Annotated in this window: 50 protein-coding genes (2 of these 50 only partly in view); 19 read left to right on the top strand and 31 right to left on the bottom strand. The window is 70.4% G+C overall.

Annotated elements, in window-relative coordinates:
* Positions 1-1225: the 5' portion of an MmgE/PrpD family protein gene (locus HV783_RS08705; RefSeq protein WP_175188989.1), read on the bottom strand. Its footprint begins 158 nt before the window's first position; 1225 of the gene's 1383 nt are visible here — the first part of the coding sequence; the start codon lies at positions 1223-1225; the stop codon falls past the left edge of the window.
* Between the two features lie 114 nt (positions 1226-1339).
* Positions 1340-2269, bottom strand: a complete 930-nt coding sequence (locus HV783_RS08700; RefSeq protein WP_064525841.1) for a DMT family transporter — start codon at positions 2267-2269, stop codon at positions 1340-1342.
* Positions 2270-2547: 278 nt separating this feature from the next.
* Here HV783_RS08700 and dsbG point away from each other — a divergent pair, with 278 nt between their 5' ends.
* Entirely contained in the window at positions 2548-3318 is a 771-nt protein-coding gene (gene dsbG, locus HV783_RS08695) for a thiol:disulfide interchange protein DsbG (RefSeq protein WP_175188988.1), read from the top strand.
* A 21-nt stretch (positions 3319-3339) separates the two neighbouring features.
* On the opposite strand, the gene HV783_RS08690 is transcribed toward dsbG, so the two are convergent.
* The 3 genes from HV783_RS08690 to HV783_RS08680 all read right to left on the bottom strand — a co-directional run bounded on the left by HV783_RS08690 (position 3340) and on the right by HV783_RS08680 (position 5573).
* Positions 3340-4107 carry an alpha/beta fold hydrolase gene (locus HV783_RS08690; RefSeq protein WP_064525843.1) on the bottom strand — a complete coding sequence of 256 codons (768 nt, stop codon included), beginning with the start codon at positions 4105-4107 and terminating at the stop codon, positions 3340-3342.
* A 192-nt stretch (positions 4108-4299) separates the two neighbouring features.
* Positions 4300-5052 (bottom strand): anti-sigma factor family protein, encoded by a 753-nt coding sequence (locus HV783_RS08685; protein WP_244976869.1) that lies wholly within the window; start codon positions 5050-5052, stop codon positions 4300-4302.
* A 2-nt stretch (positions 5053-5054) separates the two neighbouring features.
* The gene (locus HV783_RS08680) at positions 5055-5573 is read right to left on the bottom strand and encodes a sigma-70 family RNA polymerase sigma factor (protein WP_175167124.1); all 519 of its coding nucleotides are present in this window, start codon (positions 5571-5573) and stop codon (positions 5055-5057) included.
* Between the two features lie 162 nt (positions 5574-5735).
* Between HV783_RS08680 and HV783_RS08675 the strand changes: the two genes are divergently transcribed.
* A complete protein-coding gene (locus HV783_RS08675; protein ID WP_254603851.1) occupies positions 5736-9251 on the top strand; it encodes an ATP-binding response regulator in 3516 nt (1171 codons plus the stop codon).
* 63 nt (positions 9252-9314) lie between these two features.
* Here HV783_RS08675 and arsH read toward each other — a convergent pair whose 3' ends face one another.
* The 15 genes from arsH to HV783_RS08600 all read right to left on the bottom strand — a co-directional run bounded on the left by arsH (position 9315) and on the right by HV783_RS08600 (position 26850).
* Entirely contained in the window at positions 9315-10043 is a 729-nt protein-coding gene (arsH, locus tag HV783_RS08670) for an arsenical resistance protein ArsH (RefSeq protein WP_054500780.1), read from the bottom strand.
* 68 nt (positions 10044-10111) lie between these two features.
* Positions 10112-11191, bottom strand: coding sequence for an ACR3 family arsenite efflux transporter (arsB, locus tag HV783_RS08665; RefSeq protein WP_116793708.1), 1080 nt, complete (start codon positions 11189-11191; stop codon positions 10112-10114).
* A 4-nt stretch (positions 11192-11195) separates the two neighbouring features.
* Positions 11196-11696: an arsenate reductase ArsC gene (locus HV783_RS08660; protein WP_064525853.1), complete on the bottom strand. Its 501-nt coding sequence runs from the start codon at positions 11694-11696 to the stop codon at positions 11196-11198.
* 15 nt (positions 11697-11711) lie between these two features.
* Positions 11712-12038 carry an ArsR/SmtB family transcription factor gene (locus HV783_RS08655; protein ID WP_064525855.1) on the bottom strand — a complete coding sequence of 109 codons (327 nt, stop codon included), beginning with the start codon at positions 12036-12038 and terminating at the stop codon, positions 11712-11714.
* Positions 12039-12111: 73 nt separating this feature from the next.
* On the bottom strand, positions 12112-13218 hold the full coding sequence (locus tag HV783_RS08650; RefSeq protein WP_175188987.1) for an acyltransferase family protein: 1107 nt from the start codon (positions 13216-13218) through the stop codon (positions 12112-12114).
* 13 nt (positions 13219-13231) lie between these two features.
* A complete protein-coding gene (blaOXA, locus tag HV783_RS08645) occupies positions 13232-14059 on the bottom strand; it encodes an OXA-364 family class D beta-lactamase (protein ID WP_175188986.1) in 828 nt (275 codons plus the stop codon).
* A 38-nt stretch (positions 14060-14097) separates the two neighbouring features.
* Entirely contained in the window at positions 14098-15807 is a 1710-nt protein-coding gene (locus HV783_RS08640; RefSeq protein WP_175188985.1) for a M56 family metallopeptidase, read from the bottom strand.
* Positions 15804-16193 carry a BlaI/MecI/CopY family transcriptional regulator gene (locus HV783_RS08635; RefSeq protein ID WP_054500787.1) on the bottom strand — a complete coding sequence of 130 codons (390 nt, stop codon included), beginning with the start codon at positions 16191-16193 and terminating at the stop codon, positions 15804-15806. Before HV783_RS08635 ends, HV783_RS08640 begins: the two co-directional genes overlap by 4 nt.
* 142 nt (positions 16194-16335) lie before the next feature.
* Positions 16336-17220 carry an ABC transporter permease gene (locus HV783_RS08630; RefSeq protein ID WP_054500788.1) on the bottom strand — a complete coding sequence of 295 codons (885 nt, stop codon included), beginning with the start codon at positions 17218-17220 and terminating at the stop codon, positions 16336-16338.
* A 22-nt stretch (positions 17221-17242) separates the two neighbouring features.
* Positions 17243-18226 (bottom strand): ABC transporter permease, encoded by a 984-nt coding sequence (locus HV783_RS08625; RefSeq protein ID WP_175188984.1) that lies wholly within the window; start codon positions 18224-18226, stop codon positions 17243-17245.
* The gene (locus HV783_RS08620) at positions 18223-19809 is read right to left on the bottom strand and encodes an ABC transporter substrate-binding protein (protein ID WP_175188983.1); all 1587 of its coding nucleotides are present in this window, start codon (positions 19807-19809) and stop codon (positions 18223-18225) included. The genes HV783_RS08625 and HV783_RS08620 overlap by 4 nt, the downstream gene beginning before the upstream one ends.
* Before the next feature lie 70 nt (positions 19810-19879).
* Positions 19880-21583, bottom strand: a complete 1704-nt coding sequence (locus HV783_RS08615) for a hydantoinase B/oxoprolinase family protein (protein ID WP_175188982.1) — start codon at positions 21581-21583, stop codon at positions 19880-19882.
* The gene (locus HV783_RS08610) at positions 21580-23721 is read right to left on the bottom strand and encodes a hydantoinase/oxoprolinase family protein (RefSeq protein ID WP_064525868.1); all 2142 of its coding nucleotides are present in this window, start codon (positions 23719-23721) and stop codon (positions 21580-21582) included. The genes HV783_RS08615 and HV783_RS08610 overlap by 4 nt, the downstream gene beginning before the upstream one ends.
* 202 nt (positions 23722-23923) lie before the next feature.
* Positions 23924-24775, bottom strand: coding sequence for a PA3715 family protein (locus tag HV783_RS08605; RefSeq protein ID WP_175188981.1), 852 nt, complete (start codon positions 24773-24775; stop codon positions 23924-23926).
* Between the two features lie 17 nt (positions 24776-24792).
* Complete coding sequence (locus HV783_RS08600) at positions 24793-26850, bottom strand: DUF8189 domain-containing protein (protein WP_231132969.1); 2058 nt, start codon at positions 26848-26850, stop codon at positions 24793-24795.
* Between the two features lie 167 nt (positions 26851-27017).
* Between HV783_RS08600 and HV783_RS08595 the strand changes: the two genes are divergently transcribed.
* The 5 genes from HV783_RS08595 to pdeM all read left to right on the top strand — a co-directional run bounded on the left by HV783_RS08595 (position 27018) and on the right by pdeM (position 34513).
* Complete coding sequence (locus HV783_RS08595) at positions 27018-28655, top strand: ABC transporter ATP-binding protein (RefSeq protein ID WP_175188980.1); 1638 nt, start codon at positions 27018-27020, stop codon at positions 28653-28655.
* Positions 28656-28756: 101 nt separating this feature from the next.
* On the top strand, positions 28757-29761 hold the full coding sequence (locus HV783_RS08590) for a ligase-associated DNA damage response exonuclease (protein WP_064525875.1): 1005 nt from the start codon (positions 28757-28759) through the stop codon (positions 29759-29761).
* A 48-nt stretch (positions 29762-29809) separates the two neighbouring features.
* Positions 29810-31414, top strand: coding sequence for an ATP-dependent DNA ligase (locus HV783_RS08585; RefSeq protein ID WP_063569933.1), 1605 nt, complete (start codon positions 29810-29812; stop codon positions 31412-31414).
* Positions 31411-33867 carry a ligase-associated DNA damage response DEXH box helicase gene (locus HV783_RS08580; RefSeq protein WP_175188979.1) on the top strand — a complete coding sequence of 819 codons (2457 nt, stop codon included), beginning with the start codon at positions 31411-31413 and terminating at the stop codon, positions 33865-33867. The genes HV783_RS08585 and HV783_RS08580 overlap by 4 nt, the downstream gene beginning before the upstream one ends.
* On the top strand, positions 33851-34513 hold the full coding sequence (gene pdeM / locus HV783_RS08575; RefSeq protein WP_175188978.1) for a ligase-associated DNA damage response endonuclease PdeM: 663 nt from the start codon (positions 33851-33853) through the stop codon (positions 34511-34513). Before HV783_RS08580 ends, pdeM begins: the two co-directional genes overlap by 17 nt.
* 41 nt (positions 34514-34554) lie before the next feature.
* Here the strand turns inward: pdeM and HV783_RS08570 are convergent, their stop codons facing one another.
* Genes HV783_RS08570 through HV783_RS08560 form a run of 3 tightly spaced genes read right to left on the bottom strand, consistent with a single transcriptional unit; the run spans position 34555 to position 39217 of the window.
* Positions 34555-36297: an ABC transporter ATP-binding protein gene (locus tag HV783_RS08570; protein WP_175188977.1), complete on the bottom strand. Its 1743-nt coding sequence runs from the start codon at positions 36295-36297 to the stop codon at positions 34555-34557.
* Complete coding sequence (locus HV783_RS08565; RefSeq protein WP_302477796.1) at positions 36294-38009, bottom strand: ABC transporter ATP-binding protein; 1716 nt, start codon at positions 38007-38009, stop codon at positions 36294-36296. Before HV783_RS08565 ends, HV783_RS08570 begins: the two co-directional genes overlap by 4 nt.
* Positions 38010-38026: 17 nt before the next feature.
* On the bottom strand, positions 38027-39217 hold the full coding sequence (locus HV783_RS08560) for an MFS transporter (protein WP_175188975.1): 1191 nt from the start codon (positions 39215-39217) through the stop codon (positions 38027-38029).
* A 343-nt stretch (positions 39218-39560) separates the two neighbouring features.
* Between HV783_RS08560 and HV783_RS08555 the strand changes: the two genes are divergently transcribed.
* Together HV783_RS08555 and dmeF are read left to right on the top strand one after the other, a co-directional pair.
* A complete protein-coding gene (locus HV783_RS08555) occupies positions 39561-39833 on the top strand; it encodes a metal/formaldehyde-sensitive transcriptional repressor (protein WP_054415202.1) in 273 nt (90 codons plus the stop codon).
* A 57-nt stretch (positions 39834-39890) separates the two neighbouring features.
* Positions 39891-40952, top strand: a complete 1062-nt coding sequence (gene dmeF / locus HV783_RS08550; protein WP_175188974.1) for a CDF family Co(II)/Ni(II) efflux transporter DmeF — start codon at positions 39891-39893, stop codon at positions 40950-40952.
* Positions 40953-40970: 18 nt separating this feature from the next.
* On the opposite strand, the gene HV783_RS08545 is transcribed toward dmeF, so the two are convergent.
* Entirely contained in the window at positions 40971-42086 is a 1116-nt protein-coding gene (locus HV783_RS08545) for a hypothetical protein (RefSeq protein WP_254603850.1), read from the bottom strand.
* Entirely contained in the window at positions 42079-42723 is a 645-nt protein-coding gene (locus HV783_RS08540; RefSeq protein WP_175188973.1) for a hypothetical protein, read from the bottom strand. Before HV783_RS08540 ends, HV783_RS08545 begins: the two co-directional genes overlap by 8 nt.
* 295 nt (positions 42724-43018) lie before the next feature.
* Between HV783_RS08540 and HV783_RS08535 the strand changes: the two genes are divergently transcribed.
* The 4 genes from HV783_RS08535 (at position 43019) to HV783_RS08520 (ending at position 46335) form a co-directional block, all read left to right on the top strand.
* The gene (locus HV783_RS08535) at positions 43019-43498 is read left to right on the top strand and encodes a VOC family protein (RefSeq protein ID WP_054501211.1); all 480 of its coding nucleotides are present in this window, start codon (positions 43019-43021) and stop codon (positions 43496-43498) included.
* A 208-nt stretch (positions 43499-43706) separates the two neighbouring features.
* The gene (locus HV783_RS08530) at positions 43707-45476 is read left to right on the top strand and encodes a thiamine pyrophosphate-requiring protein (protein ID WP_054500806.1); all 1770 of its coding nucleotides are present in this window, start codon (positions 43707-43709) and stop codon (positions 45474-45476) included.
* 92 nt (positions 45477-45568) lie between these two features.
* Positions 45569-45874 carry an ElaB/YgaM/YqjD family protein gene (locus HV783_RS08525; protein WP_054500807.1) on the top strand — a complete coding sequence of 102 codons (306 nt, stop codon included), beginning with the start codon at positions 45569-45571 and terminating at the stop codon, positions 45872-45874.
* Positions 45875-45936: 62 nt separating this feature from the next.
* Positions 45937-46335, top strand: coding sequence for a PRC-barrel domain-containing protein (locus HV783_RS08520; protein ID WP_054500808.1), 399 nt, complete (start codon positions 45937-45939; stop codon positions 46333-46335).
* Here HV783_RS08520 and HV783_RS08515 read toward each other — a convergent pair.
* On the bottom strand, positions 46326-46766 hold the full coding sequence (locus HV783_RS08515) for a MarR family winged helix-turn-helix transcriptional regulator (protein WP_254603849.1): 441 nt from the start codon (positions 46764-46766) through the stop codon (positions 46326-46328). The genes HV783_RS08520 and HV783_RS08515 overlap by 10 nt on opposite strands.
* Before the next feature lie 72 nt (positions 46767-46838).
* On the opposite strand from HV783_RS08515, the gene HV783_RS08510 reads away from it, so the two are divergent.
* Positions 46839-47993: an FAD-dependent oxidoreductase gene (locus tag HV783_RS08510; protein ID WP_175188972.1), complete on the top strand. Its 1155-nt coding sequence runs from the start codon at positions 46839-46841 to the stop codon at positions 47991-47993.
* Between the two features lie 4 nt (positions 47994-47997).
* Here the strand turns inward: HV783_RS08510 and HV783_RS08505 are convergent, their stop codons facing one another.
* The 3 genes from HV783_RS08505 to HV783_RS08495 all read right to left on the bottom strand — a co-directional run bounded on the left by HV783_RS08505 (position 47998) and on the right by HV783_RS08495 (position 50453).
* Entirely contained in the window at positions 47998-48714 is a 717-nt protein-coding gene (locus HV783_RS08505) for a hypothetical protein (RefSeq protein WP_175188971.1), read from the bottom strand.
* Positions 48715-48744: 30 nt separating this feature from the next.
* Positions 48745-49614: a glycosyltransferase family protein gene (locus HV783_RS08500; RefSeq protein WP_064525898.1), complete on the bottom strand. Its 870-nt coding sequence runs from the start codon at positions 49612-49614 to the stop codon at positions 48745-48747.
* Between the two features lie 110 nt (positions 49615-49724).
* The gene (locus tag HV783_RS08495) at positions 49725-50453 is read right to left on the bottom strand and encodes a sulfite exporter TauE/SafE family protein (RefSeq protein WP_175188970.1); all 729 of its coding nucleotides are present in this window, start codon (positions 50451-50453) and stop codon (positions 49725-49727) included.
* A gap of 161 nt (positions 50454-50614) precedes the next feature.
* On the opposite strand from HV783_RS08495, the gene pdxR reads away from it, so the two are divergent.
* Together pdxR and HV783_RS08485 are read left to right on the top strand one after the other, a co-directional pair.
* The gene (gene pdxR, locus HV783_RS08490) at positions 50615-52033 is read left to right on the top strand and encodes a MocR-like pyridoxine biosynthesis transcription factor PdxR (protein WP_175188969.1); all 1419 of its coding nucleotides are present in this window, start codon (positions 50615-50617) and stop codon (positions 52031-52033) included.
* A 126-nt stretch (positions 52034-52159) separates the two neighbouring features.
* A complete protein-coding gene (locus HV783_RS08485) occupies positions 52160-52924 on the top strand; it encodes a class II aldolase/adducin family protein (protein WP_116793682.1) in 765 nt (254 codons plus the stop codon).
* Positions 52925-52996: 72 nt separating this feature from the next.
* On the opposite strand, the gene HV783_RS08480 is transcribed toward HV783_RS08485, so the two are convergent.
* Both HV783_RS08480 and HV783_RS08475 read right to left on the bottom strand, forming a co-directional pair.
* The gene (locus HV783_RS08480) at positions 52997-53785 is read right to left on the bottom strand and encodes a hypothetical protein (protein WP_144655437.1); all 789 of its coding nucleotides are present in this window, start codon (positions 53783-53785) and stop codon (positions 52997-52999) included.
* Between the two features lie 136 nt (positions 53786-53921).
* Positions 53922-54821: a LysR family transcriptional regulator gene (locus tag HV783_RS08475; RefSeq protein ID WP_006386038.1), complete on the bottom strand. Its 900-nt coding sequence runs from the start codon at positions 54819-54821 to the stop codon at positions 53922-53924.
* Between the two features lie 89 nt (positions 54822-54910).
* Here HV783_RS08475 and HV783_RS08470 point away from each other — a divergent pair, with 89 nt between their 5' ends.
* The 3 genes from HV783_RS08470 to HV783_RS08460 all read left to right on the top strand — a co-directional run.
* A complete protein-coding gene (locus HV783_RS08470; RefSeq protein WP_054428764.1) occupies positions 54911-55882 on the top strand; it encodes a D-2-hydroxyacid dehydrogenase family protein in 972 nt (323 codons plus the stop codon).
* A gap of 100 nt (positions 55883-55982) precedes the next feature.
* A complete protein-coding gene (locus HV783_RS08465) occupies positions 55983-56858 on the top strand; it encodes an NAD(P)-dependent oxidoreductase (protein ID WP_054500818.1) in 876 nt (291 codons plus the stop codon).
* A 37-nt stretch (positions 56859-56895) separates the two neighbouring features.
* On the top strand, positions 56896-57049 hold the beginning of the coding sequence (locus HV783_RS08460; RefSeq protein WP_049075936.1) for an acetyltransferase. Its footprint extends 296 nt past the window's final position; only the first 154 of its 450 coding nucleotides appear in the window; its start codon is at positions 56896-56898; its stop codon lies off the right edge, out of view.

The following is a 57049-nucleotide window of genomic DNA, read 5'->3' as shown; positions in this document are numbered from 1 at the left end:
GCCAGTCATACGGGTCTTCGGGATCGCCCCGGCGCAGTTGCCGCAACGCGCTGAGCGTGCGGCCGTCTTTCAGCGTCAGTGTCACGCGGCATGGCCGCAGGCGCGGGAAGTCGCGCTGGAACTGGTCGCTGGTGCGCACCGTGATGCGGCGCGCCAGCGCCAGCAGGGCGGGCGCGCGCAGATCGGGTGTCTCCATGTCCTCGATACCCAGGCGGCCCGTGAGCAGCAGGCGCGCCACCACGTAGCGCAACGAGAAGCAGGTTTCCGCCGGCTTGGCCGGCCAATCGACGCCGGCGATCCTGAGCGCGTGGGTGAAGATCTCGACGTCGACCGATTCGATCGCGTCGGGCGCCGGCGCATGCCGGTCCAGCAATTCGCGGGTGGCGTCCAGCGGCGTGAACAGTTGCGCGCAGCACGGCCAGGCCTTGATGGTGGCGGTGTTCAACCGCTCGCTCGCCTCCAGGCCGCCGTCGAGCGCATCCAGCGGACCATCGCCCGCGAGCAAGGCATACAGTCCGCGCGCGCCGCTGGCGAAGCGCTGCGCGCCCGGCAGCCCGGCGCGCGCGGCGTAGGCCGCGGCCATGCCGTTGCGTACCGCGAAGGCGGGGTGCAGCGACTTGGCTTCGTGCGCGCCGTCGTCCACCAATTGCCACAGGCCGGCGGCCTGGGTGGCGCCGATGCCCAGCGCGTGATGCAGCCGCGCGGCATCCAGCCGCAGGGCCACGCCTGCCGCGGCCGCCGCGCCCACCGCGCCGGCCGTGGCCGTGGCGTGAAAGCCGGCCGCGTGGCGCGTCCCCAGCGCCTCGCCCAGCCGCAGCGAGACCTCGTAGCCGGCGATGACGGCGTCGGCCACCTGCCGTTGCGTCATGCCGCCTGCGCCCGCCAGCGCCAGGGCCGGCGTCACCGACACCACGCCGGGATGCAGCATCGCGGCCCGGTGCGCATCGTCGATCTCACGGACGTGGGCGATGGCGGCATTGGCGAACGCGGCGCCGTTGGCGTGCATCGGCAACCCTCCGAAAACCGGCGCCGTTCCGGGGGCCGGGTTGCAATCGCGGGCAACCTGGCGGTAGGTGTCCGCGGCCGGCGTGGCCGCCGCCGACCAGCCCGCGGTGAACCAGTCGAGCAGGGCTTGCGCCAGGCGGGCGCGGGTGACGGGCGGGATCGGGCGCCTTTGCAGGTTGGCCAGATGGGTGACCAGGGTGCTTTCGGGGGAGGTGGCCATGTTGTTTCATTGAACGGAATATATTTTATTCAACGAAACATTGTGCCGTTTGTCAATCCACCCGCGCGGCGCCAGCCGCGGCGCGCGGCCGTCGCGCGGCGGGCTAGCGGCGGGCTAGCGGCGCTGCCGCGCCTCGGCACGGCGCCGGCCGCCGTGCATCAGCGCCATGCCCGAGATCGCGAGGGCGGCGCCGATGAACAGGTTCGCGGGCGTGGCCTCGTCCAGCCAGAGGCTGGAGAACAGCACGCCGAAGACAGGCACGAGCGTGATGTAGCCCGAGGCCGCGCCGGCGCCCAGCGCCTTCACGCCCTCGAAGTACCAGGCGTAGGCGATCGCGGTTGCGCCAAATGCCAACGCCAGCAGGCTGCCCCAGGCGCTCGCCGGCGCCTGCCCCAGCTTCTCCCAGGCGGGCACGCCTTCCACCATCAGGCTGGTCAGCAACAGCATCAGCGCGCCGATCACGGTCGTGACGGTGGTGGTGGTCAGGGCGTCCACGCCTTTGAGCACCAGCCGCCCGACCAGGGTGTAGGCGACCCAGCACGCCACGCAGCCGAGCAGCAGCAGTTCACCCAGGCCCACGCCGGCGCCCGTGGCGGCCTGCGGGCCACCGCCGCCGATGGCGATATACGCGCCGATGGCGGACATGATCATGCCGGCCAGGATGGCGGCATTGAGGTGCTCGCGAAACAGGATCGCCGCCAGCAACAGGGTCGCGCCGGGGTTCAGCGTCACCACGATCGCGGCCTTGCCAGCCGGCACCAGTTGCAGGCTCAGCATGAAGAAACTGGAGTAGCCGAACACACCGGCCAGCGCGGCGGCGGCCAGGCCGAGCCATTGATTGCGCGTCAACGACTTCAGGCCGCGCAGCGCCGAGGCGCGGTGCATCCACAGCACCAGCGCCACGCTGGCCAGCAGGAACCGCAGGCTGGCCGCTGCCAGCGGCGCCATCGATTGGGCCACGACCTTGCCCCAGGACCACGAGGCGCCCCACAGCGCCGCCATGCCGACCAGTCGCAGGTGCGTGGCCATCAATGTATTTTTCATGTCTCTTTCTAAGTCTGGCGGCAGGAGTCGCGCGCGGCGCCACAGGGGCAGGGGGAATACGTCGACTCGGCGGGGCCGGCCGATCGCAGGCGGGATTTTAGCTGGCCGCCCGCGGGCCGCTTGCGTGTCCGCCAGCCCCTGGCCGCCTGTCGCGCCGCCGCGCCCGCGCTGGCGCCTGCAGCAGGCCGGGTTGCTCCCCTAGCCCTGTACGCGTGGATGACAACGCTGCCGGTATCATTGGCGCCTTTGGCACTGTTCTGAAAAGCCCAGGAGTACCCATGATCCGTCCGCATGCGCCCAGCCGTTTCCTTTTTGCCCTGGCGGCCCTGCTGGCCGCCGCCGGCGCCCTGGCCGCCCAGGATCGGCCCGCCGTGCTCAAGGCGCTGGAGGCGCGCGGACTGCGCGTCGTGGAAGAGTTCAAGGTCGGCGGCGACCTGCGCGCGTTCGCCGGCGTGGCGGGCGACCAGCCGGTGGCGATCTACGTCACCCGCGATGGCAACGCCATTGTCGGCGCCCGCCTGGACGCCGAGGGCAAGCCGCTCGACGACGCCAAGCTGGAAGCGCTGGTCAGCAAGCCGATGGGCGAGCAGGCCTGGGCGCAGCTCGAGAAATCGACCTGGGTGCTGGACGGCAAGAAAGATGCGCCGCGCATCATCTACACCTTCAGCGACGCCAATTGCCCCTATTGCCACAAGTTCTGGGAGGCGGCGCGGCCATGGGTCGATTCAGGCAAGGTGCAATTGCGCCATGTGATGGTGGGCGTCATCCGCCAGAACAGCCCGGCCAAGGCCGCCGCCATCCTGGGCGCCGCCGATCCTACGGCCGCCTTGCTCGAGAACGAGCACAAGTTCAACGCGGGCGGCATCACCCCCGCCAAGAGCGTGCCCGAGAACATCGGCAAGATACTCGACGACAACCAGGCGTTGATGGTGTCGCTGGGCTTTCGCGGCACGCCCGGCATCGTCGTGCGCGACGACGCCGGGGCGCTCAAGAAGTACAACGGCATGCCGCAGGCCGGCAAGCTGGCAGAGGTGTTCGGCCCGCGCTGACGCGGGCCGGGCCTGTCTGGTTCAGCCCTTGCGGCCGGCGGCCTGCAGGATCAGGTCGGCGATCTCGTCGGGATGCGACAACAGCGACAGGTGGCCCGACGCCAGCTCGATGGTGTGAGCGTTCATGCGCTTGGCCAGAAAGCGTTCCAGCTCGGGCGAAGTGGTGCGGTCGTTGGTCGAGACCGCGTACCACGTCGGCTTGTGGCGCCAGGCGGCCTCGGTGGTGCGCGAGGCGAACAACGTGTCCGAGATGCGGCCCTGTTCGGCATACAGCACGCGCGCCTGGACCGGGTCGAGGTCGCCGGCGAAATCATGCAGGAAGGCTTGTTCGTTCAACTGCGCGTAGCCGCCCGACTTGACCAGCCCCGCGCTGGCGGGCGGAGTGGGGAACCGGGCGGCCAGCGCGCCGTAGTCCTCGCCGGCGTCGGGCGCGCGCGCCGCCACGTACACCAGCCCGGCCACCTTGGGATCATTGCCGGCCTGGCTGATCACGGTGCCGGCCCACGAGTGGCCCACCAGGATCGTCGGGCCGTCCTGCAGCGCCAGGGCGCGTTGCGTGGCGGCGGCATCGTCGGCCAGCGAGGTCAGCGGATTCTGCACCGAGGTCACGTGCAGGCCGGCCTTCTGCAGGCGCTCGATCACGGCCGACCAGCTCGAGCCGTCGGCGTAGGCGCCATGCACCAGCACGACGTTGCGGATGGGGGCGGCCTCGGCGGCGGACGCGGCGTGGGCGAGGCCGGCGCCGGCCAGGGCAAAGGCGGCGGCGATGAGGGAATGCTTGATCTTCATGGGATGTCCTTCGGTTCTCGGTCGACAAGGGGCATGCAGGCCTGGGGCGTCCGGCGCGATGTCGCCGGCGTCTGCCTGTCCGCCGTAAGACGAACCGGCCTCGCGCTTATTCCCGCGACATGAAAAAGAAAAAGCCGCCCGGTTCGGGGCGGCGGGAGCGCGGGCCTGGCGCGGCGGCTTGGGTTGGCCGGCTCAGGCGTCCGGCGCGACCGCCTGCTGCACCGCGCGCGCGGCTGGCGTGTCGCTCGGGCTGACCACGCCGTAGAAGTAGCGCCCCTGTTTCCAGTACTGCGCCGTCAGGTCGCCGTCGCGCCGCTTGCCGTCGCCGAAATTGACCACGCCGCCGGGCGGACGCACGTAGTACAGCACCGACTCGCCGGCCGGGTTCTGGTAGAGCACCATCGCCGCCGGCCCATACTCCGAGGACATCAGGCGTGCGCCCACCGGCTGGAAGCCGAAGGCGTCGAAGTCGGGCAACGGCGCCGGCTGCACGAAGTGCCGGTTCAGCCAGGCCTGCAATTCGGCCGGCTGGCTGGAACGGAAGTCGACCATCGATGACGCCGCGTCCGAGGCGAACATGCGATAGGCCTGCACCGCGTCGGCCATCGGCAGGTAGCTGGCGCGGAGGGCGGCGTCGCGGATCTGCCAGCCGCCCACGCTGCCCAGCCCCAGCATCAGCACCAGCGAGGCCGCCAGCGCCATGGCGCGGCGCCGGCGCGTCGCCTGGGCCAGGCGGATCCGCGCCGGGTCCAGCCGGGGCGGCGGCGCGAAGCGGCCCAGGTCGGCATGCTGGCGGCGTAGTTCGTCGGTCTGCCGCCGGATCGCGTCGACCTCGCGCGCGGCGTCCGGATGGTCGGCCAGATAGCGCTCGACCTCGCGGCGGCGCTCGGCATCGAGTTGGCCGTCGGCGTAGGCATGCAGTTCTTGATCGCTGGGAGTCGGCATGGTCATTTCATCAATCGCAGGGCGGGCTTGGCGGCCACATGGCCTTCCGTGATCTCGCGCAGCGCCTTGCGCGCCCGCGACAGCCGGGACATTACCGTACCGATGGGGATATCGAGCACGTCGGCGGCCTCCTGGTAGCCCAGGCCCTCCACCGACACCAGCAGCAGCAGGCTCTGCTGGTCGGCCGACAGGCGCGCCAGGTCGCCCAGCGCGGCGCGGGCCAGGGCGACGTCCTCGGCGGACGGCGCCACCGGCTCGGGCGCGCCGCTGAAGAAGTCGAGGATGCGGGCGTAACGCTTGCCGCGCCGCTGGCCGTCCAGGAAACACCGGTACAGGATCGAGAACAGCCAGGCCCGCAGGTCGCCGTCGGCGCGGCGGCCGGCGGCCCGCGACAGCGCGCGCTCCATGCACGACTGCACCAGGTCGTCGGCGTTGGCCACGTCGTGGGTCAGCGACAACGCGAAGCGGCGCAGCCGCGGCAGCGCCTCGCGCAGATCATCGTCGGTAAAGCCGCCAGTCATGGGGAAACAAGCCTTTCACGGTACAGGGTTGCCGTAAGACGACTGACAGTCGGGTTTATTCCCGGCCTTGGCGGGGATATTACATTTGCACCGCTCGTCGGGGGAACTCGTATTCCGCGCCCAGGGCCGTATCGACTGCTGGCGCCGCGCGCCGGCCCCGCTGTGCAGTCGGGCAAGGACAGTTACGGCTACTCACGACTTTGCGCTCATTTTGCATCGTGCTGCGATACCATCGAAGCGTGCGGAACAGACTGCGGCGGCCGCCGCGCGGCGGCCTTCTCCTATTTCATGCGAGACTCCTTGCTACCCGACACGAGTTTGAATTTCCTGCCGGACCACGGCGAGGTCGCGCGGCATCTGGCGCGGCTGGATTGGCACTCGACCTCGATCGGACCGCCCGAGCACTGGCCGCAGAACCTGCGCACGGCGTTGAGCCTGTGTCTGAGTTCGCGTTTCCCCATTCTGCTGTGGTGGGGCGAAGACTTCAGCATTCTGTACAACGATGCCTATATTCCTTTCCTGGGCGCCAGCAAGCATCCCGGCGCGCTGGCCCGGCCGGGCCAGGAATGCTGGCGTGAAATCTGGCCTGAAATCGGGCCCATGCTGGCCGGGGTGTATCGCAGCGGTCAGGCAACGTGGTCCTATGACCAGGAATTCTATTTCGATCGCCACTTGCCGCGGGAAGAGGTCTACGTCACCTTCACCTACGGTCCGATCCTGGCGACCGATGGCGTGACCGTCCAGGGAATTTTCTGCCCCTGCACGGAGACCACCGAAAAGATTGTCAGCGCGCGGCGCCTGGAGATCCTGCGCGAACTGGGCGCGCAGCCGCCGACCGCGGGGCCGGCGGCCACCGCGCGCCGCATCTGCGACGTGCTGGCCCGCAATCCGCGCGACGTGCCGTTCTGCCTGATCTACCGTTGCGGCGATTCGGCCTTCGAGCTGCTGTCCGCCACCGGCGCGGACGGCCAGGCGCGCGCCGCCGCCCATTGGCCGCTGGAGCAGGTTGCCAGCACGGGCGAGCCGCAGACCGTCGAGCTGGCGTCCCGGGCGCTGGCCCTGCCTGGCGGCCCCTGGCCCGATCGGGCCGAATGGGCGCGCATTTTGCCGATCCGCTGGACGGCGGACGGCTCGGTCTCCGGCATCATGGTGCTCGGGGTCAGCGCGCGTCGGCCGCTGGACGGCGCGTACCGCGATTTTTTCGACCTCGTCGCCCGGCATTCGGCCAGCGCCATCGCCAGCGCCGTCGCCTATGAAGAGGAGGCCCGGCGCGCCGAGGCGCTGGCGGAGCTGGATCGGGCCAAGACGACCTTTTTCTCGAACGTCAGCCACGAATTCCGCACGCCACTCACGTTGATCCTGGGCCCGTTGGAACAGGCTTTGGCCGAGCCGCGGGCAAGCCTCGGCCACGAGACGCTCGAGTTGCTGTTCCGCAATGCGCTGCGGCTGCAGAAGCTGGTGAATTCGCTGCTGGACTTCTCGCGCATCGAAGGCGGGGGCATGGTCGCGCGCCTCGAGCCGACCGACCTGGCGCGCGCCACCCTCGATCACGCCAGCGCATTCCGATCCGCGATCGAGGGCGCCGGCCTCACACTGTCGGTGCAGTGCGACGCGCTGCCCGAGGTCTACGTCGACCGCGACTGGTACGAGCGGATCGTGTTGAACCTGCTGTCCAACGCGTTCAAGTACACCTTGCGGGGCGCGATTGACGTGACCTTGCGCGATGGCGGGAACGAGGTCGTGCTGTCCGTGCGCGATACCGGCGTCGGCATCGAGCAGGCCGATCTGGCCAGAATCTTCCAGCGCTTTCAGCGGGGGCACAGCTCCGCCGCCAGAAGCCATGAGGGGTCGGGCATCGGCCTGGCGCTGGTGCACGAATTGGTGAAGCTGCAGGGCGGGGTCATCACCGTCGAGAGCGAGCCCGGTGTCGGTAGCCGGTTCATCGTCACGCTGCCCAAGAGGCAGGCGCCGAGCGCGGCCGGCGAACGGTCGCATGAGCCGGGCGGGCCACATCAGCCAGGCGAGCCGCGGGAGCCACAAGGGCCGCGCCTGGGCCGCGCGGCCCTCCAGGCGCGTCAGGAGGCGTCGCGCTGGCTGGCCAACGCATCCCCGTTGTCCGTGTCCGTGGCAACGGGCGACCGCCCACGCATACTCTGCGTCGATGACAACGCCGATCTGCGCGAATACCTGCGCGGCCTGTTGGCGCAGGACTATGACCTGACGATCGCCGCCGACGGCCAGACGGCGTTGCGCGATGCGCGGCAGGTTCCGCCCGACCTGGTCATCACCGACATCATGATGCCGGGCATGGACGGCCTGACGCTGTTGCAGGCGTTGCGCAGCGATGCGCGAACGCGCACGGTGCCGGTGATCCTGTTATCGGCGCGCGCCGGCCAGGAAGCGCGTGTCGAGGGGATGGACGCCGGGGCCGACGACTACCTCGTCAAGCCGTTCTCGCCGGCCGAACTGCGAGCGCGCGTGGGCGCGCATTTGCGCTTGTCGTTGCTGCGGCAGGAAACCCAGGCGGCGCTGCGCGACGCCAACGAGCGCAAGGACGAATTCCTTGCCATGCTGGCCCATGAGTTGCGCAATCCGTTGGCGCCCCTGCACAACGGATTGCAACTGTTGCTGCGCGCGCGCGCCGGCGAAGCGGATGTCCGGCGCATCCATGAGATGCTGGCGCGCCAGGTCAGCCACATCGCAAGGCTGGTCGATGACCTGCTGGATATCGCCCGCATCAACAGCGGCAAGATACTGCTGCGAAAGGCTCCCGTGGACCTGGTGGCGCTGCTGCGCAATGCCCTGGAAGCGAGCCGCGGCGTGATCGACGCGGCCGGGCACGCGCTCAACGTGACGCTGCCCGCCGAGCCGGTGATGGCCGAGGCCGATGCGGTGCGCCTGACGCAGGTGGTTTCCAATCTGCTCAACAACGCGGCCAAATATACCGACCGTGGCGGCCACATCACCCTGAATGGCGCGTGCGATGGCCGGGGCAAGTTCGTCCTGTCGGTCCGCGATAATGGCCGCGGCATTCCGGTGGACATGCTGACGCGCGTCTTCGAACCGTTCGTCCAGGTCGATGGGCGTCGCGGATCCGGGGGGCTGGGCGTCGGCCTGACGCTGGTGGCGCGCTTGGTGGCCTTGCACGGCGGCAGCGTGCAGGCCTATAGCGCGGGGCCGGGAACGGGCAGCGAAATCGTGGTTCGCCTGCCCGTTCAAGGCGGCGCGTCGCAGGCGTTGCCGCAAACGGACGGCGCGGACACGCCAGGGCGTGCGCCGGGCCGGATCCTGGTGGTGGACGACAATCCCGATTCCGGGGATACGACGGCCATGGTGCTCGAGAGCTTTGGCGCGCAGGTCCGGATCGCGCGCAATGGGGCCGAAGCGCTCGCCATGCTGGTCGATTTTGCGCCGCACGTCATGCTGGTGGACATCGGCATGCCGGACATCGATGGCTATGAGGTGGCGCGTCGCGTGCGCGCAGGCCCCGCGGGGCAGGACATTGCGCTGATTGCCATGACGGGCTGGGGGCAGGACGAAGACCGGCGCCGTTCGCAGGAGGCGGGTTTCGATCACCACCTGGTCAAGCCGGTTGATTTTTCCGTCCTGGAGCGCATGCTGATTGCCTTGTCGCAACAGCGCGCACGGGCGGCGGAACCGGGCGACCGCGCGCGCTAGGCGGCATGCCGCGCGGGTTATTGACGCCCTGCGCGAGCGCTGGGCGGCCGCGCGGGCGGCCTGTCAGATCGACGATTGCCTCATTCGCGCCGACAGCGCCTGCGCGCTTTCCTTGCGCTCGCTATAGCGGTCCGTCAGGTACGGCGAGGCGTCGCGGGTGAGCAGCGTGAACTTCATCAGTTCTTCGACCACGTCGACGATGCGGTCATAGTACGGAGAAGGCTTCATGCGGCCAGCCTCGTCGAACTCCTGGTAGGCCTTGGCCACCGACGATTGGTTGGGGATGGTCAGCATGCGCATCCAGCGGCCCAGGATGCGCATCTGGTTCACCGCGTTGAAGGACTGCGAGCCGCCGGATACCTGCATGACGGCGAGCGTCTTGCCCTGGGTCGGCCGCACGGCGCCGACCGACAGCGGAATCCAGTCGATCTGCGTCTTCATCAGGCCGGTCATGGCGCCGTGGCGCTCGGGCGAGCACCAGACCATGCCCTCGGCCCACTGGACCAGCCCGTGCAGTTCCCGCACCTTGGGGTGGTCTTCGCTGCCAGCGTCATCGACCAGCGGCAGCCCGGAGGGGGCGAACAGGCGGGTCTCGCCGCCCAGCGCGCGCAGCAGCCGCGCGGCTTCCTCGGCCACCAGGCGGCTGTAGGAGCGCTCGCGCAAAGAGCCGTACAGCAGCAGGAATCGCGGCGCATGGGCGGCGCGTTCGGGCGTCAACAGGCGCGCCCGGTCCGGCGCCTCGAACCGCGCGGCGTCGAGGTTGGGAAGATCGGAGTCCGGCTTGGAATGCATGCAATGCCTCGTGATGCGTGGTGGAATCTCAGTGTGGGCGCCGCGGTGTGGGCAACGCCAGCCATGGCTCAGCGCCGTCGGGGGCCGGCGTCGTACCAGCCCTTGCTCTGGTTGACCACGCGCACCACCAGCAGCATTACCGGCACTTCGATCAGCACGCCCACCACCGTGGCCAGCGCCGCGCCGGACTGGAAGCCGAACAGGCTGATCGCGGCCGCCACGGCAAGCTCGAAGAAGTTGGACGCGCCGATCAGGGCCGACGGGCCGGCGATCTCGTGGCGTTCGCCGACGCGGCGGTTCAGCCAGTACGCCAGGCCCGAATTGAACAGCACCTGGATCAGGATCGGCACCGCCAGCATGGCGATCACCAGCGGCTGGGCCAGGATCGCGCGGCCCTGGAAGGCGAACAGCAGCACCAGCGTCAGCAGCAGCGCCGCCATGGAGAACGGCGCGATCCGGGCCAGGGCCGCGTCGAAGGCCGCCTGGCCGCGCCGTTGCAGCGCGCGGCGCCACAACTGCGCGAGGATGACCGGAATGACGATGTACAAGCCCACCGACACCAGCAGCGTGTCCCACGGCACGGTGATGGCCGACAGGCCCAGCAGCAGGCCGACCACGGGCGCGAAGGCGAACACCATGATGGCGTCGTTGAGCGCCACCTGCGACAGCGTGAACGTCGCGTCGCCGCCGGTCAGCCGGCTCCAGACGAACACCATGGCGGTGCAGGGGGCCGCGGCCAGCAGGATCAGGCCGGCGATGTAGCTGTCGAGCTGGTCGGCCGGCAGCCAGGGCGCGAACACCTGGCGGATGAAGACCCAGCCCAGCAACGCCATCGAGAACGGCTTGACCGCCCAGTTGATGAACAGCGTCACGCCGATGCCGCGCCAGTGGCGGCCAACCTGGCGCATCGCGCCGAAGTCGACCTTGAGCAGCATCGGGATGATCATCACCCAGATCAGCAATCCCACCGGCAGATTGACCTGGGCGACCTCGAGCCGGCCGATGGCCTGGAACAGGGACGGCATGAGTTGCCCGAGCGCGATGCCCAGCACGATGCAGAGCACGACCCAGAGCGTGAGATAGCGCTCGAAAACACTCAGCCCCGCGGGCGGCCGCCGGACGGCCGCCTGCTGTCTGGAAAGCGACATGGCTTTACTCCCGCGAGGCGCCGATGCCGCGCAGCTCGGCCTGCAGCGACAGGGCGTCGAGCTTGTCCAGCGGCAGGGACAGGAACAGTTCGATGCGGCGCTTGAGCGTGCGCGCGGCGTCGTGGAAGGCCTTCAGGCGGCGCGCCTCGTCGCCGGTCTCGGCCGCGGGGTCGGGAACGCCCCAGTGCGCCGTGGCCGGCCTGCCCGGCCAGACCGGGCAGGCTTCGCCCGCGGCGTTGTCGCAGACGGTGATGATGAAGTCCATCGTCGGCGCGCCGGGGCCCGCGAATTCATCCCAGGGCTTGCTGCGGTAGCCCTCGGCCGGCAGCGAATAGGCCTGGAGCGTGGCGAGCGCGAGCGGATGGACCTCGCCCTTGGGCGCGCTGCCCGCGGAGTAGGCGCGAAAGCGCTCCCCGCCCAGGCCCCGCAGCAGCCCTTCGGCCAGGATCGAGCGGGCGGAATTGCCGGTGCAGAGAAACAGCACGTTGAACGGAACGGATGACATGGGGATAACTCCTGGTTAGCAGTTGGTGCAGGCGCCGGGATCGGTGATGTCGCAGGGGGCGCCCTGGCAGCAGTGTTCGGTGAGATAGCCCAGCAGGCCGTTCATGCGCGAGTAGTCGGCGCGGTAGATCAGGTTGCGGCCCTGCTGTTCGACCGTGACCAGGCCGGCGTGCGCCAGCTCCTTCAGGTGGAACGAGAGCGCATTGCGGGCGATGCCCAATTGCTCCGCGAGCACGCTGGGGGTAAGGCCTGGCAGGCCGGCCACGACCAGCGCGCGGAAGGTGCGCAGGCGTTGGGCGTGGGCGAGGGCGCCGAGGGCGGAGATGACGTGTTCTTCATTCATGATTCGATAATACAACGATTATTGAATCATTGTGGATTTTTTTCCGGCGCGATGCGGCCGGTATCCGGCGCGCTTAGCGCGCCGCGCCGAACCACCGTCGCAGCCCGCGATTCAGAGGTGTGGAATAGCCGAGCGACACCAGCGCGCCCAGCAGGCACGAGCCGATGACACACGCCAGCAGCAGGCCGAGCCTGGCATCCCCCGGATATTGCGCGGGCGGCAGCCAGGTGCGCAGCAGGCCCAGCACGAGCAGATGCAGCAGGTAGATCTCGTAGCAGTCGCGGCCGCAGCGCGCCAGCAGGCGTCGCGCCAGGCCGGGCGAAGGCGGGGGCGTCATGGGTCGGCCGAGCAGCAGCACGGCTGAGCCCAGCGCCATTGCGCTGGCGCCCAGGACGTTGCTCTGGCTGATCGGCCACGCGAGGTAGAGCGCGGCCATGGCGAAGCCGGCAAGCGGACGAACCCAGGGCTGCCGCAACGCCGGCATCGCCTGCCGTTGCCACAGCACCGCGGCGCAGCAGCCGATGGCGATGGCGTCGAAGCAGGCCAGATAGCCGTAGAGGTACGCCTCGCTCTCGCCCTGGTTGGCGAGGCGATAGAGCGGGCCTGCCACGATCAGCAGCGCGGCCAGCGTCCGCAACCCCGCGCCAGGCCGCAGCCACGCGCAGGCCAGCGGAAACAGCAGGTAGAAGGCCATCTCCACCGACAGCGACCACATCACGCCCAGCGCGTAGTTGATCCATCCTTCGCGGATGACCAGCACGTTCATCCAGGCGCCGAGGGCGGCGGCGTTGGCGGTCCAGAGCGACACCGCGCTGCCTGCGCGGTTGCCGAATAGTGGCAGGCCGGCCAGCGCCAGCGCATCGACGGCCAGCAGCGTCAGCGCCAGCGTGGGCACGATCCGCGCCAGTCGCAAGCGCCAGAACGGGGCAGGCCGGATGGCGTTCAAGCTGCCCCAGCGCTCGAGCGCATTGCGGGTGATCAGGAACCCCGAGATGACAAAGAAGATCGTCACCCCGTAGTTGCCATTGCGCGCGATGGCGTGCAGCAGCGGCCAGCCGATAACGCCGGCCAGCGCCGTGTCGCGCAGCGGATAGGCGATGTTGAAATGATGCAGCAGCACCAGCAGGATCGACAGGCCGCGCAGCATGTCGATGGCGTCATCGCGGGGGGCCGCGTTCATGCTCGGCGCCGCCCTACTGGCGGGGCGCGTCGGCCATGGCCGGCCACTCGCGCAACAGCTCGTCGCGGGCGCGGAGGCCGGCATTGGACCGGGTGGCTTTCTCGTCCTGCAGCAGGCGCGCGAACACCAGTTGGCGGCCGTCCTTGCGCGCCCAGCCGACGAACCAGCCGTAGGCGTTGTCCGGCGTGTAGACGCCGTTGCTGCCCGGCGAGCCGGTGCCGGTCTTGCCATACAGGCGCCAGCCGCCGGCCTCGCCGGCGTCGAACAGCGTCTCGGCCAGATCGTAGGCCGCGGGCTTGAGCGGCAATTGGCGGTTGACCAGCTTGCGCAGGAACGCCAGTTGCTCCAGCGGCGAAATGCGCAGCGACGAGTTGATCCACGCGCCGTCCAGGCCGTTGTGCTTGCCGGGCTCGCCCGAGACGTCCTCGTTGCCGTACTGGAAGGCCGAGGCGTAGCGCTGGAAGCGCTCCTGCCCCAGCGCCCGGGCGGTCAGTTGTGAATACCAGACCACCGAATACTTGATCCAGCGCGCCGGGTCCGTCGGCTGGCGCCAGGCGTCGCCGCCCCAGTCGGGGTAGCCCGGCTGGTAGTTCCAGACCGGCGCGTGCGGGCCTTGCAGGATGCCCGCGTCCGCGCCCATCAGCGCGATCGGCAGCTTGAAGGTCGAAGCGGGCGTGTAGCGCTCGGCGCAGGCCGCCTGCGTGCCTTGCTGGAACACGATGCGGCCGTCGGCGGCGTCGGCCACAACGGTGCACAAAACCGCCGCGCGGGCGGGGGCGCCGGCCAGCGCGAACAGGGACAGGGCCGCGCCCAGGGCGCGCAGAGGGAGTCGGAGGGGCATGATCGATGAAGCGTGGTGGGGAAAAACGGAAGGTGCGTTCAGGCGCGGTCGGCGTGGCCGTCGAGCAGGACCAGCGTCAGGTCGCGGTCGTCGATGTGGATTCGCATGGCCAGGCAGCGTCCGGCCTCGGTCGAGGCGCCGGTCTTGGACAGGCGGATGTCCCAGCCTTGCGCGCCGACCAGCGGATTGGTGTTGCGATAGCGCAGCGAGTCGCCGGCGGCGTGCACCGTCTCGGCGGGGGTGGTGGTGTCGCGCGCGATCTGCGGATACGCGGCGGCCGCGCTGACGATGCGGCCGACGTCGGCGGCGCTTGCGCGATTGGCGGGCGACAGGCCGGTCGGCTCCTCCAGCGTGGTGTGTTCCAGATGCAGCGCCGCGGTCTTGCGCCGCAGGGCCTGGGCGAAGGCCGCCTCGCCACCTGGATAGGTGCGGGCCAGGGCGTGGGCGGCGCGGTTGTCCGAGGCCATCAGCGCCAGCCTGAGCAGCGTGTCCAGCGTCACGCTGGCGCCCACCGGCAGCGGCGAGGCGGCGCCCGCGGCGGTGGCGCGCGCGTCGCGCTCATCGATGCGGATGGCGCGCGACAGGTCCGGCGCGGTGTCCAGCACCACCATGGCGGTCATCAGCTTGGTCAGCGAGGCGATCGGCACGGCCTCGTTCTCGGCGCGGCCGAGCAGGGTGGCGCCGGAGCGGGTGTCCTGCACCAGTACGTGGGAGGCGCCGCTGGCCGAGATCAGCGCCTGGACCGCGGGCAGCCGCGCCATGAGGCGTTGCGCCTCCTGCGCGGACAGCGGCTGCGCCGGCCCCGTCGTCAGCGCCGACCAGGCGCCAAACCCTGCCAACGCGCACGACATGGCCAGCACCGGCAGGGCCACCGCGCGGCGGGCGGCGAGCGTGTCGGGTCGGACCAGGCGGCGGATGCGGTCGAGCAGGTCGCCGTCGCGCGCGGCGGGCGCCACCGGCGCCGGCGCTTCGTTGGCGCGCTCCAGGGCGTGGAGGGCCCGCGCCAGCGGCATGGGACCGCCGATCAGCGCCGCGGCCATCTGGTCGGCGATGCGCTCGCGTTCGATCCGCAGGCGGCGCGACAGCCACCAGATCGACGGATGGAAGAACAACAGCACCTCGGCCGCGTGCTGCAGCAGGTTCACCAGGTAATCGTGGCGCCGCACGTGGGCCAGCTCATGCGCCAGCAGCGCGGCCAGCAGGTCCGCCGGCATGCCGGTGACGAGCGAGGCCGGCACCAGGATCACCGGCTTGAGCCAGCCGGCGGTGACCGGCGTGGACAGGTTGCGCGCCACGCGCAGGCCGACCGCGCGCGACAGCCGCAGGCGGCGCGCCATGTCCGCCACGCGCGCCTGCCAGGCGGGATCCTGCCAGGGCTGGCTGGCGCGCAGCACGCCGCGCAACCAGCCGAGTCCGAACAGCAGCCGCAGCGCCGCCAGCGCGCTGCCGGCCAGCCAGGCCAGCGCCAGCCATAGCGGCCAGGCCGTGGCGGTCGTTTCCGCCGTGGGCGCGGCCGCGGCGGGCAGCGGGGCCGGCGGACCGCGCCAGGCGAGCGCCACGTCGGCCACGCCGATGCCCACGCCGGCGAATAGCGCCGCGCCCAGCAGCAGGTAGCGCAGCCGCGCATCGTGGGGGCGCGTCAGCGTCAGCAGCGCCAGCGTGGCGGCGTGCAGGCACAGGATTTTCCAGGCCAGCGCCGGCAGGCTGCCGCCGAGGGTCCAGGCCGTGGCGAGCAGGAAGTCGGTCACAGCTTGTCGTCGCGCAGCAGGGCTTCGATTTCCGCGCGTTCCTTTTTGCTGACGTGGCCTTCGCGCAGCGCGGCCAGCACCAGCGCCTTGCCGGAGCCGGCGAAGGCCTTGCCGATCAGGTCCTTGATGAGGCCGCCCTGGGTCGCCTTCTGGCTCTGGGCGGCGGCGTAGACGTGCGAGCGTTCGCTTTCGTCGCGCGTCAGCAGGCCCTTGCCGTGCATGATCTGCATCAGCCGCAGCACGTTGGCGTAGGTCAGGCCGTCGCGCCCGGCGGCCATCGCGGCGTGGACCTGCTTGACGGTGGCGGGACCGGTTTCCCAGAGCGCCTGCAACACGTCGAGTTCGGCGCTGGTGGGCTTGGCGGTGGCGGAAGGGGAGACGGTCATGAAGCGGGGAAGTCGACAAAAAGTCGATCTAGAATAAATGTTCTAGAAAAGTTTGTCTACTTCCGCTTCTTTCGCGGCTCCTTTCGCTCTTTTCGCTTCTTTAGCCGCCGACCCGCCACCGATGCGCCGGGCCGGCAAGGCTTCAGCGCGATAGCCGGGGATTGAACGCGTCGTTCAATGCGTCGCCCAGCAGGTTCAGCGACAGCACCGTCAGGATGATGGACACGCCCGGCAGCGCCGCCAGGTACCAGGCCGTGCGCAGCATCTCGCGGGCGTCGCCGATCATGCTGCCCCACGACACCGCGTTGGGATCGCCCATGTTCATGAACGACAGCGCCGATTCCATCAGGATGGCGTTGGCCACCAGGACCGAGGTGGTCACGATCACCGGCGGCAGCGCATTGGGCAGGATTTCCAGCAGGGCGATGCGGGCGTGGCTGAAACCCAGGCTGCGCGCCGCCTGCACGAATTCGGATTCGCGCAGGGTGCGGAACTCGGCCCGCACCAGCCGCGCCACCACGGGCCAGGAGGCGACCCCGATGGACAGCGCGATCACCGTCACCGAGGGGCGGGCGATCGCCACGATCACCACCACCAGCAAAAAGGCGGGGATGGTCTGCAGCAGCTCGGTCACGCGCATCAGCGCCACGTCGACCCAGCCGCCGAAGTAGCCGGCCGCCGCGCCGATGGCGATGCCGATCACCAGGCTCAGCAGCGCCGCGGTGACGCCCACCGTGAGCGACACTCGCGCGCCATGCGCCAGGCCGGCGGCCACGTCGCGGCCCATGGTGTCGGTGCCGAGCCAGAATTCATGGTCCTGCCCGGGCCACAGAATGGGCGGCCCCACCATGTCGAGCGGATCGTGCGGAAAGATCCACGGCGCGGTGGCCGCGGCCAGCAGGATCAGGAGCAGCAGCAGCGCGCCGGCCACGGCGGCCGGGTTGGCCAGCAGGCGGCCCAGCGCGCCGCGGCGCAGGCGGGGCAGAGGAGCGCCGGGCGCCGGCGCGGAAGCGGATTGAGCGGTCATGGCGAGTCGGGAAATGAAGGAGTCAGCGCACGCGGATGCGCGGGTCGAGCAAGGTCTGCAGCAGGTCGACGAGGATGTTGGCCAGGATCACCAGCAGCGACGACAGCACCAGGATGCCCAGCAGCACCACGAAGTCGCGCGCCATCACGGACTCGTAGGCCAGGCGGCCCAGGCCGGGCCAACTGAACACCGTCTCCACCACCACGGCGCCGCCCAGCAGCGTGCCGACGTTCAGGCCGGCCACGGTGGTGACCGGGATGAGCGCGTTGCGCAGCACGTGACGCAGCGCTACCGCGCGCGGCGTCAGGCCCTTGGCGTGGGCGGTGCGGACGAAGTCCTGGCGGTTCACCTCGAGCATCGAGGCGCGCGTGAGACGGGCGAAGATGGCCACGTAGAAGCCGGTCAGCGCCAGGGTCGGCAGCACCAGGTGGCGCGCCACGTCCAGCGCGTGAGCCCAGCCCGTGGCGCCCGAGCCGATGGTGGATACGCCGCCGGGCGGCAGCCAGCCCAGCTTGACCGAGAGCAGGATGATGGCCATCAGCCCGAGCCAGAAGCCGGGCGTGGAATACAGCAGCAGCGCCGCCAGCGACAGCACGCGGTCGAGCCAGTGGCCGGCAAAGCTGGCCATGACCGCGCCCAATGCGATGCCGGCCGCCAGCGCGCACGCCAACGCGCTGCCCATCAGCAGCACGGTGTTGCCCAGCCGGCTGAAGATCAGCTCCGACACCGGCAGGTTGTAGCGCGGCGACACGCCCAGGTTGAGCGTGGCCAGGTCCCGCAGATAGGCGCCCAGTTGTTGCAGCACCGGCTGGTCCAGCCCGAAGTGGCTGCGCAGCGCCGCCATGCTGGCCTCGGTGGCCGAACCGGACTCCGCCGCGATCACGTCGGCGGCATCGCCCGGCACCGCCTGCAGCAGGAAGAAACTGAGCAGCACGACGCCGATGACGGTCGGCACCGCTTGCAGCAGCGACCGTCCCAGGACCCGCAATGAACGATGCGCCGTCATGGCTGCAGATAGACGTCGGCCAGATTGGACTCGACGCCGTCGGCCGTCAGCGAGTGGTCATGCACGCGCTGGTTGGCGATGGTGATGAATTCCGGCTGGTACAGGTTCAGGTCGGGGACCTCGCGCGCCACGATCTGCTGGAACTCCTTGAAAAGCTGCACGCGGCGGGCCGGGTCGTTCTCGACCGCGGCGGCTTCCAGCAACTGGTCCACCTTCGGGTTCTGGTAATGCGTGCCATTGGAGAACGGCACTCCCTTGATGAAGTTCTTCGACCAGTACAGCCGCTGCACGCCGACGGTGGGGTCGAACAGGTTGCTGGCGCCGTTGGTGGTGAAGGCGAAGTCGCGGTCGGTGTAGACGCGCTTGATGAAGGCCGAGGCGTCCTGGGCCCGCACCGTCACCGCGATGCCGACGCGCGCCAGCGTGGTGCGCAGGTAGTCGGCCAGGCGCGGGCCGTCGGCGCCGATCGGGTTGTAGTCCAGCGTCACGCGAAAGCGCACGCCGTCGGCGCCCTTGGGATAGCCGGCCTCGTCCAGCAATGCGTTGGCGCGCTTGAGATCGAAGGGGTAGGGCGTGGGCGTCGGGTCGTTGTAGGTCTTCAGGCCGGGCGCGATGGGCGAATACGCCACCTGGCCGACGCCGTAGTTCACCACCTTCAGGATGACGTTGCGGTCGACGGCGTGGGCCACCGCCTGGCGCACCTTCTCATTCTTGAAGTGCGGATCGTCCAGATTGAACTCCAGGCGCGTCACGTTGTAGGAGTAGCTGTTGCCCTTGGTCTCGAAGCGCAGCGACGGCACGGCCTTCAGGCGCGCCAGGTCGGCCAGCGGCACGGGCGTGCGGTAGCCCAGGTCGGCCGTGCCGGTCTCGAAGGCGATGGCGGCCGCGGCCGGGTCGGCGACGATGCGCACGATCAGGCGGTCGATGTAGGGCTTGGGCTTGTCCCAGTAGTCCGGGTTGCGCTCGTAGACGATATGGCTGCCGCGCACCCATTCCTTGAACTTGTACGGGCCGGTGCCGATCGGCGCCGAGGTGGCCGGATTGGTCAGCGGATCGGTGCCTTCGTAGATGTGCTTGGGGATGATCGGCGTTTCGGTCGCGACGAAGGCGCGGATCAGGTAGGGCGCCGGCCTGGACAGGCGCAGCACCACGGTGTGGTCGTCCGGCGTCTCGATGGCGGTGACGTTGGCGAAGGTGTTGCGGCCGCGCGGGTGGATCTTCTTGAGCAGCTCGATGGAGAAGGCCACGTCCGCCGCCGTGAACGGCTTGCCGTCATGCCACTTGACGCCCTGGCGCAGCGTGAAGGTGTACACGGTGCCGTCGGGGCTGATGTTCCAGGCGGTGGCAAGCTGAGGTTCGGGAGTCAGGTCGTAGTCGTATTTGAGCAGGCCTTCGGTGACCTTGGCGCTGACGCTCAGGATCGGCGTGGCGACGTTGCCCACGGTGACGAGCGCGGTGGGTTCGGACGGCAGCAGCAGCGTCAGCGTGCCGCCGCGGGCGGGTTCCGCATGGGTGTACGGACTGGCGGCCAGCAGCAGGCCGGCAAGGGTCAGGCTGAGAAAGGAACGGCGGGTTGGCTTCATGATCGTCGCGAAAACAGGGGATGAGATGGGCCCCGGGACGCGCCCGGGGCGATCCAGGAAAAGGGAGCGGTCAGGCGGGCGCGCCGTCGTGCTGGTAGGCGCTGCCGGCCTGCTCCGCGCTGACCAGGCCGTAGCGCACATCGCGCTCGACGCGCGCGGCGTCGCGGCGGGCCGGGTCGCCCAGGCCGCCGCCGCCCGGGGTGTGCACCACCAGGCGTTCGCCCGCCGGGACCAGTTGGCGGCCCTTGGCGCGCAGACTCGCGCCGCCGACCAGCCCCAGGGCGCCGCCGGCGCCGGCGTGCCCGCCAAGCGCGCCGCGGGCCGGATGCACCACGCGGTCGAAGGCGGCGGCGATGATCATGGCCGCCTGCGGATCCGCGTGGCGCACCACGATGGTCTGGCCGAGGCCGCCGCGCACCGTGCCCGGACCGCCGGAATCGGCGCGGTATTCCTTCTGCTCGAACACCAGCGGATTGGCGCTTTCCAGGATCTCCAGCGACACGTTGCGCACGCCGCTGGGATACGAAGTGACGGACAGCCCGTCCTTGCCGGGCCGGGCGCCGGTGCCGCCGGTGGAGAAACTGACCGCATTGAAGCGCGGACCGGCCAGCAACGCCCGCTGTTCATCCTGCGTGGCGCCGGCCAGCGGCTCGCCGCCGACCAGGTGCAGGTTCCACAGCGACGAGGCGCCTTCGGCCGGCACCTGGTCGGGCCGCGCCTGGCGCAGCGCGCCGAACACGGCGTCGGGCAGCAACTGGCCGATGATGTGGCGCGCCGTCACCGCGGCCGGGAAGCGGGCGTTCAGGATCGAGCCTTCGGGCGCGGCCACTTCCACCAGCGACAGCGAGCCGGCGTTGTTGGGCACGTCGGCGCCGATCAGGCAGCGGATGCCGAACGAGGTGTAGGCGTCGGTATAGGCCTTGACCACGTTGATGCCGCGCGCCACGCTGGGCGATGTGCCGTCGAAGTCCACCAGGATCTTGCCATCCCGCACCGTCACGCTCGCCTGCAGCGTGATCGGCGCGTCGTAGCCATCGATCACCAGCGTGTTGTGCCAGGTGCCCTGCGGCCATTGCGCGATGGCCTGGCGCATGGCTCGCGCCGATTGCTCGATGATGTAGCCGCCCAGCGATTCCAGGTCGCCCAACTGGAACTCGGTCAACAGCGACTTCAGGCGGCGCCCGCCGATGTCGTTGCAGGCCACCAGCGCGTACAGGTCGCCCTCGACCTGTTCCGGTTCGCGCACATTGGCGCGGATGATGGCCAGCACGCCCGGGTCGACCTGGTGCTGGTGGAAGAAGCGCAGGATCGGCAGGAACAGGCCTTCGTGATAGACCTCCAGGCCGTCGGCGCTGCTGCCGATGCCGCCGATGTCGATCACGTGCAGGGTCGAGGCGAACAGCGCCACCAGGGCGCCGTCATGGAACACCGGCGACACCATGGTCATATCGAACAGGTGGCCGGTGCCCTTCCACGGATCGTTGGTCAGCAGCACGTCGCCGTCCTTCAGGGTCTCCGGCGGAAACACCTTGAGAAAATGCTTGACCGATTCGGCCATGGCGTTGACGTGGCCGGGGGTGCCGGTGACGGCCTGGGCGATCATGCGGCCGTCGGGCAGGAACACGCCGGCCGACAGGTCGCCGGCTTCGCGCGTGGCGGTGCCGAAGGCCGAGCGGATCAGCACCTGGGCCTGTTCCTCCACCACCGACAGCAGGCGATTCCAGGCCAGTTGAAAGCGGATGCGTTGCTGGGGCGTGGGTTGCGCGGTGCTCATGCGGGGTCCTTTGCGGCGCGCGCGGCGGCCGCCTTGATATCGTCCAGCACCAGCGAGCCGAGCCGGCTGCGCCGCGCTTCGAAGCCCGCGGGCACGAAAGTGGTGGTCTCGTCTTCCACGACGAGGGCGGGGCCGGTCAGCTTCTGCTCGGCGTCCAGCGCCTGGCGTTCGTAGGTCGGCACCTCGATCCAGTCGTTGCGGTCGAAGTCGTAGAGCCGGCGCGTGCCGGCCTGGCGCGCCGCCGTGGCCGGGCCACTGGCGATGTGGTCACGCGGCCGCGCGCGGCGCTCGCCGGCCTGGGCGGCGACCGACCAACTGACGGCCTCGGGCGCCACGTGCGGCAGGCTGCGGCCGTACAGTTGGGCATAGCGTTCGGCGAAGGCCGCGCCCAGCCGCGCGCTGGCGGCGGCGTCGAAAGGGCCATCCGGCAGGTCCACGGCAATCTCGTGGCCCTGGCCGCTGTAGCGCATGAAGACCACCCGCTTGTGGCTCAGCGGCGCTTCGGGCGCGGCGCGCCGCACCACGGTGTCGACCCCGGCGGTCAGCTCGTCCAGCAGGCGCTGCACCGCGGCATGGTCGATGTCGGCCAGGCGCTGGTGGAAGCTGCGCACCGCCTGGTAGGCGATCGGCGCCCACAGGAAGCCCACGGCCGACCCCACGCCAGCCGATTCCGGGATGATGACGCGGCCGATGCCGAGCTTGCGCGCCAGGCCGGCGGCATGCAGCGGCGCGGCGCCGCCGAAGGCGATCAGGGTGTGTTCCTCGGCCGCCTTGCCCAGCTCGGAAGCATGCACGCGGGCGGCGTTGGCCATGTTCTCGCTGACCACCTCGATGATGGCCTGGGCGGCCTGCGGCGCTTCCAGCCCGGCGGGGCGCGCCAGGTGGGTCTCGATGGCATGGCGCGCGCGCTCGGGTTGCAGGCTGACCTTGCCGACGGCAAAGCGTTCCGGCGTGACGGTGCCGATCAGCGCGTGGGCATCGGTGACGGTGGGCAGTTCGCCGCCATTGCCATACGCGGCGGGGCCGGGCGACGAGCCGGCGCTGTCCGGGCCGACCTGCACCACGCCCAGGTGGTTGACGCGCGCGATCGAGCCGCCGCCGGCGCCGATCTCCACCATCTCGATCACCGGGATGCGGATCGGCAGGCCCGAGCCCTTCAGGTGACGGTGCACGCGGCCGAATTCGAAGCTGCGGCTGACCTGCGGCTCGAAGTCGTCGATGTAGCAGATCTTGGCCGTGGTGCCGCCCATGTCGAACGACAGCGCGCGCGCCGCGCCGGTCTGTTCGGCGATGTGTTGGGCCAGGATCGCGCCGCCCGCCGGTCCGGACTCCACCAGCCGCACCGGCTCGTCGATGCCGGTCTGCAAGGTGGCGATGGCGCCGCCCGAGGTCATCAGGAACGGCTCGTCGCGCAGTCCGCGTTGGCGCGCCGCGTCGTTCAGCCGGCGCAGGTAGCCGGACACCTGCGGCTGCACGTAGGCGTTGGCGCTGACGGTGGACAGGCGCGGATACTCGCGGATCTCGGCGCAGACGTCGGAAGACAGCGACACCCAAAGCTGCGGCGCGTGTTGCTTGAGCAGCGCGCGGATGCGGCGTTCGTGGCCGGGATGGGCGTAGCTGTGCAGCAGGCACACCGCCACGCTCTCGATGCCGGCGCGGGTCAGTTCCCCGGCCAGCGCGATCACCTGGGCCTCGTCCAGCGGCGTCAGCACCTGGCCGTGCGCATCGACGCGCTCGGTGACGCCGAAGCGCCAGGGCCGCGGCACCAGCGGCTCGGGCTTGTCCAGGAAGATGTCGTACTGCGCGAAGCGGTCTTCCAGGCCGATCTCGACCAGGTCGCGGAAACCCGCGGTCGTCAGCAGCGCGGTGCGGGCGCCCTTGCGCTCGATCAGCGCATTGGTGGCCAGCGTGGTGCCCAGGATCAGGAGGTCGACCCGCGGCCACGCCAGGCCGGCCTGGCCGAGCAGCTCTTCGATGCCTTGCAGCACCGCGGTTTCGGGCGCGTCGGGCGTGGTCAGCAGCTTGGCCGACCAGCGTTGTGGTTCCTGTTCGAGGACGATATCGGTGAACGTGCCGCCGACGTCGACGGCAACGCGCACCGGCGCCGTCGAGGCGGACTCAGAGGGGGAGTGGGACATGTGGGCAGGGGAGGAAAAAGCGCAGGGGTCTCGCGGAGCGCCGGCAGGCGGGCTTTGCAAAAGACCGATCCTAAGCAGTCAGGGCGGCTGTCAGAAGGACGTTTTTCGCATGTCGATATGCGGATTTCGTGCCAGCCGGCCTTGGCGCCGGGCAATCTGGCGATCGGCGATCTGCTGATCGCCGATCGGTCGGGCGGGCGTGTTATTCCGCGCCGTCGCGGTCCATCGACCGCAATGGTTGCGGAATCCGATAGCGCTGGCCGTCGAATTTCAGCGTGCGCGGCGTCTTGCCCTTGTCGACGACTTTTTCCTCGCAATCGCCGCGCACCACGGCCGCCCGGCTCGACTCGCGCGATTCACTCGTGGCGATGTCGCGGTATCCCTGCGTGACCGTGTCGGCCATGGACAGGGTCACGGCGCGGCTGGTGAATCTCCCCGCGCAGTTGGTGTCCCATTCGCCGCTCGAGCGCGCGACGGACAAGCCATCGAGCACCATCGCCAGGCCCTTGGGGCCGATGTCGAACAGGCGCAGGCTGGTTTCGTCGAAGGGGTTGGCGCGCGAGGCGCCGACGCGCGAGATGCGCAAGCCGAAGGCGCGGCGGCCGGGCGCGAGGTCGTAGCGGGCGGTGTCGAAGGACACGCTGGTCAGGCGTACCGCATCGTCCGACATCAGTCCTTCCAGCCGGATGTCATGACGGATTTCCAGGGAGGAGCTGTCCAGCACCAGGATCCGCAGGTCGCCGGTGTGGCCGTCGTCCTGGTTCGGCGTGTCCTGCATCAGCGGAATCGCCGCCAGCAGAAGGCCAGGCTGGGCCGGCCAGGTCTTGCACGTCACGGCGAAGGGTTCGCCGTCGTCGGCGTCGGCGATCCGGATGACGATATTGTCCCGCCCGAGGCGCAGGTTGCCTTCGCCGTCGGGGGCGGGCGCCTCGGGGTAGGCCATGCGCACGACAGCCGCGGCCTGCGGGCAGGCGCCACGGGCGGCCTGCGCGGCGCCGGGGACGAGCAGGGCGGCCAGCGCCAGCGGCGCGGCAAGGACCAGATGACGGATCATGAGGGGGATCTCTTGGTTTATTGCACGTGGGTGGGCGTGGCGGCGCGCGAGGCCTGCGTGGGCATCGCTTCTTGTGCCAGGGTGCCCGGTTCGGTGGCGGACGGCCGCAGCACGACCGTGTGCTGGGCGTCGTTGGCGCCCAGCTTGGGCAGGTCGGCGGGCCGCGCGGCCAGGGTCGCGAACGGTCCGCCGCCGGCGGCGGGCAGGCCGTCCAGCGTCAGGGTGGCCGCCCAGACGCCGCCGCGGCGCGACAGCACCTGGTAGCGCTGCGGGCCGCCGGCCATGCGCGCCACCACGTACAAGGTGCCGTCGATGAGATGGATGGCCGGCGGCGAGGCGGCCTCGGCGTCGAGCCTGGCCGGCTTGCCGTGCTCCACCAGCCAGAGCGGTCCGTCGGCGCGTTCCAGGATCGCCACGATCACATTGCCCTGCGCATCGGCGTCGATGGCGGGCCGGCCGATGTAGGGCATGCCCAGGTCGGTCGGCGCGCTCCATTCCATGTCCAGGTCGGTGGTGTCGCCGGTTTCTTCCAGCCGCGTCAGGTGATTGTTGGCGCGCTGGCGGAAATAGAGTTCGACGCGGTGCTCGTGGTTGCGGATCGCGGCCAGCCCGCCGGCGGCCTGGGGGGCCTGCACGCGGCGCCAGGAATGCCACTCGGGGCGTTGGCCCTTGGGCGCCGGCAATTGGCGTGTGTAGAACAGTTGGCCGCCGCCAGCCGATGCGAACACGATGTAGCGGCCGTCATCGCCGCGCACGACCGCCGGCGCGCCGGTGGCGCCGTCCAGGGGCGGCAGGCTCTGCCACGGCGCCCAACTGCCGTCGATGCCGGACGGCGCGATCCAGTGCAGCAGGCCGTCGTAGCCGAGCGCCACCGCGGCGGCCTCGCCGCGCGGCGCCACGGCCGGGATCTGGCTGACGCGCACGCCGGCCAGGGCCTGCCAGCCCTGCCAGGTGCCGTCGTGGCGCTGTTTGTTGGCCCACACGCCGCCCAGCGGATCGCGCGCCATCAGGCCGGCGGTGCCGTCGGCATGCCCGAATGTCACCAGCGGGCCGCTGGTGCGCCCGCCCAGGCTCTGCCAGCGGCGCTGGCCCGCGTCCCAGCGATTGGCGGCCGCGTTGGTCTCGCCGGCGGCGAATACCACCAGGCCGTTGCGGCCGTCCGGATAGATCTGCGGCGGCATGTCCTGGCGCGAGACGTAATACGCGCGCTGCACCCAGGCGGCCGCGGGCCCGGCGGGCTCCTTGCAGCCGGTGGGGCCTGCGCAATAGTGATAGTCGTTCCAGGCGTAGTGCTGGAAGATCACCGATTTGCTGGCGATCTCGTTGTCGGCGAGGTTGCTGGCGCGTTCCTGGCTGGGGTAGTCGATGTAGCCGGTCTCGGCGTAGTTGCCGGGCGCGCGCAGCATGGCGGCGCGGACCAGCCGCGCGCTGGCGATATGGTCGGGATGCCCGTGGCCGGCGCAGCGCCAGCACAGTTGCGTGTATGGCACGCTGATGGTGTCGTCCAGGTGCCGCACCGTGGTCGGCTGGTACTGGCGGATCAGTTCGGCCAGGGTGTCGATCAGTTGTTCGCGCGAGTAGACCTCCGGATACGGCCCCAGCGTGTCCACCGTCTGTCCCGGTTCCGATTCCGTGCGGCTCAGCGGCGTGAGGCTGCCCCAGCCCTTGCCCAGCCACGGGTCCTTCAGCCGCAGATGCCACAGTTGCACGCGCGGATTGCCGGACAGGGTGAAACGCGCGATCTGGCGCGGGCCCGCATGGCCGGCGCTTTCCTTCCACAGGTCGGGCTGGCGCGCCATGTAGGCATAGGCCGCGCGCACGCCGCGCTCCCGGCCCAGCATGTAGGTGTCGCCCTCGCCGGCATCGCTGGCGGTCAGGTAGACCACCCGCACGCAGCCGCCCGCCGCGATGTTGGAGGCGATGTCCGGATTCATGAACAGCAGGTCGTCATCCAGGTGGGCGACGAAGGCCAGGTCCTTGATGCCATTGCACTGCGCCAGGGTGGGCGGGGCGGCAAACGCGGCGGAGCAGGCCAGGCAGGCGAGCAGCAGCGCCTGGCCGAAAAAGGAAAGCAAGGTCGTGAGGGTCCGCGTCAAAGGGGCGTCGCTCCGATAGGCCGGGGTATGAAACCACCGATTGCGGGCATCTTAGCAAGTTCGGCCCGCAGGATCACGCCTGCGGTCATTTGCTAATCGCTGATCTGTCGTTAGCCATCGCCCCGCGCCGGCTTAGCATCGGCGCCATGACCGAACTCCTGCGCATCCAGAACCTCACCGTCGACCTGCCGGCCGGCGCCGACCGGCCGCACGCGATTCACGACCTGTCCCTGTCCGTCAACGCCGGCGAGATCGTTTGCGTCGTCGGCGAGAGCGGATCCGGGAAATCGCTGACCGCCGGCGCCATCCTGGGCCTGCTGCCGCAGGGCGTGCGCGCCAGCGGCGGGCAGGTGCTGTGGGAAGGCGAGGACCTGCTGCGCCTGTCCCCGGCCGCCATGCGCCGCCTGCGCGGCCAGCGCATCGGCATGATCTTCCAGGAGCCGATGACGGCGCTCAATCCGCTGCGCACCATCGGCGACCAGATCGGCGAGGTCTTCCGCACCCACACGCGCCTGCCAGGCGGCGAAATCCGGCGGCGCACGCTCGGGTTGCTCGACTCGGTGCGCCTGCCTGATCCCGCCCATGCGTTCGGCGCCTATCCGCACGAACTGTCCGGCGGCCAGCGCCAGCGCGCCATGATCGCCATGGCGCTGGCGCTGGAGCCGGCGCTGCTGATCGCCGACGAGCCGACCACGGCGCTCGATGTCACCACGCAGGCGCAGATCCTGAGCCTGATACACGACCTGCAACGCCGCCGCGGCACCGCGGTGCTGTTCATTACCCACGACTTCGGCGTGGTGGCGGAGATCGCCGACCGCGTCGCGGTCATGCAGCGCGGCGAGCTGGTGGAGAGCGGCCGCGCCGAGGAGGTGCTCAGGCATCCGCGCCATCCCTATACCCGGGCCCTGATCGCGGCCGTGCCGCCCTTGGCGCCGGCAGCCGCGCGCGCCCCGGGCGCCCCGGAAAAGCCCGCCATTCTCACCACGGACGGATTGTCCAAGACCTATCGCAAGCGCGGCTGGTTCGGCCAGCCCGGGCGGGTGACCCACGCGCTGGACGGGGTGTCATTGACGTTGCGCGAAGGCGGCACGCTCGGCATCGTCGGCGAAAGCGGTTCGGGCAAATCCACCCTGGCGCGTACCCTGCTGGGGCTCTTGCCGCCGGATGCCGGCGCCATCACGCTGGCCGGGGAACCGCTGGCGTTCAAGGGCGCCGCCGCGCGGCGCGCGCACGCCCGGCGGGTGCAGATGGTGTTCCAGGACCCCTATGGCTCGCTCAACCCGCGCCAGCGCGTCGGCGAGATCGTCGCGCGCGGCCCCATCGTGCATGGCGCGCCGCGGCGCGAGGCCTGGGCCCAGGCGCGGGAGTTGTTCGAACTGGTCGGCCTGTCGCCGGACGCGATCAATCGCTATCCGCACGAGTTCTCGGGCGGACAGCGCCAGCGCGTGGGACTGGCGCGGGCCCTGGCGATGCGGCCGCGCGTACTGATCGCCGACGAGCCGGTGTCGGCGCTGGACGTGTCGGTCCAGGCCCAGGTGCTGGCGCTGCTGGCGCGCCTGCGCGAGCAACTGGGCCTGTCGATCCTGTTCATCACCCACGACCTGCGGGTCGCGGCGCAGGTGTGCGACCACGTCGCGGTGATGAAGGACGGCAAGGTGGTGGAAGCGGGGCCTTGCGCCGAGGTCTTCGGCCAGCCGTCGCATTCCTATACCCAGGCATTGCTGGCGGCGGTGCCGGGCCGGGGGTGGGATCCCGCCGGGGCCGCCGCGCGGCGGGCAGCATAGCGGCTTTGGCCGGATACGGCATTCGCGGTATAACCGACTGATGCCGTGCCGCGTTTCACGCGCCTCGCGCGAGACGCTCCCTCCACGGCGGGAGATTGCCCATGCCCGACATCGTCCAATTGCGTCCGGAGGGTCTGTACTGCGCCGCGGGCCAGTTCTACATCGACCCCTGGCGCCCCGTGGACGTCGCCGTTCTCACGCATGGCCATGGCGACCACGCGCGCGCCGGCATGGGTTGCTACCACACCAGCGCCGAAGGCCTGCCGATCCTGCAATGGCGCCTGCGCGAACAGGACTACCGCGTCCACGCCTACGGCGAGCCGTTCACGCTGGGCCGGGCGCGGGTTTCGCTGCATTCCGCGGGCCACGTGCTGGGCTCCGCGCAAGTGCGCATCGAAGTTGACGGCCAGGTGTGGGTCGTGTCGGGCGACTACAAGCGGCAGCCCGATCCCACCTGTGCGCCGTTCGAGGTGGTGCCGTGCGACACCTTCATCACCGAAGCCACCTTCGGCCTGCCGATCTATCGCTGGCCGGACACCGCGGAAGTGGCGCGCGACATCGTGCAGTGGCGCGACCATTGTGCCGCGCGCGGCGAGGCGGCCATTCTCTACTGCTATGCGCTGGGCAAGGCGCAGCGGGTGCTGGCCGAGTTGATGCCGTTCGTCGACCGGCCCGTCTACCTGCACGGCGCGATTGCCGCGGGCGTGGACGTCTACCGCGAGGCCGGCATCGCGCTGCCCGACACGCGCCTGGTCATCGAGGCGGACGGCGCGCCGGCGGCCGCGGGCACGGGATTTGCTGGCGAGCTGGTGCTGGCGCCGCCGTCGGCGGCCGGCAGCGCGTGGCTGCGGCGCTTCCGCAAGGCGCAGCACGGCTTCGCGTCCGGCTGGATGCGGCTGCGCGGCAACCGGCGCCGGCGCAACATGGACCGGGGCTTCGTCGTTTCTGACCACGCCGACTGGCCCGACCTGCTGCGCACGATCCGCCAGACGGGCGCGCGCCGCGTCATCGCCACGCATGGCGACACCGACGCGCTGGTGCGCACGTTGAATGAATCGGGCATCGCCGCCGAGACGCTGGCCACGCAATATGGCGAAGACGACTAGCACGGCGCGCCGCGCCATTTTCGTAGCGACAGGGGAACGGATCCAGGCATGAAGCGATTCGCGGCGTTGTATCAGGAACTGGACCGCAGCACCGCCACCTTGGACAAGCGCGCGGCGCTGGTGGCCTACTTCCGCGATGCGCCGCCGCGCGACGCGGCCTGGGCCTTGTACCTGCTGGCGGGCGGCAAGATCACCAGCGCGCGCCGCAAGATCGCCGCCGTCGGCGAGTTGCGCGCCTGGGCCGCGACCGCCTCCGATACCGCGCCCTGGCTGGTGGACGCCTGCTACGACCAGGTCGGCGACCTGGCCGAGACGCTGGCGCTGCTGGTGCCCGACCCGCGCACCGCCGCGCCCGAGCGCGGCCTGGCCGATTGGATCGAGGAGATCCTGGTGCCGGTCGCCAACCGCGACGAGGCCGAGCGCCGCGAAGTCATCGTCGCGGCCTGGCTGGGGCTGCCCTACATCGAGCGCCTGGTCTTCAACAAGCTGCTGACCGGCGCGCTGCGCGTCGGCGTGTCGCAACGCATGGTGCAGCAGGCGCTGGCGGAGTTGTCGGGCGTGCCCATCGCCCGCATCGCGCAGCGCATGCTGGGCGCATGGTCGCCCAGCCCCGCGTTCCTGCGCGACCTGCTCAGCGCCGACGAACTGCCCGGCGACCGCCAGCAGCCCTATCCCTTTTTCCTGGCCTCGCCGCTCGAAGGCGACCCGGCGCTGCTGGGGCCGATCGACGACTGGCTGCTGGAGTGGAAGTGGGACGGCATCCGCGCGCAACTGATCCGGCGGCGCGGCGAGGTGGCGCTGTGGTCGCGCGGCGAAGAGCGCCTGGACGGCCGCTTTCCGGAAGTCGAAGCGGCCGCGGCCGCCTTGGCGGTGGACTGCGTCGTCGACGGCGAACTGCTGGCCTGGCAGGAAGACAGCGTCGATCCCATGCCGTTCTCGGCCCTGCAGACGCGCATCCAGCGGCTCAAGCCCGGACCCAAGTGGCTGGCCGAGGCGCCGGTGCGCTTGCTCGCCTATGATCTGCTGGAGCTGGATGGCGCCGATCTGCGCGATGAGCCGCAGGCCGCGCGCCGCGCGCGGCTGGAAGCGCTGCTGCGCGAGCGCGCCGACCCGCGCCTGGGCCTGTCGCCGCTGGTGGCGCCGGCGAGCTGGGACGAAGCCCACGTGCTGCGCGCGCAATCGCGCGAGCGCGGCGTGGAGGGCTTCATGCTCAAGCGCCGCGGCGCGCCCTACCAGAGCGGCCGGCGGCGCGGCGACTGGTGGAAGTGGAAGATCGATCCGCTCACCATCGACGCGGTGCTGCTGTATGCGCAGTCCGGCCACGGCCGCCGCAGCACGCTCTACACCGATTACACCTTCGGCGTATGGGACGGCGACGCGCTGGTGCCCATCGCCAAGGCCTACTCGGGCCTGGACGACAAGGAGATCCTGGAACTGGACCGCTGGCTGCGCGCCCACACGCGCGAGCGCTTCGGCCCGGTGCGCTCGGTCGACCCGGTGCAGGTGTTCGAGCTGGGCTTCGAGGGCGTCAACCTGTCCAAACGGCACAAGTCCGGCGTGGCGGTGCGCTTTCCGCGCATCCTGCGCTGGCGTCACGACAAGCGCGCCGACCAAGCCGACCGGCTCGATACCCTGAAGGCCCTGGCGCGATGAGCAGCGCGCGGCGGGACGGCCCCTTACTGGCCTGGTTCGCGGCGCGCGGCTGGAAGCCCGCCGCGTTCCAGCGCGAAACCTGGCGGCGCTATCTGGCCGGCGAATCCGGCCTGCTGCATACGCCCACCGGCAGCGGCAAGACGCTGGCCGCATTCGGCGGCCCGCTGCTGGAGGCGCTGGCCGATCCGGCGCCGGCGCGCGCGGCGGCGGGCGAGGGGCCGCGCGTGCTGTGGGTGACGCCGTTGCGGGCGCTGGCCGCCGACACCACGCGCGCCCTGGCGCAGACAGCGGCCGAGCTGGGCCTGGCGTGGACGGTGGCGCTGCGCACCGGCGACGCCAGCGCGCGCGACAAGCGCCTGGCGCGCCAGGGCAAGGCGGATGTGCTGGTCATCACGCCCGAGTCCCTGGCGCTGCTGCTGTCCTACGCCGATGCGTCGCAGCGCTTTCGCGCCCTGCGCGGCATCGTGGTGGACGAATGGCACGAGCTGCTGGGCAACAAGCGCGGCGTGCTGCTGCAGTTGTGCCTGGCGCGCCTGCGCTGCCTGTCGCCCGGCGCCCGCACCTGGGGCCTGTCGGCCACGCTGGGCAACCTGGACCAGGCCCGCACGGTGCTGCTGCCGCATGCGCCCGACAGCGCCCTGGTGGCGGGCGCGCGGCCGCGCAAGATACAGATATCGACCCTGTTGCCCGAGCGCAGCCGCGCCCTGCCGTGGGCGGGACACCTGGGACTGTCGCAGCTCGAACGGGTCTTCAAGCGCCTGTTCGACGTGCGCGCGACCCTGCTGTTCACCAACACCCGCGCGCAGGCCGAGCTCTGGCACCGCGCGCTCGAATCGATCTGGCCCGAGGCCCCGGGCACCCTGGCGCTGCATCACGGCTCGCTCGATCCCAAGCTGCGCGCGGCGGTGGAGCAGGGCCTGCGCGACGGGACGATGCGCTGCGTGGTGGCCACCTCCAGCCTGGACCTGGGCGTGGATTTTCCGGCGGTGGACCAGGTGTTGCAGATCGGCAGCCCCAAGGGCGTGGCGCGCCTGTTGCAACGCGCCGGCCGCGCCCGCCATCGGCCGGGCGAGTCCGGCAACGTGGTGTGCGTGCCGGCGCAGGCGCTCGAACTGATCGAGTACGCCGCCGCCCGGCAGGCCATCGCGCGCGGCGAGATCGAATCCCGGCCGCCGCCGGTCGGCAGCCTGGACGTACTGGCCCAGCATGCCGTCACGCTGGCGCTGGGCGGCGGCTTCGACGCCGACGCGCTGTACCAGGAAGTGCGCGGCACGCATGCCTATGCCTCGCTCGATCGCGCCACCTGGCAGGCGGTGCTGGACTTCATCGTGCAGGGCGGCCGCGCGCTGGCCAAGTATCCGGACTATCAACGCGTGGTGCGTGACGACGACGGCCGCTATCGCGTGCACGACCGGCGCGTCGCGTTCCGCCATCGTTTGTCCATCGGCACCATCACCGCCGACGGCGCCGTGGCCGTCAAATACCTGCGCGGGGGCAGCCTGGGCTCGGTGGAGGAAGGCTTCCTGGCGCGCCTGCGGCGTGGCGACCGCTTCCAGTTCGCCGGCCGCACGCTGGAACTGGTGCGGCTGGAAGGCATGGTGGCCTATGTGCGCCGCGCCAAGGGCGGCGATGGCCCGGTGGCCACCTGGCAGGGCGGGCGCATGCCCCTGTCGACGCAACTGGCCAGCGAAGTGGAAAGCCTGTATGCGCATCCCGGCACGCATCCGGAGATGCGCGCCGTCGCGCCGCTGCTGCGGATCCAGGCGCAGGCCAGCGCATTGCCGGACCGGGGGCGGCTGGTGGCAGAACGCATCGGCACGCGGCGCGGCATGCATCTGTTCCTGTTTCCGTTCGCCGGCCGCGCCGTGCACGAAGGCATCGCGGCAATGATCGCGCTGCGCTGGGGCCGGCGGCAGGCCAACACGATCTCCTATACGGTCAACGACTACGGGCTGATGCTGACGCTGGCCGAGCCGGCCGCGCTGGACGCGGCGCTGCTGCGCCAGTTGCTTAGCCCCGAACGCATGGCCGAAGACCTGCGCGACGGCGTCAACCTGGGCGAAATGGCGCGCCGCCAGTTCCGCGAGATCGCGCGCGTGGCGGGCCTGTTGACGCCTTCATTGCCCGGCCAGGCGGCACGCTCGCTGCGGCAGGTGCAGGCCTCCAGCGGGCTGCTCTACGATGTGCTGCGCCGCTACGATCCGGACCACCTGCTGCTGGCGCAAGCCGAGCGCGAGGTGTTCGAATTGCAACTGGAGGCGCCGCGCCTGCTGGCGGCGTTGCACGGCTGCCAGCGGCGCGAACTGGCGCTGTGCGAACCGCGCGCGCTGACGCCCCTGTCGTTCCCTCTGTGGACCGAAAGCATGCGCGGGCAACTCAGCACCGAGACCTGGCAGGCGCGCGTCAGGCGCGCCGCGCAGCAACTGGAGAAGCGCTATGAGCGCCTTGCCTGACGGCGCGTTGCAGGCGTTGCTGGGCGGCGAGCCCCTGTGGCTGTTGGGAACCCGTGCCCTGTTCTGGCCGGCGCGTTCGCGACTGGTCATCGCCGACCTGCACCTGGGCAAGAGCCATGCGTTCCGGCGCGCGGGCATCGCGGTGCCCAGCGGCGCCACGCGCGGCGACCTGGATCGCCTGGCGGATGTGATCGCGCGCGCCGCCGCCCGCGAGCTGTGGATCGTGGGCGACCTGTTGCACGGGCCCGCGGGGCAGGCGGGGTGGCGCGATACCTGGATGGCGTGGCGGCGTGACCATGCGGCGCTGGATGTCGCGGTGCTGGCGGGCAATCATGATCGTGCCCTGGATGGCCCGGCGTTCGGCGTGCGGCAGTTGGGCGAGACGCACATTGACGGCCCGTTCCTGTTCAGCCATGTCCCGCGGGCGGACCCAGACGGCCGGCACGTCATCGCCGGCCACATGCATCCGAAGACATCCGTGCGCGGCGTGCCGCGCAGTTGGCCGGCGTTCTGGCTGCGTTCCGGTCTCACGATCCTGCCGGCCTTTTCGGACTTCACCGGCGGCTATCCGGCCGATCGCGACGACGGGCGCGTCGTCGCCTGCGTGGAAGGCGTCGCGATCGAGGTCGGCGCACGCGCGCGATGAGGGCGCCGGACGAGGAATCGCGAAGGGGAGGCGGCCGCGGGTTACGCCTGCTGCGCCTGCCACATCCGCCGATAGCGCCCCGGCTGCGCCAGCAGCTCAGCGTGCGTGCCCCGCTGGATGATGCGGCCGTCCTCGAACACCAGGATGCGATCGGCCGCGACGATGGTCGACAGGCGATGGGCGATGACGATGACGCTGCGCTCGGCCACCAGGGTGTCGATGGCCGCCTGCACCGCCAGTTCGCTTTCGGTGTCGAGCGCGGCGGTGGGTTCGTCCAGGATCACGATCGGCGCATCCTTGAGGATGGCGCGCGCGATCGACAGGCGCTGGCGTTCCCCGCCCGACAGCTTGCCGCCCGCCTCGCCCAGGCGGGTCTGCCAGCCTTGCGGCAGGCGCTCGATGAAGTCCAGGCAATGGGCGGCGCGCGCCGCCGCCCGCACCTCGGCCTCGCCGGCCTCGGGCCGCGCCATGCCGATGTTGCCGATCACGCTGTCGTCGAACAGGTGCACGTCCTGGAACACGGTCGATATCAGGCGGTTCAGGTCCGCGGGCGGCAGGCCGCGGATGTCCACGCCGCCGATCCGGATCGCGCCGCGCTGCGGGTCGGCGTGGCGCATCAGCAGGCGCGTCAGCGTGGTCTTGCCGGAACCGGACGGCCCCACCAGCGCGGTCAGGCCGCGCGCCGGCAGGTCCAGGTCGATGTCGCGCAGCGCCGGGGCAGTGCCGCCGGCGTAGCGGAACTCCAGGCCTTCGATGCGGATGTCCGCCGGCCCGGCCGGGCCGCCCTGCGAGGGCCATTGCGGCAGCGGCGCCACCGCGCGCAGCTCCTCGATGCGGGCCAGCGCGGCTTCGATCAGCGCAAGGACCGTGGTGAAGTTCACAAAGGTCGCCAGCGGTTCGGCAAAGCGCGCCACCAGGACCAGCACCGCGCCAAGCGCCGCGGGCGCCAGGCTGCCCTGCGTGACCCACAGCATGCCGCAGCCCAGGATCGCCAGCATGCCGGATTCGACGATGGCGGCCACCATCAGCGACGGCTTGGCGCCGCGCCGGTGGTGTTCGCGCTGCAATTGCTCGAGCTGCTCGAAGCCGGCGCGCAGGCGTTCGTTGGCGGCGCCGGCGCGGCCCGTCGCCAGGCACACGGGCAGCCCTTGCATGTATTCGAGCAATTCGGCGTTCAGGGCCTCGTTGGCGCGCCCGGTGGCGTCGTGGCCTCGGTCCAGCGCCGGCCGGCGCCAGCGGTAGAGCGGCACGATGGCGGGGAACACCAGCATCAGCGCCACGCCCAGCCGCCAGTCCCAGGCCAGCAGCGCCACGGCGGCCGTGGCCGGCGTGACGATGGCGCCCAGGATCAGGTTGATCACCGTCAGCGCGTAGTTCATCTGTTCGTCGACGCTGCCCAGCAGCTTGGCGGCGATGCCGCCGGTGCGGTGGGCCTGCAGCGCCTCCAGCGGCATGCGCCGCAACTGTTCTCCCAGCAGCACGCGCAGTTCGTGCGTGGCGCGCGCCATGTGGCCGCGATAATCGAAGCCCTGCGCCCGCCAGCGCAGGACGATGGCGGCCGCCGCCAGCAGGGTGAAGCCCGCCAGCCAGGCCAGCGCGGCGCGCCAGGGATCGCCGCGGGTCACATGGACGAACAGGGGCACGATGCAGGCCAGCGACAGGCCCTGGCACACGGCGGCGAGCAGCAGCAGGCACAGGCTGGCGCGCAGGCGGCCGGCCTGGCTGCCGGCGCTGCGGAGAAGGCGTCGATAGGTGTCGCGCCAGGGAGCGGGAGGTGTTGTCATGAGGCTTGGTCGCCCAGGGTCCAGCGACGGGCGCGTTGATGGTTGTTCCACAACTGGGCATAGAGGCCGCCGGCCGTGACCAGGGTGTCGTGCGTGCCGCATTCGGCCAGCCGGCCACGGTCCAGCACCAGGATCTGGTCGGCGTGGCGGATGCTGGCGAGCCGGTGCGCGACCATGATCACGGTGCGGCCGCGCATCAGCGCGGCCAGCGCGGCGCCGACCGCGCGTTCGTTTTCGGGATCGGTGGCGGCGGTGGCCTCGTCCAGCACCAGGATCGGGCGGTTCATCAGCACGGCGCGGGCGATCGTCAGGCGCTGGCGCTGGCCGCCGGACAGGTCCTTGCCGCCCTCGCGCAGCACGGTGGCGTAGCCGTCGGGCAGCGCCAGGATGAAGTCGTGCGCCTGCGCGGCCCGGGCGGCGGCCTCGATCTCGGCCGGGCTGGCGTCGGGACGGCCCATGGCGATGTTCTCGGCCACGCTGCCGGAGAACAGAAAGTTGTCCTGGAACACGAAGGCGACGTGCTCGAACAGGGTCTCGCGTTCCAGGTCGCGCACGTCGACGCCGCCCACCAGCAGGCGCCCGGCGTCGATGTCCCAGAAGCGCGCGATCAGCCGCGCCACGGTGCTCTTGCCGGCGCCGGAGCGACCCACCAGCGCCGTCAACTGGCCGGCGCGCGCGGTGAAGCTCAGGCCGTCCAGCGCGGGGGCGCCGCCATAGCCGAAGCGCACATCCTCGAAGCGCACGCTGGCGTCGGCAGGACGACGCTCCGGCGCGCGCGCCGGCGGCAGCGGCGCGATCGCCAGCACCTGCTGGATGCGCGCCACGCTCAGCTTGGCCTGGTCGATCATGTGCGCCAGCGACATCATCGGGAACATGGCCTCGGCCATGCCCATGCCAAACAGCAGCAAGGCCAGCCAGACGGGAAAATCGAGCTGGCCCTGCGCCGTCCACCAGGCGCCCAGCCACAGCAGCGCCGCTAGCGTCGGCAGCGGGCCCAGCACGGCGATCGCGAAGCGCGAGCTGAAGCTGGCGCCGCGGTACCAATCGGTCAGCACGACCAGGTAGCGCTCCAGGGCGCGATGGTAGCGGCCGAAGGTGGTCTGGCCGGTATCGAAGGTGCGCACCACCGGCATCGCCTGCACGTATTCGATGACCGCCGCGCTGACCTGTTCGCGCGCCTGGTGGTAGCGCCGCGTCATGGTTTCGCGCCCGCGCATCGCCAGCGACAGCCCGCCGGCGCCCACCGCCAGCACGCCCACGGCGGCCAGCGCCATGCGCCAGTCCAGCGCGAACAGCAGCGCCGCGCTGAACACCGGCATGGCGTAGGCGCGGGCGAACAGAGGCGTGCTGTCGGCCACGAACACGTGCAGCGCCTGCACGTCGTTCTGCACCACCTTGGCCAGCGGACCGCTGCCCAGCGCCTGCAATTCGCCGAATGACAGCCGTGCAAGGTGCCGGACCAGGTCGTTGCGCAGGATCACTTCCAGGCGGAAGGCGGCATAGTGCGACTGGTTGAAGGCCTGCAGCCGCAGGAAGCAGGCCAGCAGGGTGCAGGCCAGTGCGCCCAGGAACGCGGGCCAGGGGTAGGCGGCCGAGGTCCGCAGCAGGTCGCGCATGGCCAGGGCCAGGCAGCCCAGGCTCGCCAGGCTGCACAGCACGCCGGCCACCGCCAGGCCCATGGCCAGGCGGATCCGGCCGCGCACCGGCCGCATGATTTCCCAGGGCTTGTTCATGCCGCCTCCCGGGGAACCCAGCGCATGGCGGCGAGCAGGCCGAGCACCGCCAGCGCGATCGCCGCGCCGACCACGCCGCCATAGCCGATGCGGCCGGCCAGCATGGTGCCGGCCGAGGTCAGCAGCATCGCGAAGAAATGGCTCACGCTCATCTGCAGGGTGTAGTCGGTGGCGGGGCTTTGCGGCGACGATTGATCCATGATCAGCGTGCACAGCACCGTGGCGGCCGGCGTGTACAGCATGTAGTACAGCACCACCGCCACGCCCGCCGTGGCATGCGACCCCCAGGCCATGGCGGGCAGCGCCAGGCCGGCGATGCCCGCCACCTGCAACAGCGCCGCCGACAGGGTGGCGCCGCGCCGCGACCAGCGCTTGAGCAGGCGGCCGTAGGCCAGCGCCACGAGCAGGCCGGCGCTGGCGCCGACTACGTTGAGGACCAGCCCGATGTCGGCGAGCGACCAGCCGGTGTCGATCAGCGAGGGCATGATGACGGCATACCCCAGCGACGCGGAGGCCGGATAGAGCACCAGCAACAGCAACCAGCGCTTGCGTTGCGGTCCGCGCCAGAAGGCCAGCAGGCGCGCATGGCTGGCGGGGCCGGCGCTGCGGGGCCATTGCGGTTCGCGGTAACCCAGAAGCTGGATCCACGACACCGCCGTGAGCGCGGCCAGCAACAGGCAGCAGCCGCGCCAACCCAGCCGTGGATACAACATCAGCATCATGCCGCCGCCGACCAGGTTGCCGATCAGGCCGCCGGCGATCTGCAGGCCATTGCCGAAGCCGCGATCGGCCGGGCGGGTCAGCAGCCGGCAGGCCAGGCCGTCGAGCGCCACGTCCTGGGCGCCCGAGAACAGCGCCGTGGCCCAGCACAGCAGGTAGATCGCCGTGAAGTCGGTCCGCAGGTCGAGCATGCCGATCAGGGCCAGGCACAGCACCAGCCCGGCCTGGGTCACCAGCAGCCAGCCGCGGTAGTGCCCGCGCAGGCCGGTGGCGTGGCGGTCGATCCAGGGCGCGTACAACGCCTTGAGCGGCCAGGCCATGCCCATCAGGTAGACCAGGCCGATGGTGTCCAGGCTGGCCCCGCCGTCGCGCAGGATGGCCACCATGGCGATGACGAAGAACATCAGCCCCAGGAACTGGGTGCTGTAGAGGCTGGCCAGCAAGGCCCAGGCGCGGCGCGATGGCACGGGGAAGATTCTCCGGAGGAGTGAGCAGGCGGATGCCGGGCGTGCCGCTCGGGGGCGGCGCGGGGCGAAGGCGGCAAGCCCGGGAGGGAACGCGCCGCGAATTCATTGATGATAATGATTGTTATTGTTATTTCTACCCGAATCGGGTCATTTCAGCCTGAATCGGATAGAAGCACCGTGTCATTGCCGGCCGTTTCGCCACGCGGCGCCGGGGCGTCCTTGGGCGTTCGGGCCCGGACTGCTTGCCTTCGTCCGCTTTTCGGGGGCGGTGGCAGGGGCATTCCTTTTGCGTCGCGGTATCTATAATGTAGTCCCCTAGACTATATTCAGGCATTCATCCGCCATGGCCCACACCATCCGCCAGAAAGAAAAACTCATCGCCCGCGTGCGCCGCATCCGCGGCCAGCTCGACGGCCTGGAGCGCGCGCTGGAGGCCGAGACGCCCTGCGGCGAGGTATTGCGCCAACTGGCTTCCGCGCGCGGCGCGCTCAGCGGCTTGACCGCCGAGGTGATGCAGGGCCATCTGGACGAGCACGTGGTGCACGCGCCGTCCGAATCCGAGCGGGTCCAGGCGGCGCGGGAAATGATGGATGTCATCCGGGCCTATATGAAATAACCGCCCGCCGGCGCCGGGCCGTCGGTCACGGGCCTGGCGGGCAGCAGGAGCAACCCCATGAATCATTCCCCGTCCCACGATCATGTCTTCCTCGGCCAGGACCATCGGCGCAACGAGCGCCAGGTATGGTGGGTCATCGCCCTGACCGCCAGCATGATGGTCGTCGAAATCATCGCCGGCAATCTCTACGGGTCGATGGCCCTGGTGGCCGATGGCTGGCACATGTCGACCCATGCCGGCGCCATGCTGATCACCGCGCTGGCCTACGGCTATGCGCGCCGCCAGGCCCGCAATCCGCGCTTCACCTTCGGCACCGGCAAGCTGGGCGAGCTGGCGGGTTTCGCCAGCGCCATCGTGCTGGCGCTGATCGCCCTGATCATCGGCTGGGACAGCCTGGCGCGGCTGGTCGATCCGGTGCCCATCCGTTTCGACGAGGCCATCGCCATCGCGGTCGCCGGGCTGCTGGTCAACCTGGTATCGGCCTGGCTGCTGAAGGATGACCATGGTCATGCGCACGGCCATGGCGGCCATAGCCATGACCATGATCATGGCCGTCATGTCGATGGCGCCCACGATCACGGCCATCATGGGCGCGACCACGGCCACGACCACGGCCACGACCACGACCACGACCACGACCACGGCCGCGGCCGCGGCCGCGCGCCAGCCGCCGGTCATGGCCATCCCGCGCGGGTCCGTGACAACAACCTGCGCTCCGCCTACGTCCACGTGCTGGCCGATGCCTTGACCTCGGTGCTCGCCATCGCGGCCTTGCTGCTGGGCCGCAGCTACGGCTGGCTATGGGCCGATCCGGCGATGGGGGTGGTTGGCGCGCTGGTCATCGCGCGCTGGTCGTGGGGTTTGATCCGCGACTCGGGCACCGTGCTGCTCGACGCCGCGCCGCAGAGCGGAAAAATGCGGCGCGACATCGAACAGGCCCTGGATGCCGGCGACGGCGAGATCGCCGACCTGCATGTGTGGCAGGTCGGTCCGGGCCACTATGCCGCGATCGTGTCGCTGGTTACGCGCCATCCGCGCGACAGCGCCTTCTACAAGGCCAAGCTGGCGCATATCGCCGGCCTGTCGCATCTGACGGTCGAGACGCAAGCCAGCCCCTGAACGAGACGGCCCGCGGGCTCAGTCGCAGGCGCCGGCGTCACGCCGGGCCGGGTCGACGCAGCGGCCCCAGGCCTTGGCATCCAGCGCCGTGACGGGCAGGAAGCGGGTCATGTCGTGCACATACAGGAACACCCGGCCCGGGGTCTCGCGCAAGGCCCGGTGGAACGGCGCGATCTGCGCGGACGCCAGCACCACACGGCCCTGGGCATTGCTGACGCCCTTGAGCAGCACCGTCTGCACCTTCGGATCCCACGACGGCAAGCCGTCGCCCTCGACCGTGTCGGCCGGCACGCGCACCACGCGCCAGGGCTCGTCGGGGATCTCGGTGATGACGATCGGCGAGGCGCCGGGCGCCACCGGCAGGATCCGGTCCTGCGGATTGGCCGGCAGGGCATAGGCGATCATCGCGCCGTCCCGGTCGGGATCGGGACGCGACCGGTAGACCGCGCGCGTCGTGCCATCGGCGTTCAAGCGCTGCACCCGCGCGCCGAGCGGCCCGGCGCGCAGGTCGATGATGCGCAGCAGGGCGCCGGCATCGTCGCGCACGTAGTACACCGGCCGCGATGGCGTGCCGCCGCAATCGTCCAGGAACACGGCCGTGACGCGGCCCTGGCCGTCGCGGGCGACGCAAGCCTGCTGCAGCGCGCTCTTGCCACTGCGCGCCGACGTGAATTCGGCGTAGGCCGCCAGCCGGCCCTGGGCATCGTAGGCGAGCCGGTAGCCGCCATCCTCGACCTGGCGTCCGCGCACCTGCCGGTAGCGGTCGATGCGGCACAGCCGGCCGTCGGCATCGCGCTGCAACACAGTCGCGCCGGGCTCGCCGGCGCGACTGGCGTAGACGCTCCAGTCCACCGCGTCGGTCCAGAGGCGCGGCGTGAGATCGCCGTCCTCGGCCACGGTGATCAGCCGGGTGTCGGCTTGCACGCGTTCGCCATGCAGGCCCAGCAGCACGCGCGAGCCGTCCAGCGCCAGCGCCAGCGCCAGCGGCTGGGGGCGCAACGCGGCGCCCGCCGGCTCGGCGCCGAACGGCGTGTCGATGGGCGCGCAGGCGGCCCAGCCCAGCGTCGGCGCCGCGGCCAGCAGCGCGGCGCCGAGACGGCGCGGCCAGCGGCGGGACATCGTCGCGTCAGCCATGTTGCAGCCCGTCCAGAAAGCGCACCACGTCCCAGTATTCCCGCGTCATGGCGCCCAGTCGCAGGCGTGGCCCGTCGTCGAACACCAGGAAGGGATAGGCGTCGCGCTCGAGCTTGCCGTCGGGCGGCAGGCGATAGGGCTTATAGGCGTCGGGGTCGTTGAAATGGGGCTCCAGCCGGCCGCCGCCGTCGATATGCAGATACCAGGCGCGCAACTGTAGGGGCGCCTTGCCCGGCGGCGTGTCGGTGAAGGGGCCGCCGTCGCCCGCCACCACCGATTGCCGCAACAGGCCAAGCAGCAGGCGAGTCCGGCCCTGGTAGGCAATCTCTCCCGACACCGTGCCGGCCGGCTGCGCGGCCAATTGGCGCACGAGGGCCACCGCGCGCGATGACGGCACCACGGTGTCGGCGAAAATGCGCTCGACGTCGGCGTCGGTGGGGGTGGGCACGGCGGCCAGCCGGAGCAGGTCGCGCTCGAAATCGGCCAGCCATTGCTGGTAGCGCTGCGTCTGGGCCTGTCGGTCGAAGGCCTGGGCGGGGGCCGCGCAGGCCAGCCACAAGAGTGCGGCGGCGCAGCAAAGCGCGTAGCGCATGCGAAGGACGGCAAGACGCGCCGAAGCCAGCGTAGGGGAGGACATGCCGGTGGGCTCCTGCGGAAGGACGGAATGCCCGGGATTATGCGCAGAGCGGCGACGGTCTGTCACCTCGGTGGGCGGATCGCCGTGGCGGGGCACGGCGAGATTGCCAACGCTTCGTAACGTCTGCGCGCCAGGGCCGGCGTTATGCTCGACCGGGCAGCATTCTTCAGCGCGCGGCGCGCGGACTTCGCCGGCGCGTGTCGAGCTCGCGCGTTGCGCGCGGGTTCGCGCGGCGCGTGTTTCGTTTCGCGCGCGTTTCGTTTCGTGTGTCGCTTCTCATCGCAGGAGACCGATGATGATCAGCAAGAATACGATTTGCCTCTGGTACGACCGTGACGCGCTGGACGCGGCCCGGTTCTACGCGCAGACATTTCCCGACAGCGCCGTGGGCCGCGTGATGCATGCGCCCGCCGATTATCCGTCCGGGCGCGAGGGCGATGTCCTGACGGTGGAGTTCACGGTGGCCGGCATTCCCTGTCTCGGCTTGAATGGCGGCCCCGGCATCCTGCACAACCAGGCTTTCTCGTTCCAGGTCGCCACCGATGACCAGGCGGAGACCGATCGCCTGTGGAACGCGATCGTCGGCAACGGCGGCCAGGAAAACGTGTGCGGCTGGTGCCAGGACCGCTGGGGCTTGTCCTGGCAGATCACCCCGCGGGTGCTGACCGAGGCGCTGGTGTCGCCGGACCGCGCCGCCGCCAGGCGTGCCTTCGAGGCCATGATGCAGATGGGCAAGATCGACGTCGCCGGCATCGAGTCGGCGGTGCGCGGTTGAAGGCCGCGCCAACCTCCCGGTGACGCTCAAGCCGCCGGCAGCCCGAACGAAGCGTTGGTCGGGCCCGGCGCGGGGGCCGTTAATTACCGGTCCTTGTAAGGGATGCCATGGGAGGCCTGTCCGCCGCCACCGCGCCGGGGGCCGGGGGGAGGGAACGGCAATTGCGCAGGCGGGTGATTGCATCATCGCAATCGCAAGGAGAACCCCCGTGCAAACCGTATCCGACTTCGTGCTGGACCGCCTCGGCCAGTGGGGCGTGCAACGCATCTATGGCTATCCAGGGGACGGCATCAATGGACTGATCGGCGCCTTCGGCCGCAACCAGGCGCTGCAATTCGTGCAGGCCCGGCACGAGGAAGCCGCGGCCTTCATGGCGTGCGCCCACGCCAAGTTCACCGGGCAGGTCGGGGTCTGCATGGCCACCTCCGGACCCGGAGCGATCCACCTGCTCAACGGTCTGTACGACGCCAAGATGGACCATCAGCCGGTGGTGGCGATCGTGGGCCAGCAGGCTCGCAGCGCGCTGGGCGGCGACTACCAGCAGGAGGTGGACCTCGCCAATCTGTTCAAGGACGTGGCGCACGATTTCGTGCACATGGTGACCTCGCCGCTGCAGGCGCGGCACATGGTCGACCGCGCCATGCGCATCGCCATGGAACGGCGCAGCGTCACCTGCCTGATCTTTCCGAACGACGTGCAGGATCTCGAAGCCGTGCCCGCGCCGCCGCGCGAGCACGGCACGGTGCACACCGGCATCGGCGTCACCTCGCACGCGTCCGTGCCCCCGGCTGCCGCGCTCGAGAACGCGGCGGACATCCTCAATCGCGGCGAGCGGGTGGCGATGCTGGTGGGCGCGGGCGCGCTGGCGGCAGGCAACGAAGTCCGGGCGGTGGCCGAGCGCCTGGGCGCGGGCGTGGCCAAGGCGCTGCTGGGCAAGGCGGTGCTGCCGGATGCATTGCCATACGTTACCGGCGCCATCGGCCTGCTGGGCACCCAGCCCAGTTGGGAAATGATGAACGAATGCGACACCCTGCTGATGGTGGGCACCTCGTTTCCCTACGCCGAATTCCTGCCGCGCGAAGGGCAGGCGCGTTGCGTGCAGATCGACCTGGACGGACGCCAGTTGAGCCTGCGCTATCCCGCCGAGGTCGGGCTGGTCGGCGACGCCCGGCTGACGCTGGAAGCGCTGCTGCCCCTGCTGCGGCCCAAGGCCGCCGACCAATGGCGCGGCCACATCGAAAAGCGGGTGGAACGGTGGCGCGAAAAGGTGCACGCGCGGGCGTCGGTCGCGGCCAATCCGGTCAACCCGCAGTTGCCTTTCCTGGAATTGTCCGAGCGTCTGCCAACGGACTGCATTGTCACCTGCGACTCCGGCTCGGCGGCCAATTGGTACGCGCGCGACGTGCAGTTGCGCGAAGGCATGATGGGCTCGGTATCGGGAGGCCTGGCGAGCATGGGCTGCGGCGTGCCATACGCCGTGGCGGCCAAGCTGGCCTATCCCAGCCGTCCTGTGATCGCGCTGGTGGGCGACGGCGCGATGCAGATGCTGGGCATCAACGAGCTCATCACCATCGCCCACCGCTGGCATGAATGGAGCAATCCAACGCTGGTGGTGATGGTGCTCAACAACGGCGATCTCAATCTGGTGACGTGGGAGCAGCGTGTCATGGGCGGAGATCCGCGCTTTGCCGATTCGCAGTGGCTGCCGCAGTTCTCCTATGCCGACTATGGCCGCCTGCTTGGCCTGGAAGGCATTCGCGTGACCGCGCCGGATCAGGTCAGACCGGCCTGGGACCAGGCCCTGGCGGCGGGGCGGCCGGTCGTGCTGGAAGTGGTGACCGATCCGGAGATACCGCCGCTGCCGCCCCACGTGTCGCTCAAGCAGGCGCGCGCCTACCTGGCCGCGCTGGGCAAGGAAAGCGATGGCGCCGGCGCCGCGGCGCTGCGCGCCACGCTCAAGCAATGGTGGGCTGGCTGAGCGCGCGGCACGCGACTTGCTAACGGTTTAGAGGGGCGCGGCCGCCGCCTGAACCGGCCGACGTCCGGCAGTCATTTTTTCAAGGAGAGGTCATGGCTACACAAAATGGCAGCAACACGCTGCGTGAACTGGTATCGGGAACCGAGAATCTGCTGCGCAGCACCGCCAGCTACGGCGGCGCGGAGATCGAAGCGGCGCGTGATCGGCTCAAGCACCAGCTCGACGCCGCGCGCGCCGAGGCCCGCGAGCGGGGCCGGCATGCCTGGCGGCGGGCCCGCGAGGTATCGGCCGCCACCGATGGCTATGTGCATGAAAACGCCTGGAAGACCATCGCCGGCGCCGTGCTGGTGGGCGCGCTGGCCGGCGCCTGCCTGATGGCGGAATCGCGCCGTCGCTGAGCGATCCTTTTTTATCGATTCATTTCACGACATGCCGCGGGAAACCGCGCGGGAGCGACACCATGGAACATCAATCGAATATCGTCGGCGGGCCGAAAACCAAGGCGCTGGGCCCTGGACCGGAAGTCATGGCCGCCAATACCCTGGAAGGCAACGACGTCTACAACGCGGCCGGCGAGAGCCTGGGGGACGTGAAGGCCATCATGATCGACGTGCCGCGCGGCCGGGTGGCTTATGCGGTGCTGGCGCGCGGCGGCGTGCTGGGAATGGGCGAAAAACTGTTCGCCATTCCCTGGAACGCGTTGACGCTGGACACCGACCGCAAGTGCTTCGTGCTCAACGTCGACAAGGAGACGCTCAAGAACGCGCCGGGGTTCGACAAGGACAACTGGCCCAGCATGGCCGACGAGACCTGGGCGCGTGACCTGCACAAGTACTACAACCAGGACATCTACTGGTAGGCGTCTTCCAGGAGCCGCAGCATCATGCCGGCCAGCGCTTCGCGCTCGGCCGGCGTCAGCACGGCGCAGGCCTGCTCGTCGATCCGGCGCAGGATGGCGCGCCCTGGCTCCAGCTTGCGCCGGGCGGCGGCGGTCAGTGACAGCAGGCTGCTGCGGCCATCGGTCGGCGAAGGTTCGCGTTGCACCAGTCCATCGCGTTCCATGCGCGTCAGCAACTGCGCCATGCTGGGTTGCTCCACGTCGCAGGCTTGCGCCAGTTCTTTCTGCGTCAGCCGCGCGCCGTCCTTCAGGGCCACCAGCACCGGCAGTTGCGAGGCGGTGATGCCGATGGGCTTGAGTTCCTCGTCCACCCGCCGCGCCATCAGCCGCGCATAGCGGTGGATCAACAGCGTGGGCATCCGTCCTGGCTGCCAGTCGGGGGGAGTGGCCATACGTCCTCTTTTAATTTAATAGGCACCTATGTACTATGCATAGGTGCCTATTAAATTAAGGGAAAGGCCGTCATGCCGCAAGTCCCCACCATCGCGATCATCGGCGCCGGCCCGGCCGGCCTTACCCTCGCCAATATCCTGCAACGCCATGGCTGGCGCGCCGATGTGTTCGAGGCCGACGCCGCGATCGACGCGCGCGACCAGGGCGGATCGCTCGATCTGCATCCGGGGCAGGGGCAGCGGGCCCTGGCGCAGGCAGGCCTGCTGGATGCGTTCATGGCGGTGGCGCGCCACGAGGACCAGGAAACGCGGCTGGTGCATCACGCCACTGGCGCGGTCCTGCGCGAGGAGATTCCAGCCGCGGGGATGGGAGAGCGGCCTGAGATCGACCGCCTGGCGCTGCGCCAGTTGCTGCTGCGGCCGCTGGACGCCGGCACCGTGCGTTGGGGGCGGCGGCTAGATGACGTCATCCCTCGCGCCGACGGGCGCCATGGCTTGCGCTGCGCCGGCGGCGAGATGGGACCCTATGACCTGGTGATCGGCGCCGATGGGGCCTGGTCGCGGGTGCGCGCGGCGCTGACGCCGGCGCAGCCGGTGTACTGCGGCGTCACTTTCGTCGAGTTGTGGCTGCACGATGTGGACCGCCGCCATCCCGAGGCGGCCGCCCGGGTCGGGCACGGCACGATGTTCTCCCGGCATCGCGGCAACGGCATCGTGGCGCAGCGCAACGGCAACGCGACCGTGCGCGTCTACGCGGCCTTGCGCACCGGGCCGCAGGCGGGCAGCCGTCCGGACCCGGCCCTGGCGGGCATCGGCAAGGACGCGCTGCTGGCGCGCTTTGCCGGCTGGTCGCCGTCATTGTTGGCGCTGATTGCCGAGGCGGACCGGATCGCGGCGGTGCGGCCCATCGTGTCGTTGCCCGCGGGCACGCGCTGGCCCCATCGGACGGGGTTGACCGCGGTGGGCGACGCCGCGCATGTGATGCCGCCTTTAGGGGTCGGCGTGAACCTGGCGATGCAGGATGCGGCGGAGCTGGCCGAGGCGCTGGTCAGTGGCGACGATTGGCGCGCCGCGCAGCGCCGCAGCGAGTCCGCGATACTGGACCGCGCGGCGGCTGTGGCGACGCAATGCATCGAGTCGCTCGACGAGCTGTTCGACAACCCGCAGGCGCAGGCCCCGTGGCACGGACACGAGGCGCATCACGATGACGCCCGGCCCGGTCCATGATCCGTCAGGCGGCGGCTTCCCAATCGCCGCTGCCGGGCCGCACGGCCAGGCGTGCGCCGCCGCGCCGCACCTGCTCCCCAGCGAGCCCGGCTGCGCCAGCCGGGTCTGTGTCAAAACGGATGTCCAGCGCGGCGGCCACGCGCGGGTCCTCGATGGGCAATTCCCAGGTCAGGAATAGTTGCGACAGGTCTGGTCGCGGCGCGAAGTCGCTTTCGCGGAACGCGCGAGCGCCGCGCGGCACCACGCCATGCGGCTGGCAGGTGTCGAACAGCACGGCGGTGCCGCGGGTCAGCGCGATGCGCTGGCCGGTCTGCGCAAAAAACAGGTCCAGTTCCTTGTCTTCGCTCAGGAAAAGATTGCAGAAGGCCGCGCCGCCGTATTGATTGCCGTCGTGATGGTAGCGGGCGCCGCGGCAGGCCATCAGCGCGATGTCGCAGTCGGCCAGCAGGTCGCCCAGCCCGAGCGCGGCGCTCCAGTCGCGCATGGCCCGCACGCAGGCGCCGTATTCGGGCCAGCGGGCCATGGTGCGCGCCAGCGGCATCTGCTCGACGTCGCCGGGTTCGAGTTCGAGCCGGGTGTCGATTTCCCGCGCCCAGTCGGCGACCAGGCGCGCCGGCGGCGCGGGCAGGGTGAGCGTGGCGGTGCGCACGGCGGCGCCGACGCTGCGGCTGCGCAGCGCGTCGCCGCTCCAGAAATACGAAACGAGGGGGGCGGTGGGCATGGCCCTATTAGAGCCCAAACCCGCCCGGCTTCAACTGCCCAGCGCGCTGGCCCACAGCCGCTGCACCCACGAGCGGCGCGCCGGACGCGGCCGGTTGCCGGTGTAGTTCTTCTGCGAGGCCTTGACCACGTTGCCGAACGGCGCGTCGTTGCGGTAGTCGTCGGGCGAATGGCCGGCGGCCAGCGCTTCCTGGTAGTAGCGATCGAACAGCTCGGCCAGGTCGGCACGGGCGTGCGTCACCACTTCGCCGTCGAACCAGTGCTGGCGGCCCTCTGCGCGCAGGCGCGGCATCGCGTAGCGGTGCGAGAACTGCGTGCCCATGTCGGAATAGTGGAGGATGCCGATCTCGTCGCGCGCCAGGTTTTCGCCATCGATGCTGTTGTAGCGGGCGTCCAGGTGCTGGACCAGGTGCGGCCGGTCGGCGAAGTAATGCTTCATCTCGCGATTGGCGTGGCGCTTGGCGCGCAGGACCTCGAGCGTGGGCAGATGGGCGCGCGCACGGGCGCAGTCCCACAGCGCCACGCATGAGCGCCAGCCGTCGCCGTCGCGACGGCCCGCGACGATGGCTTCGCCGTCCAGCGGCAGGTCCCAGATCTCGGCCAGGTCGCACAGCACCAGCATATCGGCGTCCATGTACAAGGCGCGGCCCTGGAAGCCGGCCGCGGCGGGGACGGCCCAGCGGAAAGCCGAGAATGGCGTCGACCATTTTTCGGTGCGCCAGCCGCGGCCACGCTCCGGATCGCAGTACCAGGGGCTGGCCGGGTCGCGCGACAGGCGCATCCAGGTGATCTCGACGGGGCGCGAGGCATGCTTGCGGGCACTGTAGTCCAGCACCATCATCTGCTCGAGATCGCAATCGTTGGGGTCGCAACCGACAAAGATCCTGATGGGGTCTTGCATGGTGTCTCCGTCTTCACAGGTCGTCGTGGCACGCCGAGCCCCGCTCTTCGGCGGACCTGAATTATTCCTGAATTGTAGACGGACTTGCCCGTGAAAAACGGGTTTGCGCGTTAGAACACCTGGATCAGCATGTGGATGCCGGCAATCAGCAACACCAGCAGCACGATGCGGTTGAACACCTCGACATTGACGCGGTGGTACAGGCGCCGGCCGAGCCCGGCGCCCACGAGCGTGCCGGGCAGCGCGCGCCAGGCCAGCGACATGACTTCGCCGGTGAGATAGCCCGATACCGCCTGCGACACTAGCGCCACCGCCAGGATCGACAGGTTGAAGGACTGGAACACCGCGCGCCGCTCGTCCTTGCCCCAGCCCTGCAACCCGGCCCACAGGGTCGGCAGCGGGCCGGACAGCCCGGCGATGCCGCCCAGCAGGCCGCCGCCCAGGCCCACCAGGCCGTCGGCGAGGCGGCTGGTGCGTGGCAGGCGATAGTGGCCGTTCAGCAGCAGCACGGTGCACAGCGTCATCAGCAGCAGTCCCAGGCCGCCCTGGAACAACCGCGGCGGCACGTGGGGCAGGATGGCCACGCCGACCGGGACGCCCAGCAGGCCGCCGGCGACGAAGGGCGCGGTCCGGCGCAGGTCGATGGCGTGCCAGATCGACGGCAGGGTCTGTACCTGCGAGACCACCGAACAGAGGATGACCAGCGGCGAGGCCAGCGCGGGCGGCAGCGTCAGCAGCCAGATCGGCAGGGCCGTCAGGCCGGTGCCGAAGCCGGTCAGGCCGGAGACCAGGCCGCCGGCCAGGGCACCGCCGGTGATGAGAAGCGGGTCGTAGGACATGCGAAGCGGTGAGGGCGGGGTGGGCGCATACTTGTAGCGCCGATCGCCGCCGCCGCAACCGTCCGCTTTGCCGATGTCCGCCCTACCAGTGTGGCGCGCGGGCGGCGCGGCTGGCGTCGATGCCACTAAAATTCCGGCAGACCCGTTCCGCGCTTTCCGCCATGACATCCGCCGCCGTCACCTGGCTGGTGCTGGACCGGCCCCTGGGCGATCTCGAAGGGCAGTTGTGCCGGGCCATTCGCGAACGCGTGCTGGCGGGCCGGCTCGGCGCTGGCGAAAAATTGCCGTCGACCCGCGCCCTGGCGCTGGCGTTGCGGGTCGCCCGATCGACCGTGGTGCAGGCCTATGACCGCCTGCGCGCGGAGGGCTATATCGAGACCGTGCGCGGCTCCGGCACCCGGGTCGCGGCGCGGCAGCCGCGGCCGCTGGCGGGGCCGCTCGACGCCCCGCCGCCGTCACCGCCGGCGCCGGCCGCGCGCAGCCTGCCGTTCCAGCCCGGCATTCCCGACCTCAGGAGCTTTCCGGCGGCGGCCTGGTCGCGCTGCGTCGCTGGCCGCATCAAGTCGCTGCGCGTGCATGACCTGGGCTACGGACCGGTGGCCGGCCTGCCGGCCCTGCGCAGCGCGATCCTGGCGCACGTCGGCGCGGCGCGCGGCGTGGTGGCGCAGGTTGACCAGGTGGTGATCCTGCCCTCGGTGGCGGCCGCGATCGATCTGCTGGCCCGTGTCGCGCTGACGCCGCAGGCGCCCGTGGCGTGGATCGAGGACCCGGGCTACCCGAAAGCGCGCGCCCTGCTGCAGCGGGCCGGGGCGCGGCTGGCGCCGGTGCCTTGCGATGACGCCGGCATCGATCCGGCCCGCGCCGCCGACGGCCCGCCGCGCCTGATCTACGTGACCCCGTCGCATCAGTGTCCCACCGGCGCCACCATGACCCTGCCGCGGCGCCTGGCGCTGCTGGAGGCGGCGCAACGCCACGACGCCTTCATCATCGAGGACGACTACGACAGCGAGTTCCGCTACGCCACGCGGCCGATCGCCGCGCTGCAGGGCATCGACAGCGGCCAGCGCGTGGCCTACCTCGGCACGTTCTCCAAGACCCTGGCGCCAGGGGTGCGGGTGGCCTACGCCATCCTGCCGCCGGCGCTGGTGGCGCCGTGCCTGGCCGACATGGCGCTGCGGCAGGGCGAGGTCTCGATCCACATCCAGGCCGGCCTGGCGGATTTCCTGGACGACGGCCATTTCCGCGGCCACATCCGCCGCATGCGCGCCGTCTACGCCGAACGCATGGACAACCTGGTGGGCGCGCTGACGCGGCATTGCGGGCGCTGGCTGCGGGTGGCGGACGGCGCCGGCGGCCTGAAGCTGGCGGTTCGGTTCCGCAACCCCGCCATCGACGACCGCCTGATGGTGCAGGCGCTGGCGCGGGCCGGCTACGGCGCCCGCACCTATTCGGAATTCTGCATGGTTGCGCCAGAGCCTGGGCTGGTCTTCGGCATCGGCCAGGCCACGCCGGCGCGCGCCGACGCGCTGGGGCATTGCCTGGCCGCCATCCTGCGCCAGGCGGCGGCCGACACCCGCTGACCGGGCAGCGTTGCACGCTGCGGACGCTTGCCGTCGTCGCGCCGCCGCCGGCGCCCAAACGGAATACAGTGCGCAACAGACCCCGCCGCGTCCTTGCGGCGGGAGAACACCACAAAGGGAGACAGCATGGATACGGCAGGGCAGACGGGCGCCAGCGTGCGCGAACGGGTCGGCGAGACGGAATGGCAGGTGCGCAAGGACCTGGCGGCGCTCTACCGGCTGGTGGCGTTGTTCGGTTGGGACGACCTGATCTTCACGCACATCACCGCCAAGGTGCCGGGCACCGAGCATTTCCTCATCAACCCCTACGGCATGATGTTCGACGAGATCACGGCGTCCAGCCTGGTCAAGATCGATCTGCACGGGCGCAAGGTGATGGAATCGGAGTACGACATCAATCCGGCGGGCTTCACCATCCATAGCTGTATCCACGCGGCCCGCAAGGACGCCATGTGCGTGCTGCACACGCACTCGATCAACGGCGTGGCGGTGTCGGCGCAGAAGGAAGGCCTGCTGCCGCTGTCGCAGTTCGCGTTCATCGTGCTGCGTTCGCTCGGCTATCACGACTACGAGGGCCTGGCGCTCAATCCCGAAGAGCAGCCGCGGCTGGTGCGCGACCTGGGCAGCAACAACTACCTGATCCTGCGCAATCACGGCCTGCTGACGGTGGGGCAAAGCATGGCCGAAGCGTTCCAGGCCATGCACCGGCTGGAAGCGGCCTGCATGGTGCAGGTGCGGGCGCAGGCGGGCGGCGAACTGACGTTCATTCCGCCCGAGGTGCTGGCGCGCGCCGCGGTGGAATCCCCGGCCGACCGCGCCCACAAGGCCGCGCTGGCCTGGCCGGGGCTGCTACGCCGGCTGGACCGGCGCAATCCGGGCTACGCCGACTGACGACCCCAACGGTCCGCCGCGTCTCGCCGGTGCGGCGGGGCGGGCGCGGCCAGGGTGGCCAATGCCCGCGCCTTATTTCTTCCCGGGCTGCGGTTCCAGGAACTCGGCGCAGTCCGGCACCGGCGTGGCCGGCTGGTAGACCGAGCCGTCTTCCTTCCACCTGTAGGTCACCGTGTAGCTGCACTGCTTGTCGGCCAGGGGCTGCAACTGCGCGGCCGTCGGCGCGGGCCGCTTGCTCGCGTCGGCGTAGCGGCTGGCGTCGGCCGGGCTGCGCGTGGCCTGGGTGGTGACCTGCAGGTCCGGGTACGGCTGCTGGCTGGGCAGGGCCTTCACCGTGGCGTCATAGCGGTAATAGTCCATGCAGTTGCCTTCGCGGCGTTTCTCGTCGGCCTCGTTGGCGCAGGCGCGGATCGCGGCCTTGGCGCTGTACGGCAGCAATTTCACCAGGCTCGACGACTTGTCTCCCAGGTCGACCGCGAACAGGTACAGGTCGCGGCGCGAGAAGCTGCCGCCGGGGAACTGGATCTCTTCCTTGTAGTCCGGCTCGTTGGGGCCGATCACGCCGACCAGCGCGCGTTCCTCGCTGAGGCGGATGAGGTGCGGCCAGACCGTGAAGCGCGTGAAGTTCGGGATGTCGGGCAGGTCCCAGAAGCGGTAGTCGGCGCGCAGGGTGCGGCTGGTGGCGAACGGGCCGTTATCCTCGAAGCCGCCGTCGACCTTGATTCCCACGCACCAGTCGGCCTGCTTGTTGCAGTAAAGCTGGTTTTGCGGGTTGAGCGTCAGGGGCTCGACATCTGGCTGCACCGCGGACGCGGCGGCGGGCAGGACGGCGCAGAGCAGCGCCGCAAGGGCTTTGTTCATCGTGGTTCCTAATGGGTCGGGAAAAGCGGTCGGGAAAAGCGGTCGGGAAAAGCGCCGGCGCATTGTGGCCCGATTCCTCCGGCAAAGCGTCACCAATTGTATAAGGCGGTGCGAAAGTTCCGCGTCGGGCGGCGCGTCAGCGCGGCCCCTGCGCGCGGTGCCGCAGGATCAGGTCGTGCAAGGCCTGGGCGGCCGGCGACAGGTGCGCGCCCTTGCGGCTGATGAGCGAAAAGGTGCGTCTCACCACCGGCGTGTGCAGCGACACCACGCGCAGCCCCGGATACGAACCGGCCTGCCAGGCCAGCCGCGGCGCCACGGCGATGCCGGCGCCGGCCGCCACCAGCCCGACGGCGGTTGAGCTGCGCTGCACTTCATAGAAGGCCGTCAGCCGCGGCGCCAGCTCGGCCAGCGCGTGATCGAGCAGCGGCCGGTTGTTGCTGCTGGCGCCGGGAAAGATCAGCCGGTGGCCCTCCAGCTTTTCCCAGGGCAGCGTGCGGCGGCGCGCCAGCGGATGGTCCTCGCGGCAGATCAGCACGAAGTCGTCCTGCAGCAGCGGGATGCTTCGCAGCGTGGGGGCGTGGGTCTCGGCGATGTTGATGCCGAACTCGGCCTCGCGCGTGAGCACCGCCTGGGCCACCGCGCCGGAAGAATGGTCCAGCACCTTGACGCGGTTCTGCGGATGCTCGGCGCTGTAGCGCTGCAGGATGTGCGGCAGGTAGTGCACGCCGATGGTCGGCACACAGGCCAGCGTCACGTCGCCGCGCTGGGCCTTGCCGGTTTCCCGGATCTCGGTGAGCGCCGCGGCCAGGTCGGCCAGCAGCCGCCGCGCCTGCGGCAGGAAGCTGTCGCCCGGCGGCGTCAGCGCCACCGAGCGGGTGGTGCGTTCCACCAGCCGCACGCCCAGGAACGATTCCAGGTTCTGCAGCCGCCGGCTCAGCGCGGTCTGGGTGATGCTGAGCTCGCCGGCGGCGCGGCGAAAGCTCTTGTGATCCGCGATCGCCACGAAGGCCTGCACGCCGAGCACGTCGATTTTCATGAGAAAAACGCATCAATTGACTAATTAATATCATTTTACGGTCGGCAACGCGGCGCTCACAATGCCCGCATCCTGGCAGGAGACAGACCATGAACATCACGATTCTGGACGACTATTTCGACACGCTGCGGGGCTTGCCCTGTTTCCGCAAACTCGACGGCCATGCCGTCACGGTCTGGAACGACCATGTGCAGGACGTGGACGCGCTGGCCGAGCGCCTGCGCGACACCGAGGCGCTGGTGCTGATCCGCGAACGCACCCAGATCCGCGCGCCGCTCATCGCGCGCCTGCCCAAGCTGCGGCTGATCAGCCAGCGCAGCGTCTATCCGCACATCGACGTCGACGCCTGCACCGCGCACGGCGTCATCCTGTCCTCGAACCAGCACGCCGGCACGCCGTCGTACGCGGCGGCGGAGCTGACCTGGGGCCTGGTGCTGGCCGGCATGCGGCGCATTCCGCAGGCGGTGCAACTGCTCAAGCAGGGCACCTGGCAGACCGGCATGGGCCGCACGCTGCGCGGCCGCACGCTCGGCATCTACGGCTATGGCCGCATCGGCGCCGAAGTGGCGCGCTACGGCGCCGCCTTTGGCATGAAGGTGCTGGTGTGGGCGCGCGAGGCCTCGCGCCAAAGGGCCCGCGACGACGGCTGGGACGTGGCGCCGGACAAGCAGGCGTTCTTCGAGACCTGTGACGTGCTGTCGCTGCACATGCGGCTGGTGCCGGACACGCGCGGCATCGTCACGGCGCAGGACCTGGCGCGCATGAAGCCGTCGGCATTGCTGGTGAACACCAGCCGCGCCGGCCTGATCGAGCCGGGCGCGCTGGCGCAGGCGCTGGCCGCGGGCCGGCCGGGCGCGGCGGCGGTGGACGTGTTCGAATCGGAACCGATGACCGATCCGCAACATCCGCTGCTGCAGTTGCCCAACGCGATCTGCACGCCGCACATCGGCTACGTCACCGAGGACGAATACGAGACCCAGTTTTCGGACGTTTTCGATCAGATCGTCGCCTACGCCGCCGGCAAGCCGATCCATGTGATCAATCCCGCTGTGCTGGCTTGACATCCGCTCGGCCGACGCGCGCCGGAGCCGTTGTCCGCGAGCGGCGGCAACAATCGGTGGAATAATAGGGACAATGAACACAACCAAAGCGGAAACACGCATGGATATCGGATTCATCGGCCTGGGCGTCATGGGCACGCCGATGGCGCTCAACCTTGCCCGCGCCGGCACGCCGCTGGTGGTCTGGAGCCGTTCCCCCGGCGGCTATGACGCGCTGCGCGCCGCGGGCGCGCGCGTGGCCGACAGCGCCGGCCAGGTGTACGCGCAATGCCGCACCGTCATCCTGATGCTCGCCAACGACGCGGCCATCGACACGGTGCTGGCGCGCGGCACGGACGACTTCGCCGCGCGAGTGCGCGACCACGTGATCGTCAACATGGGCACCACATCGGCCGACTTTTCGCGCCAACTGGGCGCGGACATCGAGGCGGCCGGCGGGCGCTACGTCGAGGCGCCGGTGTCGGGCTCGCGCAAGCCGGCCGAAGCCGGGCAACTGGTGGTGATGCTGGCCGGCCATGACGACGACGTCGCAGCCGTGCGCGAACTGGTGCGGCCGCTGTGCCGCGACAGTTTCGTCTGTGGCGCGGTGCCGTCCGCGCTCGTCATGAAGCTGTCGGTCAACCTGTTCCTGATCACCATGGTCACGGGCCTGACCGAGTCGGTGCATTTCGCCGAGCGTCACGGCATCGACCTGGCCCTGTTCGCCGAGGTGCTGAACGCCGGACCGATGGCCAGCGACGTGTCGCGCGTCAAGCTTGGCAAGCTGGTGACGCAGGACTTTTCCGTGCAGGCGGCGATCACCGACGTGCTCAAGAACAGCCGCCTGGTGGCCGAGGCCGCGCGCGGCGCCGGCATCGCCTCGCCGCTGCTGGATGCCAGCCACGCGCTGTACGGCGAGACCGAGGCCCAGGGCTTGGGCGCGTCCGACATGGTGGCGGTGATCCGCGCCATCGAGCGGCGCACCGACGCCGGCTGACGGCTGCCAACCTTTCTTCTTTTCTTTCCGTAGCACCATGATCACCCTGAGAACCTCCACTCCCGCCGACGGCGAACGCGTCGTCGACATCTGGCGCCGCGCCGTCGATGCCACCCACGACTTCCTGTCGCCGCAGGACCGCCATGACATCGAGGCCGAGGTGGTGGGCTTCCTGCCCGCCGCCACGCTCG

The sequence above is a fragment of the Achromobacter dolens genome, assembly GCF_902859745.1.
GTDB classification, from domain to species: Bacteria; Pseudomonadota; Gammaproteobacteria; order Burkholderiales; family Burkholderiaceae_B; genus Achromobacter; species Achromobacter dolens.
This window is presented reverse-complemented; position numbering and strand designations above follow the sequence as displayed.

Coding starts and splice junctions, on each gene's coding strand:
- HV783_RS08700 (WP_064525841.1), bottom strand. CDS start 2,269: ATGAAAAATACATTGATGGCCACGCACCTGCGACTGGTCGGCATGGCG.
- dsbG (WP_175188988.1), top strand. CDS start 2,548: ATGATCCGTCCGCATGCGCCCAGCCGTTTCCTTTTTGCCCTGGCGGCC.
- HV783_RS08690 (WP_064525843.1), bottom strand. CDS start 4,107: ATGAAGATCAAGCATTCCCTCATCGCCGCCGCCTTTGCCCTGGCCGGC.
- HV783_RS08685 (WP_244976869.1), bottom strand. CDS start 5,052: ATGCCGACTCCCAGCGATCAAGAACTGCATGCCTACGCCGACGGCCAA.
- HV783_RS08680 (WP_175167124.1), bottom strand. CDS start 5,573: ATGACTGGCGGCTTTACCGACGATGATCTGCGCGAGGCGCTGCCGCGG.
- arsH (WP_054500780.1), bottom strand. CDS start 10,043: ATGCATTCCAAGCCGGACTCCGATCTTCCCAACCTCGACGCCGCGCGG.
- arsB (WP_116793708.1), bottom strand. CDS start 11,191: ATGTCGCTTTCCAGACAGCAGGCGGCCGTCCGGCGGCCGCCCGCGGGG.
- HV783_RS08660 (WP_064525853.1), bottom strand. CDS start 11,696: ATGTCATCCGTTCCGTTCAACGTGCTGTTTCTCTGCACCGGCAATTCC.
- HV783_RS08655 (WP_064525855.1), bottom strand. CDS start 12,038: ATGAATGAAGAACACGTCATCTCCGCCCTCGGCGCCCTCGCCCACGCC.
- HV783_RS08650 (WP_175188987.1), bottom strand. CDS start 13,218: ATGAACGCGGCCCCCCGCGATGACGCCATCGACATGCTGCGCGGCCTG.
- blaOXA (WP_175188986.1), bottom strand. CDS start 14,059: ATGCCCCTCCGACTCCCTCTGCGCGCCCTGGGCGCGGCCCTGTCCCTG.
- HV783_RS08635 (WP_054500787.1), bottom strand. CDS start 16,193: ATGACCGTCTCCCCTTCCGCCACCGCCAAGCCCACCAGCGCCGAACTC.
- HV783_RS08630 (WP_054500788.1), bottom strand. CDS start 17,220: ATGACCGCTCAATCCGCTTCCGCGCCGGCGCCCGGCGCTCCTCTGCCC.
- HV783_RS08625 (WP_175188984.1), bottom strand. CDS start 18,226: ATGACGGCGCATCGTTCATTGCGGGTCCTGGGACGGTCGCTGCTGCAA.
- HV783_RS08620 (WP_175188983.1), bottom strand. CDS start 19,809: ATGAAGCCAACCCGCCGTTCCTTTCTCAGCCTGACCCTTGCCGGCCTG.
- HV783_RS08615 (WP_175188982.1), bottom strand. CDS start 21,583: ATGAGCACCGCGCAACCCACGCCCCAGCAACGCATCCGCTTTCAACTG.
- HV783_RS08610 (WP_064525868.1), bottom strand. CDS start 23,721: ATGTCCCACTCCCCCTCTGAGTCCGCCTCGACGGCGCCGGTGCGCGTT.
- HV783_RS08605 (WP_175188981.1), bottom strand. CDS start 24,775: ATGATCCGTCATCTGGTCCTTGCCGCGCCGCTGGCGCTGGCCGCCCTG.
- HV783_RS08595 (WP_175188980.1), top strand. CDS start 27,018: ATGACCGAACTCCTGCGCATCCAGAACCTCACCGTCGACCTGCCGGCC.
- HV783_RS08590 (WP_064525875.1), top strand. CDS start 28,757: ATGCCCGACATCGTCCAATTGCGTCCGGAGGGTCTGTACTGCGCCGCG.
- HV783_RS08585 (WP_063569933.1), top strand. CDS start 29,810: ATGAAGCGATTCGCGGCGTTGTATCAGGAACTGGACCGCAGCACCGCC.
- HV783_RS08580 (WP_175188979.1), top strand. CDS start 31,411: ATGAGCAGCGCGCGGCGGGACGGCCCCTTACTGGCCTGGTTCGCGGCG.
- pdeM (WP_175188978.1), top strand. CDS start 33,851: ATGAGCGCCTTGCCTGACGGCGCGTTGCAGGCGTTGCTGGGCGGCGAG.
- HV783_RS08570 (WP_175188977.1), bottom strand. CDS start 36,297: ATGACAACACCTCCCGCTCCCTGGCGCGACACCTATCGACGCCTTCTC.
- HV783_RS08565 (WP_302477796.1), bottom strand. CDS start 38,009: ATGCGGCCGGTGCGCGGCCGGATCCGCCTGGCCATGGGCCTGGCGGTG.
- HV783_RS08555 (WP_054415202.1), top strand. CDS start 39,561: ATGGCCCACACCATCCGCCAGAAAGAAAAACTCATCGCCCGCGTGCGC.
- dmeF (WP_175188974.1), top strand. CDS start 39,891: ATGAATCATTCCCCGTCCCACGATCATGTCTTCCTCGGCCAGGACCAT.
- HV783_RS08545 (WP_254603850.1), bottom strand. CDS start 42,086: ATGGCTGACGCGACGATGTCCCGCCGCTGGCCGCGCCGTCTCGGCGCC.
- HV783_RS08540 (WP_175188973.1), bottom strand. CDS start 42,723: ATGTCCTCCCCTACGCTGGCTTCGGCGCGTCTTGCCGTCCTTCGCATG.
- HV783_RS08535 (WP_054501211.1), top strand. CDS start 43,019: ATGATCAGCAAGAATACGATTTGCCTCTGGTACGACCGTGACGCGCTG.
- HV783_RS08525 (WP_054500807.1), top strand. CDS start 45,569: ATGGCTACACAAAATGGCAGCAACACGCTGCGTGAACTGGTATCGGGA.
- HV783_RS08520 (WP_054500808.1), top strand. CDS start 45,937: ATGGAACATCAATCGAATATCGTCGGCGGGCCGAAAACCAAGGCGCTG.
- HV783_RS08515 (WP_254603849.1), bottom strand. CDS start 46,766: ATGGCCACTCCCCCCGACTGGCAGCCAGGACGGATGCCCACGCTGTTG.
- HV783_RS08510 (WP_175188972.1), top strand. CDS start 46,839: ATGCCGCAAGTCCCCACCATCGCGATCATCGGCGCCGGCCCGGCCGGC.
- HV783_RS08505 (WP_175188971.1), bottom strand. CDS start 48,714: ATGCCCACCGCCCCCCTCGTTTCGTATTTCTGGAGCGGCGACGCGCTG.
- HV783_RS08500 (WP_064525898.1), bottom strand. CDS start 49,614: ATGCAAGACCCCATCAGGATCTTTGTCGGTTGCGACCCCAACGATTGC.
- HV783_RS08495 (WP_175188970.1), bottom strand. CDS start 50,453: ATGTCCTACGACCCGCTTCTCATCACCGGCGGTGCCCTGGCCGGCGGC.
- pdxR (WP_175188969.1), top strand. CDS start 50,615: ATGACATCCGCCGCCGTCACCTGGCTGGTGCTGGACCGGCCCCTGGGC.
- HV783_RS08485 (WP_116793682.1), top strand. CDS start 52,160: ATGGATACGGCAGGGCAGACGGGCGCCAGCGTGCGCGAACGGGTCGGC.
- HV783_RS08480 (WP_144655437.1), bottom strand. CDS start 53,785: ATGAACAAAGCCCTTGCGGCGCTGCTCTGCGCCGTCCTGCCCGCCGCC.
- HV783_RS08475 (WP_006386038.1), bottom strand. CDS start 54,821: ATGAAAATCGACGTGCTCGGCGTGCAGGCCTTCGTGGCGATCGCGGAT.
- HV783_RS08470 (WP_054428764.1), top strand. CDS start 54,911: ATGAACATCACGATTCTGGACGACTATTTCGACACGCTGCGGGGCTTG.
- HV783_RS08465 (WP_054500818.1), top strand. CDS start 55,983: ATGGATATCGGATTCATCGGCCTGGGCGTCATGGGCACGCCGATGGCG.